48 protein-coding genes, 1 tRNA gene and 1 other RNA gene (2 of these 50 cut by a window edge) are annotated in these 57317 nt (G+C 67.1%); 10 read left to right on the top strand and 40 right to left on the bottom strand.

The window, feature by feature from the left end:
• On the bottom strand, window positions 1–375 hold the 5' portion of the coding sequence (gene rlmB / locus AC3FOF_RS05770) for a 23S rRNA (guanosine(2251)-2'-O)-methyltransferase RlmB (RefSeq protein ID WP_017228174.1). It extends 369 nt beyond the left edge of the window; the window shows 375 of its 744 coding nt (coding positions 1–375); the start codon lies at window positions 373–375; its stop codon lies beyond the left edge, outside the window.
• A gap of 89 nt (window positions 376–464) precedes the next feature.
• A complete protein-coding gene (gene rnr, locus AC3FOF_RS05765) occupies window positions 465–3053 on the bottom strand; it encodes a ribonuclease R (protein ID WP_276263378.1) in 2589 nt (862 codons plus the stop codon).
• A gap of 70 nt (window positions 3054–3123) precedes the next feature.
• Here rnr and AC3FOF_RS05760 point away from each other — a divergent pair.
• The 3 genes from AC3FOF_RS05760 (at window position 3124) to AC3FOF_RS05750 (ending at window position 4850) form a co-directional block, all read left to right on the top strand.
• Window positions 3124–3210, top strand: a tRNA-Leu gene (locus tag AC3FOF_RS05760).
• Between the two features lie 463 nt (window positions 3211–3673).
• The gene (locus AC3FOF_RS05755; RefSeq protein ID WP_017231375.1) at window positions 3674–4105 is read left to right on the top strand and encodes an Rrf2 family transcriptional regulator; all 432 of its coding nucleotides are present in this window, start codon (window positions 3674–3676) and stop codon (window positions 4103–4105) included.
• 133 nt (window positions 4106–4238) lie between these two features.
• Window positions 4239–4850 carry an NAD(P)-dependent oxidoreductase gene (locus tag AC3FOF_RS05750; RefSeq protein WP_488726030.1) on the top strand — a complete coding sequence of 204 codons (612 nt, stop codon included), beginning with the start codon at window positions 4239–4241 and terminating at the stop codon, window positions 4848–4850.
• An 85-nt stretch (window positions 4851–4935) separates the two neighbouring features.
• On the opposite strand, the gene AC3FOF_RS05745 is transcribed toward AC3FOF_RS05750, so the two are convergent.
• From AC3FOF_RS05745 to ndk, 16 genes are all read right to left on the bottom strand, one after another.
• Window positions 4936–5499: a phosphoribosyltransferase gene (locus AC3FOF_RS05745; RefSeq protein WP_017231377.1), complete on the bottom strand. Its 564-nt coding sequence runs from the start codon at window positions 5497–5499 to the stop codon at window positions 4936–4938.
• Window positions 5500–5648: 149 nt separating this feature from the next.
• A complete protein-coding gene (locus AC3FOF_RS05740; protein ID WP_488726029.1) occupies window positions 5649–6989 on the bottom strand; it encodes an adenylosuccinate synthase in 1341 nt (446 codons plus the stop codon).
• Between the two features lie 114 nt (window positions 6990–7103).
• Window positions 7104–8267 (bottom strand): ATP phosphoribosyltransferase regulatory subunit, encoded by a 1164-nt coding sequence (locus AC3FOF_RS05735; protein WP_488726028.1) that lies wholly within the window; start codon window positions 8265–8267, stop codon window positions 7104–7106.
• 193 nt (window positions 8268–8460) lie between these two features.
• Entirely contained in the window at window positions 8461–9363 is a 903-nt protein-coding gene (hflC, locus tag AC3FOF_RS05730; RefSeq protein ID WP_017229724.1) for a protease modulator HflC, read from the bottom strand.
• A gap of 11 nt (window positions 9364–9374) precedes the next feature.
• On the bottom strand, window positions 9375–10778 hold the full coding sequence (gene hflK / locus AC3FOF_RS05725) for an FtsH protease activity modulator HflK (RefSeq protein WP_017229725.1): 1404 nt from the start codon (window positions 10776–10778) through the stop codon (window positions 9375–9377).
• Between the two features lie 104 nt (window positions 10779–10882).
• Entirely contained in the window at window positions 10883–12130 is a 1248-nt protein-coding gene (hflX, locus tag AC3FOF_RS05720; RefSeq protein WP_017229726.1) for a GTPase HflX, read from the bottom strand.
• Window positions 12131–12424: 294 nt separating this feature from the next.
• Window positions 12425–12664 (bottom strand): RNA chaperone Hfq, encoded by a 240-nt coding sequence (gene hfq / locus AC3FOF_RS05715; protein WP_017229727.1) that lies wholly within the window; start codon window positions 12662–12664, stop codon window positions 12425–12427.
• 208 nt (window positions 12665–12872) lie between these two features.
• On the bottom strand, window positions 12873–14216 hold the full coding sequence (gene der / locus AC3FOF_RS05710) for a ribosome biogenesis GTPase Der (protein ID WP_035815878.1): 1344 nt from the start codon (window positions 14214–14216) through the stop codon (window positions 12873–12875).
• A 226-nt stretch (window positions 14217–14442) separates the two neighbouring features.
• The gene (bamB, locus tag AC3FOF_RS05705) at window positions 14443–15630 is read right to left on the bottom strand and encodes an outer membrane protein assembly factor BamB (RefSeq protein WP_017229729.1); all 1188 of its coding nucleotides are present in this window, start codon (window positions 15628–15630) and stop codon (window positions 14443–14445) included.
• Between the two features lie 84 nt (window positions 15631–15714).
• Complete coding sequence (locus AC3FOF_RS05700; RefSeq protein WP_017229730.1) at window positions 15715–16347, bottom strand: YfgM family protein; 633 nt, start codon at window positions 16345–16347, stop codon at window positions 15715–15717.
• Window positions 16348–16422: 75 nt separating this feature from the next.
• Window positions 16423–17775, bottom strand: a complete 1353-nt coding sequence (gene hisS, locus AC3FOF_RS05695) for a histidine--tRNA ligase (protein ID WP_035815883.1) — start codon at window positions 17773–17775, stop codon at window positions 16423–16425.
• Window positions 17776–17852: 77 nt separating this feature from the next.
• Window positions 17853–19145 carry a flavodoxin-dependent (E)-4-hydroxy-3-methylbut-2-enyl-diphosphate synthase gene (ispG, locus tag AC3FOF_RS05690; RefSeq protein WP_035815880.1) on the bottom strand — a complete coding sequence of 431 codons (1293 nt, stop codon included), beginning with the start codon at window positions 19143–19145 and terminating at the stop codon, window positions 17853–17855.
• Window positions 19146–19187: 42 nt separating this feature from the next.
• Complete coding sequence (locus AC3FOF_RS05685) at window positions 19188–20165, bottom strand: RodZ domain-containing protein (RefSeq protein ID WP_488726027.1); 978 nt, start codon at window positions 20163–20165, stop codon at window positions 19188–19190.
• Window positions 20158–20937, bottom strand: a complete 780-nt coding sequence (pilW, locus tag AC3FOF_RS05680; RefSeq protein ID WP_017226686.1) for a type IV pilus biogenesis/stability protein PilW — start codon at window positions 20935–20937, stop codon at window positions 20158–20160. Before pilW ends, AC3FOF_RS05685 begins: the two co-directional genes overlap by 8 nt.
• Window positions 20934–22088: a dual-specificity RNA methyltransferase RlmN gene (gene rlmN, locus AC3FOF_RS05675; protein WP_017226687.1), complete on the bottom strand. Its 1155-nt coding sequence runs from the start codon at window positions 22086–22088 to the stop codon at window positions 20934–20936. Before rlmN ends, pilW begins: the two co-directional genes overlap by 4 nt.
• Window positions 22089–22141: 53 nt before the next feature.
• Window positions 22142–22567: a nucleoside-diphosphate kinase gene (gene ndk / locus AC3FOF_RS05670; protein WP_017226688.1), complete on the bottom strand. Its 426-nt coding sequence runs from the start codon at window positions 22565–22567 to the stop codon at window positions 22142–22144.
• A gap of 337 nt (window positions 22568–22904) precedes the next feature.
• On the opposite strand from ndk, the gene AC3FOF_RS05665 reads away from it, so the two are divergent.
• Window positions 22905–23606, top strand: a complete 702-nt coding sequence (locus AC3FOF_RS05665) for a Bax inhibitor-1/YccA family protein (protein WP_017226689.1) — start codon at window positions 22905–22907, stop codon at window positions 23604–23606.
• A gap of 91 nt (window positions 23607–23697) precedes the next feature.
• On the opposite strand, the gene rlmD is transcribed toward AC3FOF_RS05665, so the two are convergent.
• Entirely contained in the window at window positions 23698–25002 is a 1305-nt protein-coding gene (gene rlmD / locus AC3FOF_RS05660) for a 23S rRNA (uracil(1939)-C(5))-methyltransferase RlmD (protein WP_430869611.1), read from the bottom strand.
• 292 nt (window positions 25003–25294) lie between these two features.
• Between rlmD and AC3FOF_RS05655 the strand changes: the two genes are divergently transcribed.
• Window positions 25295–26164, top strand: coding sequence for an endonuclease/exonuclease/phosphatase family protein (locus tag AC3FOF_RS05655; RefSeq protein WP_488726120.1), 870 nt, complete (start codon window positions 25295–25297; stop codon window positions 26162–26164).
• Window positions 26165–26217: 53 nt separating this feature from the next.
• On the opposite strand, the gene AC3FOF_RS05650 is transcribed toward AC3FOF_RS05655, so the two are convergent.
• From AC3FOF_RS05650 to surE, 5 genes are read right to left on the bottom strand one after another with little or no spacing between them, the layout of a single operon-like run.
• Window positions 26218–27066 carry a 3'-5' exonuclease gene (locus AC3FOF_RS05650; protein ID WP_017226692.1) on the bottom strand — a complete coding sequence of 283 codons (849 nt, stop codon included), beginning with the start codon at window positions 27064–27066 and terminating at the stop codon, window positions 26218–26220.
• Window positions 27063–28235 carry an RNA polymerase sigma factor RpoS gene (gene rpoS, locus AC3FOF_RS05645; protein ID WP_035811461.1) on the bottom strand — a complete coding sequence of 391 codons (1173 nt, stop codon included), beginning with the start codon at window positions 28233–28235 and terminating at the stop codon, window positions 27063–27065. Before rpoS ends, AC3FOF_RS05650 begins: the two co-directional genes overlap by 4 nt.
• A gap of 6 nt (window positions 28236–28241) precedes the next feature.
• Window positions 28242–29096, bottom strand: coding sequence for a peptidoglycan DD-metalloendopeptidase family protein (locus AC3FOF_RS05640; protein WP_276264403.1), 855 nt, complete (start codon window positions 29094–29096; stop codon window positions 28242–28244).
• An 8-nt stretch (window positions 29097–29104) separates the two neighbouring features.
• Window positions 29105–30004: a protein-L-isoaspartate(D-aspartate) O-methyltransferase gene (locus tag AC3FOF_RS05635; RefSeq protein WP_276264402.1), complete on the bottom strand. Its 900-nt coding sequence runs from the start codon at window positions 30002–30004 to the stop codon at window positions 29105–29107.
• 28 nt (window positions 30005–30032) lie between these two features.
• On the bottom strand, window positions 30033–30785 hold the full coding sequence (surE, locus tag AC3FOF_RS05630) for a 5'/3'-nucleotidase SurE (RefSeq protein ID WP_017229904.1): 753 nt from the start codon (window positions 30783–30785) through the stop codon (window positions 30033–30035).
• Window positions 30786–31008: 223 nt separating this feature from the next.
• Here surE and AC3FOF_RS05625 point away from each other — a divergent pair, with 223 nt between their 5' ends.
• Window positions 31009–31983, top strand: a complete 975-nt coding sequence (locus tag AC3FOF_RS05625) for an NADPH:quinone oxidoreductase family protein (RefSeq protein ID WP_276264400.1) — start codon at window positions 31009–31011, stop codon at window positions 31981–31983.
• 154 nt (window positions 31984–32137) lie between these two features.
• On the opposite strand, the gene AC3FOF_RS05620 is transcribed toward AC3FOF_RS05625, so the two are convergent.
• Window positions 32138–33199, bottom strand: coding sequence for a porin (locus tag AC3FOF_RS05620; protein WP_488726026.1), 1062 nt, complete (start codon window positions 33197–33199; stop codon window positions 32138–32140).
• A 275-nt stretch (window positions 33200–33474) separates the two neighbouring features.
• On the opposite strand from AC3FOF_RS05620, the gene AC3FOF_RS05615 reads away from it, so the two are divergent.
• Together AC3FOF_RS05615 and AC3FOF_RS05610 are read left to right on the top strand one after the other, a co-directional pair.
• Window positions 33475–34173 (top strand): response regulator, encoded by a 699-nt coding sequence (locus AC3FOF_RS05615; RefSeq protein ID WP_017229901.1) that lies wholly within the window; start codon window positions 33475–33477, stop codon window positions 34171–34173.
• The gene (locus AC3FOF_RS05610; RefSeq protein ID WP_276264948.1) at window positions 34170–35591 is read left to right on the top strand and encodes a sensor histidine kinase; all 1422 of its coding nucleotides are present in this window, start codon (window positions 34170–34172) and stop codon (window positions 35589–35591) included. The genes AC3FOF_RS05615 and AC3FOF_RS05610 overlap by 4 nt, the downstream gene beginning before the upstream one ends.
• A 15-nt stretch (window positions 35592–35606) precedes the next feature.
• Here the strand turns inward: AC3FOF_RS05610 and AC3FOF_RS05605 are convergent, their stop codons facing one another.
• Both AC3FOF_RS05605 and AC3FOF_RS05600 read right to left on the bottom strand, forming a co-directional pair.
• Window positions 35607–36347, bottom strand: coding sequence for a hypothetical protein (locus AC3FOF_RS05605; RefSeq protein WP_276264949.1), 741 nt, complete (start codon window positions 36345–36347; stop codon window positions 35607–35609).
• Window positions 36348–36392: 45 nt separating this feature from the next.
• Window positions 36393–36956 carry a DUF2975 domain-containing protein gene (locus AC3FOF_RS05600; protein ID WP_017224939.1) on the bottom strand — a complete coding sequence of 188 codons (564 nt, stop codon included), beginning with the start codon at window positions 36954–36956 and terminating at the stop codon, window positions 36393–36395.
• A gap of 277 nt (window positions 36957–37233) precedes the next feature.
• On the opposite strand from AC3FOF_RS05600, the gene AC3FOF_RS05595 reads away from it, so the two are divergent.
• On the top strand, window positions 37234–39249 hold the full coding sequence (locus tag AC3FOF_RS05595; RefSeq protein ID WP_488726025.1) for an alkaline phosphatase D family protein: 2016 nt from the start codon (window positions 37234–37236) through the stop codon (window positions 39247–39249).
• A gap of 85 nt (window positions 39250–39334) precedes the next feature.
• Here the strand turns inward: AC3FOF_RS05595 and AC3FOF_RS05590 are convergent, their stop codons facing one another.
• From AC3FOF_RS05590 to AC3FOF_RS05540, 11 genes are all read right to left on the bottom strand, one after another.
• A complete protein-coding gene (locus tag AC3FOF_RS05590; RefSeq protein WP_017224941.1) occupies window positions 39335–40126 on the bottom strand; it encodes an ABC transporter permease in 792 nt (263 codons plus the stop codon).
• Window positions 40127–40239: 113 nt separating this feature from the next.
• Entirely contained in the window at window positions 40240–41052 is an 813-nt protein-coding gene (locus tag AC3FOF_RS05585) for an ABC transporter ATP-binding protein (protein WP_017224943.1), read from the bottom strand.
• Window positions 41053–41288: 236 nt separating this feature from the next.
• The gene (locus AC3FOF_RS05580) at window positions 41289–42335 is read right to left on the bottom strand and encodes an ABC transporter substrate-binding protein (RefSeq protein WP_017224944.1); all 1047 of its coding nucleotides are present in this window, start codon (window positions 42333–42335) and stop codon (window positions 41289–41291) included.
• 262 nt (window positions 42336–42597) lie between these two features.
• The gene (locus tag AC3FOF_RS05575) at window positions 42598–43632 is read right to left on the bottom strand and encodes a Bug family tripartite tricarboxylate transporter substrate binding protein (RefSeq protein WP_488726024.1); all 1035 of its coding nucleotides are present in this window, start codon (window positions 43630–43632) and stop codon (window positions 42598–42600) included.
• 110 nt (window positions 43633–43742) lie between these two features.
• Window positions 43743–44702: a hydroxymethylglutaryl-CoA lyase gene (locus AC3FOF_RS05570; protein ID WP_488726023.1), complete on the bottom strand. Its 960-nt coding sequence runs from the start codon at window positions 44700–44702 to the stop codon at window positions 43743–43745.
• Window positions 44699–45895, bottom strand: a complete 1197-nt coding sequence (locus AC3FOF_RS05565; protein WP_488726119.1) for a CaiB/BaiF CoA transferase family protein — start codon at window positions 45893–45895, stop codon at window positions 44699–44701. Before AC3FOF_RS05565 ends, AC3FOF_RS05570 begins: the two co-directional genes overlap by 4 nt.
• Before the next feature lie 173 nt (window positions 45896–46068).
• Window positions 46069–46974, bottom strand: coding sequence for a LysR family transcriptional regulator (locus tag AC3FOF_RS05560; protein ID WP_017231266.1), 906 nt, complete (start codon window positions 46972–46974; stop codon window positions 46069–46071).
• Window positions 46975–47007: 33 nt separating this feature from the next.
• Window positions 47008–47622, bottom strand: coding sequence for a recombination mediator RecR (gene recR / locus AC3FOF_RS05555; RefSeq protein WP_276264953.1), 615 nt, complete (start codon window positions 47620–47622; stop codon window positions 47008–47010).
• Window positions 47623–47695: 73 nt separating this feature from the next.
• Window positions 47696–48028 (bottom strand): YbaB/EbfC family nucleoid-associated protein, encoded by a 333-nt coding sequence (locus AC3FOF_RS05550; protein ID WP_006157727.1) that lies wholly within the window; start codon window positions 48026–48028, stop codon window positions 47696–47698.
• Window positions 48029–48112: 84 nt separating this feature from the next.
• Complete coding sequence (locus AC3FOF_RS05545) at window positions 48113–50386, bottom strand: DNA polymerase III subunit gamma/tau (protein WP_488726022.1); 2274 nt, start codon at window positions 50384–50386, stop codon at window positions 48113–48115.
• A gap of 71 nt (window positions 50387–50457) precedes the next feature.
• On the bottom strand, window positions 50458–52959 hold the full coding sequence (locus AC3FOF_RS05540) for an adenosylcobalamin-dependent ribonucleoside-diphosphate reductase (RefSeq protein WP_488726021.1): 2502 nt from the start codon (window positions 52957–52959) through the stop codon (window positions 50458–50460).
• A gap of 191 nt (window positions 52960–53150) precedes the next feature.
• On the opposite strand from AC3FOF_RS05540, the gene ffs reads away from it, so the two are divergent.
• Window positions 53151–53249, top strand: an RNA gene (ffs, locus tag AC3FOF_RS05535) — signal recognition particle sRNA small type.
• Window positions 53250–53515: 266 nt separating this feature from the next.
• Here ffs and AC3FOF_RS05530 read toward each other — a convergent pair.
• Complete coding sequence (locus tag AC3FOF_RS05530; protein WP_488726020.1) at window positions 53516–57127, bottom strand: UvrD-helicase domain-containing protein; 3612 nt, start codon at window positions 57125–57127, stop codon at window positions 53516–53518.
• Window positions 57124–57317: the end of a PD-(D/E)XK nuclease family protein gene (locus AC3FOF_RS05525; RefSeq protein WP_488726019.1), read on the bottom strand. It continues 2734 nt past the right edge of the window; 194 of the gene's 2928 nt are visible here — the last part of the coding sequence; its start codon lies off the right edge, out of view; its stop codon occupies window positions 57124–57126. Before AC3FOF_RS05525 ends, AC3FOF_RS05530 begins: the two co-directional genes overlap by 4 nt.

Raw genomic sequence — 57317 nt, 5'->3', positions numbered from 1 at the left:
CACGGCATGCGCGCCGGCGCCGTCGGCCACGCGCAGGCAGGCGCCCAGGTTATGCGGGTCGGTGACGCCGTCCAGCACCAGCAGCAAGGGCGTGCCCTCGATGCCATCCAGCAGTTCGTCGAGATTGAGGGCCAGCGCCACGTCTTCGGCGCGGGCGACCACGCCCTGGTGGCGGTCGGTGCCGGCCATGCCGCGCAGGCGCTCGGCGTCCACCGGGTGCAAGCGCACCTTGAGGCTTTCGGCAAGGCGGATGAAGTCCTGCATGCGGCGGTCACGCCGCGCGGATTCTACATAGACATCGGTGACGCCGGCGGCGTCCTGGCGCAGGCGCGCGGTGACGGCGTGAAAGCCGATCAGGAGTTTTTGTTTAGCCATGGCGGGATTGTACCTTCCCGCCAGCGCTTGCCCGGAAGTCGGAGCCGGTGCCGGAGCGCGTTATTGCCGCCCCGGCACCGGCCGCGCCATCAGCGCTTGCGCGAGGCGCGGCTGCTCTTGCCGGCCGGCTTGCCGCCGCCCTTGTGCGCCGGGGCGAGATGCTGCGGCTTGGGCTTGGCGGCGCGCTTGGCCGGCTTGCCGCTGGCCTTGGCACCCTGCCCCACGCGTGACTTCACCGGCGTGATGACGGCTTCGAACACCGGCTGCTCTTCGATCACGCGGTCCAGCGTTTCGTCGAACGATTCTTCCGGCTTGGAGCTGCCGCCGAGCAGCGCGGCCAGCTGGCGGCCCTTCTTGCGCGCGGGCACGGCATGCGCTGCAGGCACGCGCGGCGCCACCTCCGAGGTGGGCGCGCGGCCGCGCAGGTTCTTGGCCGACGGCTCCTGCACCAGGCGGAAGTCGATCTTGCGGGCGTCCAGGTCCACGCGCGAGACCTGCACGCGGACGCGGTCGGTCAGGCGGTAGCGGATGCCGGTGCGTTCGCCGCGCAGTTCGTTGCGCGCCTCGTCGTACTGGAAGTAGTCGCTGCCCAGTTCGGTGACGTGGACCAGGCCTTCGACATACAGCTCGTCGAGCTGCACGAAGATGCCAAACGAGGTAACCGAGCTGATGGTGCCCGAATACTCGCTGCCGAGCTTGTCGCGCATGAAATAGCACTTGAGCCAGGCTTCGACATCGCGCGAGGCTTCGTCGGCGCGGCGCTCGTTGGCCGAGCAGTGCAGGCCGAGTTCGTCCCAGATGGCCTCGTTGCGCTTGGCGCGCGCGGCGGTCTGTTCCGCCTTGGCCGCGGCGTCCTTGGCCTGCAGGCGGCGCGCCTTGGGCGCGATCGCCGTGTTCAGCGCGGTACCCGGGGCAAACGCCGGCACGTACTTGGTATGCGCCAGCACAGCCTTGATCGCCCGGTGCACCAGCAAGTCCGGATAGCGGCGGATCGGGCTGGTGAAGTGGGCGTAGGCCTCGTAGGACAGGCCGAAGTGGCCGATATTGTCCGGGCTGTAGACCGCCTGCTGCATCGAGCGCAGCAGCATGGTCTGCAGCATCGGCGCATCCGGACGGCTCTTGATCTTGTCCATCACGTCGGCATAGTCGGCTGCCTGCGGCTTGTCGCCGCCGCCCAGCGAAAGACCGACGGTGCGCAGGAACTCGCGCAGGTTCTTCAGCTTCTCTTCGCTCGGGCCGGCATGGATCCGGTACAGCGTGGGATGCTTGAAGCGCTCGAGGAAGTCGGCCGCGCAGACGTTGGCGGCCAGCATGCACTCCTCGATCAGGCGGTGCGCGTCGTTGCGGGTGCGCGGCAGGATCTGCTCGATCTTGCCCTGCGCATTGCAGACGATATAGGTCTCGGTGGTGTCGAAATCGATGGCGCCACGCTCGCGGCGCGACTTCAGCAAGACCTGGAACAGTTCGTACAGATTCTGCAGGTGCGGCACCAGGTCGGCGCGCTTGTGCGCCTCCGGGCCCTTGGTGTTCGAGAGCACCGACCAGACCTCGTTATAGGTCAGGCGCGCCGCCGAATGCATCACGGCGGGATAGAACTGATAAGCCTTGAGCTCGCCCTTGGCGGTGATCACTGCGTCGCACACCATGCACAGGCGGTCGACCTGCGGGTTCAGCGAGCACAGCCCGTTGGAGAGCTTCTCCGGCAGCATCGGGATGACACGCCGCGGGAAGTACACCGAAGTGGCGCGATCCAGCGCATCGGCGTCGAGCGGGGTGCCCGGGCGCACGTAGTGCGACACATCGGCAATCGCCACCACCAGGCGCCAGCCCTTGGCACGGCCAATCTTGACGGGCTCGCAATAGACCGCGTCGTCGAAGTCGCGCGCGTCTTCGCCGTCGATGGTCACCAGCGGCACGTCGCGCAGGTCGATGCGGTGTTCCAGGTCGGCTTCGCGCACCGTGTCCGGCAGCGCGACGGCCTCCTTGGCGCAGGCATCCGAGAAGGCATGCGGCACGCCGTACTTGCGCACCGCGATCTCGATCTCCATGCCGGGATCGTCGATATCGCCCAGCACTTCGACCACGCGGCCCACCGGCTGCACGTAGCGATCGGGGTAGTCGATGATCTCGACGCTGACCACCTGCCCCACCACCGCCTTGCCTTGCGCCTTGGGCGGGATCAGGATGTCCTGGCTGATGCGCTTGTCTTCCGGCGCCACCACCAGCACGCCGCCTTCGCTGAGCAGGCGGCCGATCACGTAGCGGTTGGCGCGCTCGATGATCTCGACGATCTGCCCTTCCGGCCGGCCGCGCCGGTCGTAGCCGATCACGCGCACCTGGGCACGGTCGTTATGCATGGCCTTCTGCAGCTCACGCTCCGGCAGGAAGATGTCGTCGTCGCCATCGTCGCGGATCAGGAAGCCGAAACCGTCGCGGTGGCCCTGCACCCGGCCGACCACGAAGTTGGGCTGGTGGGCCAGCTCGTAGCGGCCCTTGCGATTGAGTTCGATCTGCCCGTCGCGCTCCATGGCGGCGAGGCGTTTCTGGAAACCGTCGTGTTCCTTGCGCGTGACGGCGAGCGACTTGGCGATATCGCCCGCCGACAGCGGCGACCCGGACGTCCTCAGGACGCCGAGGATTTCTTCCCGACTAGGGATCGGATAGTTATTCTGATTCAATTTTTTCTAGAAATAATTTGACAAACGTTTTGCGGTCGCTATAATGAGCGCTTCGGTTGTTTCGACGCCCGCCCAGGTGGCGAAATTGGTAGACGCACTAGGTTCAGGTCCTAGCGGTGGCAACACTGTGGAGGTTCGAGTCCTCTCCTGGGCACCAGATCAAACGGGAAACCCGCAGCGCTTTCGAGCCCTGCGGGTTTTTTGTTTTCCGGCGTCTGAACTGACAACTTGCACTCCCGATTCGATATTGGCGCGACTGCGCGACTAAATGAAAACTGGCGGCGGCAACCGCCGCTCCGGCACATGGGAACCACTCCCATCCGCCGCCCCACCCGCTCGGGTGGCCCCCGACCACGCGGCCCTGGCGCTCACACGAGCTACCGGGACCCGGGCCAGACTGCGCCGACTGCTGCGCTGCGGGTGAGTGTATCAGCTTCAGTGGCGATCCCGGCATTCTTCCGCCTGTTAAACGCTTGAATGTCGCGTTTTCCAACGTTTTCCGGCACGAACCGCACTATTCCTGCGGCCCATTGCGATACCGGCACCGCACCTTGCCCGCACAGCGGCTTGACAGGCACACCGATCTGTAACTAAGATAGTTTCATATTTTCTTCCCAACCATGAGCAACAGCCGATTCGCCGTCGCCGTCCATATCCTGACCCTGCTGGCCAGTGCCGATACGCCTTTGCCGTCGTCGCTGATTGCTGGCAGCGTGGGCACCAATCCGGCCCTGATCCGCCGGATGGTCGGGCAACTGGCCGAGGCCGGCCTGGTGAGCACCATGATGGGCAGCAACGGCGGCGCCTCGCTGGCGCGTGCTGCGGCATCGATCACCCTGCTGGACGTGTTCCGCGCGGTGGAATCGACCGCCCTGATCGCCCTGCACCACAGCGCCCCCAACCCGGCATGCATGGTGGGAAGGGAAATCACCGGCGCGCTGAAGCAGGCCGCCGACCGCGCCCAGGCCGCGATGGACGGGGCGCTGGCCGGAATTACGATAGCCGGCATGCTTGCAGACGTGGAGCAGGCCGCGCAGCGCCACAAGCGCTGAATTTTTTTAACCCGATATGTAACCATGGCGGTTTCATATCGATATGATGCCCGTGCCATGCGCGGGCTTGACTATGCTGTCATCACCTTTCGGTGAAGCAAGCTGATCCAGGCAACCAAGCAAGGAGTTGAGCATGAAGATCGCAATCATTGGCGCCACCGGGCGCGTTGGCACCCGCCTCATCGATGAAGCGCTGCGCCGTGGCCACACCGTCACCGCCATCGCGCGCCAGGCCGGCAAGCTGCCCGCGCAGCCGGGCCTGAGCACGCGTAACGCCGATGTGGCCGACACCAAGGCGCTGGCCACCGCCCTCGCCGGCCACGACGTGGCGATCAGCACGGTGCGCTTCCTGCAGGCCAGCGCAGAGCAGATCGTTGGCGCGGTCAAGGCGGCGGCGGTGCCTCGCCTGCTGGTGGTCGGCGGCGCCGGCAGCCTTTACGTGGCCCCTGGCGTGCAGCTCGTCGACACGCCGCAGTTCCCGGAAGCCTACAAGGCCGAGGCGCTGGCCGGCCGCGACTTCCTCAACGCGCTGCGCACCGAGGCAGGCCTCGACTGGACCTTCCTCTCTCCCGCCGCGCTGTTCGAGCCGGGCACCCGCACCGGTGCCTACCGCGCGGGCGAGGAAACGCTGCTGTCGGACGCCAGCGGCAAGAGCTGGATCTCGATGGAAGACTACGCCATCGCCCTGATCGACGAAGTGGAAAAGCCGGCGCACTCGCGTCAGCGCTACACGGTAGCGTACTGAGCCTCGACGAAAAAAGGGCGGCAAGCCGCCGCCCCGCTTCGTCACTGGAACCGTCCCGCGCAGCGCGGGGCGGTCGCTTGCGGAATCAGCCTTGAACGCTGCCGCCAGCGGCGTGCTTGCCGCGCTTGAGCCAGGCCGACAGGTTGTGCGGACGCAGGGTATCGAATTCCTCGAAGGGCTGGTGAATCCAGGGGTTGGTCGGCAGGAAGGTGACGTGGTAGTCGGGCTTGACCTTGGAGCAGGCCTTGTACCACAGCACCGAGGAGCGGACTTCCGTCACGGCGGGATAGCGCTCCTGCAGATGGCGGCCCACGCGCTCCAGCGTAACGCCCGAATCCACCAGGTCGTCGACCAGCAGGATCTTGCCGGAGAGGTCGCCCTTGGTCATGGTGATGTACTGCGCGATGTCGAGGTCGCCTTGCTGGGTGCCGGCTGCCTCGCGATAGCTGCTGGTGGCGAGAATGGCGAGCGGCACGTCGAAGATGCGGGACATCTGGTCGCCCACGCGCAGGCCACCGCGCGCCAGGCACAGGATCTTGTCGAACTTCCAGCCGGACTCATGGACGGTCAGCGCAAGGCGCGCGATCAGGCTGTGATATTCGTCCCATGAAACCCACAGGTTCTCGTCGTCGTTCGATGGCAGGGTCATATTTTTCAGCGCTTCGGCTTGAGGCTTGAGGTCTGTCGACCGATAAAGTTTCGGCCCGCTTGCGCGGGCCGATTTGCTCTTGTGCTTTCGCAGCCTGTCTGCGGGCACCGCCTTGCAGCGGCGCAGCGCCCTCGCGGGCTCAGGCGTCGTCAGGCCACGTACGGGTGACGCAGCAGGATGGTTTCGTCGCGGTCGGGGCCGGTCGAGATCATGTCGATCGGGATTCCGACCACTTCCTCGACGCGCTTGAGGTAGGTGCGCGCCTGTTCCGGCAGCGCATCCCAGGCCTTCACGCCGAAGGTGGATTCGTTCCAGCCGGGGAATTCCTCGTACACCGGCACGCAGCGCGCCACGGCATCCGAGCCGCGCGGCAGGATGTCGACGGTCTTGCCGTCCAGTTCGTAACCCACGCACAGCTTGAGGGTTTCGAGGCCGTCGAGCACGTCGAGCTTGGTCATGCAAAGGCCCGACACGCCATTGATCTGCACCGAGCGCTTGAGCGCGGCGGCATCGAGCCAGCCGGTGCGGCGCGGACGGCCGGTCACAGAACCGAATTCCTTGCCGACATTGGCCAGGCGCACGCCGATGGGATCCTGGCGCTTGGGATTGTCGTTATCGTACAGCTCGCTGGGGAACGGGCCCGAACCCACACGGGTGCAGTAGGCCTTGGTGATGCCCAGGATGTAGTTCAGGCGGCCCGGGCCAACACCGGCACCCGCGGCGGCCGCGCCGGCCACGCAGTTGCTCGAGGTGACGAAGGGATAAGTGCCGTGGTCGACGTCGAGCAGCGTGCCTTGCGCGCCTTCGAACATCAGGTTGTCGCCCGCGGCGTTGACGGCATACAGCTCGGCGGACACGTCCGCCACCATCGGCGCCAGGCGCGGCGCGAACGCCAGCATCTCGTCCAGGGTCGTCTGGAAATCGACCGCTTCCGCACCCAGGTACTGGGTCAGCATGAAGTTATGCAGGTCGAGGTTCTCACGCAGCTTTTCGGCGAAGGCCTTGGGATCGAACAGGTCCTGCACGCGCAGCGCGCGGCGGGCCACCTTGTCTTCGTAGGCGGGACCGATGCCGCGGCCGGTGGTGCCGATCTTGTCGGCGCCACGGCGCGCTTCGCGGGCCTTGTCGATGGCGACGTGGTACGGCAGGATCAGCGTGGCTGCTTCGGAAATGCGCAGGCGGTTCTGCACCTGCAGGCCGGCGGTTTCCAGTTCCTCGATCTCGCGGAAGAGCGCCTCGGGCGACAGCACCACGCCGTTGCCGATGTAGCAGACCGTGCCGGCACGCATGATGCCCGACGGGATCAGGCGCAGGATGGTCTTCTTGCCGCCGATGATGAGCGTGTGGCCAGCGTTGTGGCCGCCCTGGAACCGCACCACGCCCTTTGCATGATCGGTAAGCCAATCGACGATTTTACCTTTGCCTTCGTCACCCCATTGGGTGCCGATCACGACGACATTGCGTCCCTGGCTTACTGCAGAAGCGGACATGTTGATTTTGGTCAGTGGGTTAAAAACGTATTTTACTCTCGTTGCCGGTCAACTCCCCGATTTTGGGGAGATCGGCCTGCAATGCGGGGGAATTCCGCGGCCCGGCGTTGATGCTCAGGCCCCGGCGCTGCGCGGGATTACCGTCCAGCCACCAGCCTCGCGCACCAGTTGGCGGTCGCAGTTGAACTCGTCGAGCTGGTGCGTATGGCCCGGCAGGGACTGGATCACGATCTCGCCGGCCGCGCGCAGCGCGGTGATCGCCGCGCGCAGCGCAGGATCCGCATCCCACGGGGCAAAGATGGCGAATGCGCGCACCTCGAGCGGGGACAGCGCCGCAACTTCGCGCAGATCCAGCGAGAACCCGGTGGCCGGCCGCGCGCGGCCAAAGGCCTCGCCGACCTTGTCGTAGCGGCCGCCGCGCGCCACGTAATTGGGCAGGCCTGCCACATAAGCAGTAAACATCACACCGCTGTGGTAGTGGTAGCCGCGCAGGTCCGACAGGTCGATATTGACGCTCGCCCCGCTCACTTCCGCCGCCAGCGCCGCCAGTTCGTCCAGCGCGCGGCCGATGGCCGGGCTCGCAGGCAGCGTGGCGCGGGCGCGCTCGATCACCTCCACGCCGCCATAGAGCGTGGGCAGGGCACGCAGCGCATCGCGCTCGGCCTCGGGCATGCCCTCGGTCAGCTCGCGCAGCGCGGAAACATCCTTGGTTTCCAGCGCGGCGAACAAGACGTCCTCGATCTTGCGGCTGGACGGCAGGCCATCCAGCAGCGCCTCCAGGATGCCCGCGTGGCACAGATCGAGGCGGATCTCAGCCAGTCCCGCAGCCTGCAGCGCGGCCAGCATCAGGGCCTGGATCTCCACGTCGGCCTCGAGGCCCGCGTGGCCATAGATTTCGGCGCCGACCTGGAGCGGCTCGCGGGTCGCGCGAAAGCCGGCCGGCCGGGCGTGCAGCACATTGCCTGCATAGCACAGCCGGGTCACGCCCGAACGGTTCAGCAAGTGGGCGTCGATACGGGCGACCTGGGGCGTGATATCGGCGCGCAGCCCCATGGTGCGGCCGGAGAGCTGATCCACCAGCTTGAGGGTGCGCAGGTCGAGGTCGTGCCCGGTACCGGTCAGCAGCGATTCCAGGTATTCCAGCATCGGCGGCATGACCAGCTCGTAGCCGTAGGTGCGGAACAGGTCCAGCATGCGGCGGCGCAGCTCTTCGATCTTGCGGGCCTCCGACGGCAGCACGTCGGCAATGTTTTCGGGCAGAAGCCAGTGGTTGGACATGGTAAATCTCTTCACGTCATACGGTTGCCGGGTGCCCTGCGGCCCCCGTTGATTTCGATCCCGCCCCCTGCCCCGCCGGGCTCAGGAGACGGCTGCGGCGCCTGCGGGACGGCTATTTGCCCGCCCTCCAGCCGGACAAAACCCCGGCAAGCCGGGGTTTTGTCCTAGCGCCTGGCGGCCGCGGCCGCCCAGCTCAGCGACGATTCGCCGGAGGCGCCGCCGCAGGCGCGCCGCCCGCGGAGCGCATAAAGCGGAAGAAGTCGGAATTCGGCTCCAGCACCAGCACGTCGCGCTTGTCGCGGAAGGTATTGCGATAGGCTTCCATGCTGCGCCAGAACTGGGCGAACTGCGGATCGCGGCCGAACGATTCGGCATAGATCTGCGAGGCGCGGGCATCGCCCTCGCCCTTGATCTTCTGCGCGTCGCGGTAGGCCTCGGCCAGCACCACCTCACGCTGGCGGTCGGCGTCGGCACGGATTTTTTCGCCTTCGGCGGCGCCGGTGGAGCGCAGCTCATTGGCAACGCGCTTGCGCTCGGCCTCCATGCGGCGGTACACCGATTCGCTGATCGCGGGCAGCAGGTCGACACGCTTCAGGCGCACGTCGATGATCTCGACGCCAACGGACTGGGCATAGTCGGCCATGGCGGCACGGATATTCTGCATCACCTTCTCGCGCTCGCCGGCGACCAGTTCCGCCACCGTGCGCTTGCCGAATTCCTCACGGGCAACAGAGTCGATACGCTGGGTCATGCGGTCCTGCGCCCCGCGGACATTGCCGTTGAAGGCAACGAAGAACTTGCGCGGATCGGTGATGCGCCATTTGACGAACCAGTCCACCACCATGCTCTTCTTCTCGGCGGTCAGGAAACGCTCGGAGGCGGCTACGTCGATGGTCAGCAGGCGGCGGTCCATGAAGACCACGTTCTGCAGCGGCGGTGGCAGCTTGAAGTGCAGACCGGGCTCGTTCACCACCTGCTTGATCTGGCCAAAGGCGAACACCACGGCGTACTGCCGCTGGTCCACCACGAACACCATCGAGGAGCCGATCGCCAGCACGATGAAGAGGCCGATTACTGCGGAAATCAGTCGGTTCATGTCGGGGCTCCTCAGCGCGAATCGCGGTCACGGTTGCGCAACAGCTCGCGCGACCGGGTATCGCCGCCGGCATCCGGCGCGGGAGATGTGCCACTACCAGCAGCCGGCGTCTGCGGCGCGGCGCTGCCGGAAGCCGGCGCGGCACCCTGCGTTTGCGCCATCAGCTTGTCCAGCGGCAGATAGAGGAGATTGTTGCCCTGGCGCGAATCCACCAGCACCTTGGTCGAATTGGTATAGATCTGCTGCATGGTCTCAATGTAGATGCGGTCGCGCGTCACCTGCGGGGCCTTGGCGTATTCGGCCTGGACCTGGCGGAAGCGCGAGGCATCGCCTTCGGCCTGGGCGGTCACCCGCGCCTTGTAGGCTTCGGCTTCTTCGTTCAGGCGCGCGGCGGTACCCTTGGCGCGCGGGATCACGTCGTTGGCGTAGGCCTGGCCTTCGCTGATGGCGCGTTCCCTGTCCTGGCTGGCCTTGTTGACGTCGTCGAAGGCAGCCTGCACCTGCTCGGGCGGCTGCACGCTCTGCACGTTGACGGAGATCACGCGGATGCCGGTCTTGTACGCGGTCAGGATCGACTGGATCGACTTGGCCAGGTTCTGCGCGATCTGCTCGCGGTTCTCGTAGAGCACCGCGTCCATCTTGTTGCGGCCGACGATCTCCCGCACCGAGGTCTCGGCGGCCTGGGTCACCAGTTCCTCGTCGCCGCCACGGTCGGTCTTGTTGTAGAACAGGAATTCGCTTGCGTCCTGGATGTCGTACTGCACCGTGAAGCGGACGTCGATGATGTTCTCGTCCTGCGTCAGCATGGACGCGTCCTTCAGGTTGCTGTCCTTGATCGAGGTGGAACGGCCCACTTCCACCGAACGCACGCCCGACAGGTTGACGATCTCCGCCGACTGGATCGGGTACGGCAGGCGCCAGTTGATACCCGGGCCGGTGGTGTACTTGAACTTGCCGAACTGAAGGATGACGGCGGTCTGGCCTTCCTGCACCATGAAGAAGCCACTGGCCAGCCAGATACCGACCGCGGCGACCACCACCACACCCGCGCCGATGCCCGAGCCCTTGCCCGGCGTGCGCGCACCGCCGCCAAAGCCCTGGTTGTTACCGCCACCGCCGTTTTCCTTGCGGCCGAGCAGGCCGTTCAGGCGGCGATTGAAATCGCGCCAGAGCTCGTCGAGATCGGGGGGGCCGTCCTGGGGAGGACGCTGGTTCTGCTGGCGATTGTTATCGCGGCTGTCCTTGTCCTTATCCTTGTCTTCATCATCGCCCCGACCCCAACGTGGATCGTTCAACGACAGGATCGCGCGCAAGCGCTGCCAGGCCGTCCGCGACGGGGCATAGCCGCCATTGCGGCCACCAGCGCGGCTGCCAAAGGCATGGCTCGATTCGGGATTCCGGGGAAACTGGGGCATGAAGTGCACGGGTCCGGGATAGTTGGAACAAGGGGATTCTAACAGTCATCGACGCCACTTTTGCCTATTTGGGGCAATCTGGCCGCGATTTCCGCCGAACTGGGTCACTGCGTGCCGGGTTCTTCCGGATCCACACCGGCGTCGCCGCCGTGGGGATCGTCAGCGTGATCGTCGTCGTAGCGCGCATGCGCATCGGCAAAACGCTGGTCTAGCGGCGGACGTTCCGGCGGCTGCTCGGCGAGCCAGCGCGCCACTTCCACCACGGCCTCGCGCAATGCATCCAGGCCGATGCCGTCGCGCGCGCTGGCGAATACGCGGGTGGGCACGCCGTCCTCGTTGCGCTCCACCCGCGGGCCCTGCTCGAGCAGTTCCGGGGCGGCATCGATCTTGTTCATCACGATGATCTGCGGAATGTCGTCGGCGTTGATCTCGGCCAGCACGCGATTGACCTGCTCGACCTGTTCGTGCCGCACCGGGCTGGAGGCGTCGACCACGTGCAGCAGCAGGTCCGCGTGCACGGTCTCTTCCAGCGTGGCGCGGAAAGCGGCCACCAGTTGGGTGGGCAGATCGCGGATGAAGCCGACGGTATCCGACAGCACCACATTGCCCAGGCCGTCCAGGTACAGCCGGCGCGAGGTGGTATCGAGCGTGGCGAAGAGCTGGTCGGCAGCGTAGGCGCGCGCCTTGGTCAGGGCATTGAACAGCGTCGACTTGCCGGCATTGGTGTAGCCGACCAGCGAGATGCTCAGGGTATCGTTGCGCGCCCGCGCCCGGCGCTGGGTGCTGTGCTGGCGCTGCAGCCGCGCCAGGTCCGCCTTCAGCCGCTTGGCGCGCTCGTCGAGGAGACGGCGGTCCAGTTCGAGCTGACGCTCGCCCGGGCCGCCACGCATGCCGATACCGCCCTTCTGCCGCTCCAGGTGACTCCAGGCACGGACCAGCCGCGAGGCCTGGTACTGGACCTGGGCCAGCTCGACCTGCACCTTGCCGACGTGGCTCTGCGCCCGCTGGCCGAAGATATCCAGGATCAGGCCGGTACGGTCGATCACGTGGCGCTGCAGGAAGCGCTCGAGGTTGCGCTGCTGGGCCGGGCTGAGCGTGTGATTGAACACCACCACGTCGGCATCGAGCGCATCGGCGGCCTCCTTGAGCTCCTCCGCCTTGCCGGATCCGATGAACAGCGCCGGGTCTGGACGCGAGCGCCGGCCGGTGAGCATATGCACCGGCGTGGAGCCCGCGGTCGACGTCAGCAACGCCAGTTCGCTCAGGCTTTCCTGGAAATCATGCTTGCCGAAATCGACACCGACCAGGATGGCGCGGGATGGCTCGGAATTGGAGGTGGCTCTAGATTGCAAACGGGAGGAGCGCGAAACGCGAGAAAGGAAAACGGTTTGAAACCGACTGGAGGGCTGCGACGGATGCCGCGATGCATGAGCCCTGGCCGGGGAGACGCTCGAGGCGGGCTGCTATCCGTGGCGGAATGCACCAGGGTGAAGCATGTCCGTTGTCACAGCCACGCTGCGACCAGGCTGGCCGGGCGTCGTTTGGTGTCGAACCGGAGCATCAGGCCCCGGCGCGACACCGGCAATTGGCGGCCGTGTCTCGATGCGACGGGCCTGCCGGAACCATGCGGAGCGAACCGCGAAAGATCAGCCCTCGGCCGTGTCGTCCACGCGGAAATTCACGGCGCGGGCCGGCACGACGGTGGAAATCGCATGCTTGTAGACCATCTGCGTCACGGTGTTGCGCAACAGGACGACGTACTGGTCGAACGACTCGATATTGCCTTGCAGCTTGATGCCATTGACGAGGTAGATTGAAACCGGCACGTGCTCTTTGCGCAGCGCGTTCAGGAACGGGTCTTGTAGCAATTGCCCTTTGTTGCTCATGGCACACTCCAAAATTATAGATTTAGTGATAGATGATGGGGACGGTAGCCCCCGATTCAAGTCAGGCGGCGCAAAACCGCGCCAAAAAAAGATCAAAACGGTACCAAGCCAGCATCGTCTCGCAGGGAACCCCCTGCTACCGTGAATTTAGCCTCAGTTCCAAACGAACGCAAACGAAAGTTGCCCGCCCGGGCTCCCGCTGCCCGACTCAATCCTTCGAGTCCGCATATGGGTTTTTGTTCGTACGAAATTCGATGCGCAGCGGCGTGCCCTTCAGCTTGAAAGCCGAGCGGAAGCGGTTTTCAAGATAGCGCCGATACGTGTCGGCGATGCCCGAAAGCGAATTGCCGTGCACGATGATGATGGGCGGATTGGACCCGCCCTGGTGCGCATAGCGCAGCTTGGGCCGGGTCGCGCCGACACGCCGCGGCTGCTGGAACTCGACCGCTTCCTGCAGGATCCGCGTGAGCTGCGGAGTGGGCAGCTTGACCATCGCCGCCGCGTACGCGTCGTCCACCGAACGCAGCAGCGCGCCGATGCCGGTGCGCTCGCGCGCCGACACGAAGTGGAAGTTGGCGAAATCGAGGAATTGCAGCTTGCGCTCCAGATCGTGCTTGATGCGGTCGCGGGCGTGGCCGTCAAGGCCGTCCCACTTGTTGACGCCCACCACCAGCGCGCGCCCCGACTCCACGATGAAGCCCGCGATGTGCGCGTCCTGCTCCGACACGTCCTGCTGCGCATCGAGCAGCAGCACCACCACGTTGGCATCGGCGATCGACTGCAGCGTCTTGACCACCGAGAACTTCTCGATCGCCTCGAACACCTTGCCGCGCTTGCGCAGGCCCGCGGTATCGATCAGCGTGTAAGGCTTGCCTCCGCGCTCGAACTCCACATAGATGGCATCGCGCGTGGTGCCGGGCATGTCGAACGCAATCACGCGCTCTTCGCCGATCAGCGTATTGACCAGCGTGGACTTGCCGACGTTGGGGCGGCCGACGATGGCGATCTTGACGCCACGCTGGGCGCCGTCGTCTTCCTCGGCAAGCTCCGGCCGCTCCTTCACCGCCAGTTCCAGCGCCTCGTCGACGAGCTCGCGCACGCCGTCGCCGTGGGTGGCCGAGATGGCATAGGGATCCCCCATGCCAAGCTCGTAGAAGTCGGCCGACACGGTGGTGTACTTCATGCCTTCGGCCTTGTTCACGGCCAGCATGACGCGGCGCCCGGTCTTGCGCAGGTAATCGGCGATCACGCGGTCCTGCGGCGCCAGCCCGAGGCGGCCGTCGACGATGAAGATCACCACGTCGGCCTCGACCACGGCCTGGCGGGTCTGCTTGGCCATCTCGGCGACGATCCCATCCTTGGCCACCGGCTCGAAGCCGCCGGTATCGATGGCGATGAACGGACGTTCACCGATGCGGCCCTCGCCATAGTGGCGGTCGCGCGTGAGCCCGGGCAAGTCGGCGACAAGGGCGTCGCGCGAACGGGTCATCCGGTTGAATAGCGTCGACTTGCCCACATTGGGGCGGCCGACCAGAGCGATAACTGGTTTCATGCAATAAACGGAAATGGGGGCCGGCAGATGCCGCCCCCCAGGAACTCCGGAGTGATTTGGGTCCGACGGCCGGGCGCTCGCGCGCCAGGCCACTTTTCCTGTCGGGCGGCCGGGTTGCCTATGCAGCCCTGGCCTCGTTCACCTGCACGACCAGGAGGATCGTGCTGCCGGATTGGCGCCACCCATGCCGACAGGTGCACGGGCGGTCGCCATGATGTTGACGGCCTCAGTCCGGCACGAAGCCGTAGAGGTTGCCGTCGCGTGTCTGGACCACCATGGAAGCGCCCGCCACCACCGGCGCAGCGGTAATCTCGCTGCCGTCGGTCTTCAGGCGCGCCACGAACTGGCCGTCGTCGCGCGAGAGGAAATGCACATTGCCCTCGAAGTCGCCCATCACCACCGAGCGGCCCAGCGCCAGCGGCGTGCCCAGGCGGCGATACAGCAACTGATCGTTCTTCCAGCGCTCGGTGCCGTTCTGGCGGTCGAAGGCATGGACCACCGAGCGCTCGTCGCTGGCATACAGCGATTCGTCATCCTGCGAGGGGCCGGTCGGCGACGAGAAATCCTTGCCCCATTGCGGCTGGCCATTGGCCAGTTCCAGGCAGGCGATACGGCCCTGGAAGGTGGTGGCGCATACCTGGCGGCCGTTGACCATCGGCTGGCCGGTAACGTCATTGAGCCGTTCGATCTCGGATACGCCCTTCGGGTAGGAAACCGTGCTCTCCCAGCGCAGCACACCGTTGCCGGGAGCCAGCACGCCGAGCTTGCCGCCGGGGAAGCCCATCACGATGCCGTCGCCGGCGAAGACCATGCCCATCGCCGCGCGCAGGTTGAGCGCGGTCTGCGAGCGCTGGTAGATCCAGCGGCGCTCGCCGGTCTGGGCATCCAGGCCGAGTACACGGGTATCGGTGGTGCGCACCACCACCAGCCCATTGCCGACCAGCGGCGCGGACAGGACCTCGCCATTGACCTGCTTCTTCCAGAGCTGCTTGCCGGTGGCGTCGAAGGCAAATACCGCGCCCTTCTCGCCGGCGACCGCGGTCACGGTGCCGTCGCTGCCCGGACCGGAAGTCAGGTCGGTGTCGGTCTTCGCCTCCCACAGTGTGCGTCCGGTGCCGCCGTCGAGCGCGATCACCTTGCCGCCATTGGAGGACGCATAGACGGTGCTGCCGGAAACGGCTGGCTGCAGCGAATACGGGCCGCTCTTGCCGACGCTGGCCTTCCAGGCCTGGCGCACCGACAGGGTCTGGGTGATCGGCTTGAGTTCGACCGGCGTGCGCTTGTCGCTTTTGCTGAACAGCGAGCAGCCGCCAAGGCTGGCGACGCCGGCCGCGCAAGCGGCGGCCACCACCAGGGCGCGGACGAAATTGCCGTGTTGCTGGTTCTTGGCCGTGCCGGAAAACAATGACGTCATGAGGTTCCGATCCTGAATTGGGTTGAAGCCCGGGTCTGCGGGCATGCGAGTCTGCGGGCCTGTCGGCTAGCCGGTTCAGCCGCCTCAGGCGGTGCCCAGCGCGTCGAGCTTGAACTGGATGATCTGGCGCATGGCAGCATCGTTGGCGCTCAGCTTGTCGAGCGCGCGCTGGTACGCCGTACGGGCTTCCGCACGCTTGTCCTGGGCTGCCAGCAGGTCGCCGCGGCGGTCCGCATACAGCGCCACGAACGGTGCGGGCGGCTCATCCTTGAGCAGCGCCAGGCCCTGGTCGTAGGCCTTTTCATCCAGCAGCACGCCAGCCAGGCGCACGCGCGCGAGATGGGCATATTCGCCGTCGCCGTGGTCGATCGCCCACTGCAACTGGGTCTTGGCGGCGGCCAGGTCACCCGCATCGTACAGCACCTTGGCCGACACCAGCGCCGTCATCGGGCCATAGGCCGTCTTGCCGAACTTCTGCTCCAGGTCGCCGGCGGCGCGCTTGATCCGCTCGACGTCGCGGCTGTCAGCCGCCTTGACGACCTGCTCGTACAGCAGCGCCGCGTCCCCGGCCTGCTTGCGTTGCCAGTAATTCCAGCCGCTCCAGGCGGCGAAGGCCAGCAAGCCGGCGATCAGCGCCCAGGTCACGGTATTGCCGTACTGGCGCCACCAGGCCTTGAGGCTGTCAAGCTGTTCCTGTTCTTCTAGATCGTAAGCCATGTCGAGGGATCCACCCGCGTGTGTATGATTGAAGGACCGCTTCCGCGGCCCCTGTTTCCGGCACTCGTTGCCGGCTTATTCGCTGGCGCCTACCATCGCGTCGATGATGTGCTCGACCAGCGCTTCGGCCGGCACCGTCACCTGCGCACCGCCGCCGTCGGCCTGGGCGGCCTGGCGCAGGTCCTTGACCTGGGCCGTACCCGCGGCCACTTCATCGTCGCCAATGATAACGGCATAGGATGCGCCGCTACCGTCGGCGCGCTTCATCTGCGACTTGAAGCTGCCACTCTTGCCGTCCGGCGTGGCGTGCAGCAGCACGTCGAGCCCGGCATCGCGCAGGCGCTCGGCGGCAATCATGGCCTGCTGGGCCGCCGCTTCGCCCTGGTGGACCAGATAAACGTCGCACCCATCCGCCTGCGGCACCAGGCCTTCCTCGCGGATCAGCTCGATGATGCGCTCGATGCCCATCGCCCAGCCGCAGGCCGGTGCCGGCTTGCCGCCCATCTGCGCGATCAGCGGGTCATAGCGGCCACCGCCGGCGATGGTGCCCTGCGCGCCGAGCTTGTCGGTAATCCATTCGAAAACCGTCAGATTGTAGTAGTCAAGCCCGCGCACCAGACGCGGATTGATCTTGAACGGGATGTTGTTGGCCTTGAGCAGGCGTTGCACGCCTTCGAAGTGGGCCAGCGATTCCTCGCCCAGGAAATCGATCAGCTTGGGCGCATTGGCCGCCATCTCCTGCAGCGCGGGATTCTTGGTATCCAGCACGCGCAGCGGATTGGTGTAGAGGCGGCGCTTGCTGTCCTCGTCGAGGATGTCCTGGAAGCCCTCCAGGTACTTGATCAGTTCTTCCCGGTGAGCGGCGCGCTCGGACGCCTGACCCAGCGAATTCAGCTCCAGCCGCACCCCGACCAGACCGAGGTCGTCCCACAGGCGCTGGCACATCAGGATGATCTCGGCATCCACGTCGGGACCGGCAAAGCCCAGCGCCTCGGCGCCAAGCTGGTGGAACTGGCGGTAGCGTCCCCGTTGCGGCCGTTCGTGGCGGAACATCGGGCCGGTGTACCACAGGCGCTTGGGGCCGTCGTACAGCAGGTTGTGTTCGATGGTGGCGCGTACCGCGGCCGCCGTGCCCTCGGGGCGCAGCGTGAGCTGCTCGCCGTTGAGCGCGTCGGTGAAGGAATACATCTCTTTCTCGACGATGTCGGTGACTTCGCCGATGCCCCGCACGAACAGCTGGGTGTGCTCCACGATGGGGGTGCGGACCTGCTGGTAACCGTAGGCGCGCAGCATGGCGCGCGCGGCGTTCTCGAAATGCTCCCACAGCGGCGCGTCGGCGGGCAGCATGTCGTTCATGCCTTTGACGCCCTGCAGTGCCTTGGCCGCCTTGGCCTTGTCCGCCTTGCCTTCGGCCCTGTTATCGGCCATGCCATCGCCGGCTGCCGCCGGATTCACGGGTTGATTCATCTTCTCTTGTCTTTCCCTGCAGCGCCCTGCCTGATGGCTCAGGCTGCCGCCTCATTGCCGGCGCGCCCGGCGTTGTTGCCATAGTGGGTGCGCACATAGTCATCGACGATCGCCTGGAATTCCTCGGCGATACGTTCCCCGCGCAGCGTCTTCACCTTGACGCCGTCGACGAACACCGGCGCCGCCGGCGATTCGCCCGAGCCCGGCAGCGAGATGCCGATATTCGCATGCTTGCTTTCACCCGGCCCGTTCACGATGCAGCCCATCACGGCCACGTCCATTTCTTCCACGCCCGGGTAGGCGGTCTTCCAGGTCGGCATCTGCTCGCGCAGGTAGCTCTGGATGCTCGACGCCAGCTCCTGGAAGGTGGTGCTGGTGGTACGGCCGCAGCCCGGGCAGGCAATCACCATCGGGGTGAAATTGCGCAGGCCCATGGTCTGCAGGATCTCCTGCCCCACGTAGACTTCCTTCTCGCGCGCAGCGCCGGGTTCCGGCGTCAGCGAGATGCGGATGGTGTCGCCGATGCCTTCCTGCAGCAGCACCGACAGCGCCGCCGTGGAAGCCACGATGCCCTTGCTGCCCATGCCGGCTTCGGTCAGCCCCAGATGCAGGGCGTAGTCGCAACGCTTGGTCAGTTCGCGGTACACCGCGATCAGTTCCTGCACCTGCGAGACCTTGCACGACAGGATGATCTGGTTGCCCGGCAGGCCGATTTCCTCGGCCTTGCTCGCCGACTCGATGGCCGAGGTGATCAGCGCCTCCACCATCACGTTTTGCGCGGGCCACGGCTCGGCGCGCTGGGCGTTCTCGTCCATGATGCGCGCCAGCAGCGACTGGTCGAGGCTGCCCCAGTTCACGCCGATGCGCACCGGCTTGTCGTAGCGGCAGGCCATCTCGATCATCTGGGCGAACTGCGTGTCGCGCTTGGCGCCCTGACCCACGTTGCCGGGGTTGATGCGGTACTTCGACAGCGCCTGGGCACAGTCGGGGAAATCCTGCAGCAGCTTGTGGCCGTTGTAATGGAAGTCGCCTACCAGCGGCACGTTCACGCCCATGCGGTCCAGCTGCTCGCGAAGGGCGGGCACTGCTGCCGCGGCTTCCGGCGTATTGACCGTGATGCGCACGATCTCGGAACCGGCACGCGCCAGCTCCTTGACCTGGATCGCGGTGCCGATGGCGTCCACCGTATCGGTGTTGGTCATCGACTGCACGCGCACGGGCGCGTCGCCACCGATGGTGACTACATTGTCGCCCCACACGACGCGCGCCTGGCGCGTCTTGCGGCGGGGCAACGGGCCGGGCAATACCGGCATACAGGCCTGTTGATTCATAGCATTACCACCTTGCAATGCGCATGGCTGGAGAAACGGCGATCAGGGCAACGTCAAACGCGCCACATTGTTGCGGTTGGCGGCCTGCAGATCGACCGGCGAACCATTGCGGGTCAGCGATTCGACGCCCTTGACGTTGCCGATCACGACCTTGTAGGGCGGCGTGCCGCCACCGCTGAAATCCTGTCCTGCGCGAGCCGTGCCGCCCAGCACGATCTTGCCGCTGCGATCGCGGATTTCGTACCAGGTATCGGCGGCGAAACGGATATGCAGCTCGCCCGTGCCCGCGGCGGGTGCCGCTGCCGGCACCGCCACGGGGGCCGGCGTGGCAGCCGAGGCCGGTGCCGCCACGGCCGGCGCCGGAACCGGCGCTACCGCCACCGGGCCGCTGGCTGGCAGGGCCTCCGACGGCGCGGGCGCGTCGGACGCAGCCATCACCGGCGGCAGCGGGGCCGTCACCGTGCCGGCCGCGCTGCCCTGCGCCGTGGCTTCGGCAGCCGGGGGCGCCGTGAGATTTTCCTTGCGCGCCTCGATCCATTGCTTGAAATGATCCAGGCCGAACAACACGCCGCCGCCGATCACGGCAACCACCAGGGCCAGCCAGATCCACCGGCCGCCCGAACCACCGGAGCCGAAGCGGTTACGGTCGTCGAAGCTTTCGTTCAGGCCGCCTTCGCGCCGCATGCCGATCTCGACCACGGGCACGGCCTGCGCGTGAAAGCGCGCCAGCAGGGCATCGATGTCGATGTGGAGCATGCGCGCATAGGCCCGCATCACCCCCTTGGCAAACGTCACGTCGGGCAGCGCCGAAACATCGCCCTGCTCGATGGCTGCCAGCTTGTGGGCGGCGACCTTCAGCCGCGCGCTCACGTCCTCCAGCGAGAAACGCTGATCCTGGCGCGCCTGCGAAAGGCGTTCGCCGATCTCGCGCGCCACCGCTTCGCGTCCGGCGTCGGCGGCAGTGCCGCCCACATGGCCGGTCGCTTCAGTCTGGCCTTCGGCGCGCTCGTGCTCACTCATCCCATGCTCCTTGTTCGTATGCGGTCAACTCACGCGAATCGGGGAAACGGCTGCGCAGTTGTCCCACCAGGGCATTCTGCGCAGCGGTGTCGCCCTGACGGCGGGCAATGCGCGCACCCAGCCAGAGGGATTGCGCGCTGACGAAACTGCTGCTGTTGACGCGCCCGACGTACTGCTGGGCCCGCTGGTAGTCCCCACGCTGGTAATACAGCAGCGCGAGGTTGTTGTTTGCCACCGCGTTGTTGCGATCGAATCGCAGCGCGCCAAACAGGCTTTTCTCGGCCGCCTCGCCGTGACCGTTGCGCAACTGGCAGGCGCCAAGGCTGGTCAGGGCCTTGCCCGGCCCGTTCGCCGACGGTGCGGACACTGCGCGTTCCAGGTAGGGCACGGCCTCGGCATAGCGCCCGTTCATGCACAGGAACCAGCCATAGTTGTTGAGCACGTCGCCGTCGTCGGGACGCATCGACAGCGCGCTGCGGAAGCTGTCCTCGGCCAGCGCGCGTTCGTTCATGTTCATATAGACCAGCGCGCGGATATGGTAGGCATCGACCAGCGTCGGATCGATCGCGATGGCCTGCCTGGCCTCGTCCAGCGCAACGCTATTCTGCCCGGCTTCCAGGTAGCTGGTGGCCAGCTGGAGGCGGATAGTGGCACGCCGCCTGACGTCGGTCTGGTCGGATGCACCCTGCGGTTCCGGCCTGGAAGGCGGCGGCAACTGGCAGGCAGACAGCATCGTCAGCCCCAGCAGGACTGCGACGATCAGACGCGTCATGCAGGGCGAGCCTCCTGCGGCTGGCTGGCCGCGGGCGCCGCCACGATCGGCGTGATCTTGCCGAACTTGCCGCGCTCCGCCAGGCGGGTGCGGTCCTTGACCTCGCCGGCCAGCTGGCCGCAGGCAGCGTCGATATCGTCGCCCCGCGTCTTGCGGATGGTGGTGACGATGCCGGCATCCATCAGGACCTGGGCGAAACGGCGGATCTGGTCGTTGTGCGAGCGCTTCAGGCCCGACTCCGGGAAAGGATTGAACGGGATCAGGTTGAACTTGCATGGCACGTCGGCCACCAGCTTCAGCAGTTCCCGGGCATGCTCGACGCCGTCGTTGACGCCGTCCAGCATGCAGTATTCGAAAGTGATGAAATCGCGCGGGGCGAATTCAAGATAGCGGCGGCAGGCCGCCATCAGCTCGGCGAGCGGATACTTCTTGTTGAGCGGCACCAGCATGTCGCGCAACGGGTCGTTGGACGCGTGCAGCGAAACCGCCAGTGCCACGGGCAAATCCTTGGCCAGGCGGTCCATCATCGGCACCACGCCGGAAGTGGACAGGGTCACGCGCCGGCGCGACAGCCCGTAGGCGTTATCGTCCAGCATCAGGCGCATGGCCGGCACCACCTGGTCGTAATTGAGCAGCGGCTCGCCCATGCCCATCATCACCACGTTGGAGATGACGCGGTCGTCCTTGGGGCCACGGCCCAGCTGGGCACGCATGGCAAACTCGGCCATCCAGAGCTGGCCGATGATCTCGCCAGTGGACAGGTTGCGCGAGAAGCCCTGCTTGCCGGTGGAGCAGAACCGGCAGTTGACGGCGCAGCCCGCCTGGGAAGACACGCACAGCGTACCGCGCGTCTCCTCGGGGATGTACACCGTCTCCACCGCATTGCCGGCGCCAACGTCCAGCAGCCACTTGCGCGTGCCGTCGGCCGACAGGTTGTCGGTGATGACGGCAGGCGAGCGGATCTCCGCGCGCGTCGCGAGCTTTTCGCGCAGCGACTTGGCGAGATCCGACATGGCGTCGAAACGGCTGGCGCCGAACTGGTGGATCCAGCGCTGCAACTGCCGCGCACGAAACGGCTTCTCGCCGAGCTCTCCGCAATAGGCGGTGAGCGCGTCCGCATCCAGGTCGAGCAGGTTGACGAGATCGTTCATGACGGCAGTATCGACTTCAATGTGAGTCTAGTCTTGTGGAATAGACCAGACAATCAGCGGCTGTAAACGTTCATCCCGGGGAAGAAGAACGCGATTTCGACAGCGGCGGTTTCCGCTGCGTCCGAGCCGTGCACGGCGTTGGCGTCGATGCTGTCGGCGAAATCGGCGCGGATGGTGCCGGCTTCAGCCTTCTTCGGGTCGGTGGCGCCCATCAGGTCGCGGTTCTTCAGGATGGCGTTCTCGCCTTCCAGGGCCTGGATCATCACCGGGCCGGAAACCATGAAGTCCACCAGGTCCTTGAAGAACGGGCGGGCTGCGTGCACTGCGTAGAACTGCTCGGCTTCGCCGCGCGACAGGTGAACCATCTTGGCAGCCACGACCTTCAGGCCGGCGGTCTCGAAACGAGCGTAAATCTGGCCGATGACATTCTTTGCCACGGCATCCGGCTTGATAATCGACAGGGTGCGTTCGATCGCCATAAAAACTCCGAAAAATGAAGGGGTTACAATTGGAATAAACGTGCAATTCTAGCACGAGACGGTTATGGTTTCGAGAATGCCCATGGCCGCGCGCCGCTGAGTCGCGACCACGGCGATCCCGCTGCAATTAAGAGAATTATAATTCACAAATACGGTTACTCACGTGCAGGGAACGACAGCCGCGCTCATCGATCAAACCACCACTGGCAGCGCGGATTTTGCATGAAAGTGACGGATACAATCCTCAGCCCTTGCAATTCCGGCCATGCGATGCCACATTGGCGTTGTGCCCGCCTGGGTTACCCCGGCGCCTCACCGTTTTGAGACAGGAGTCACCATGGACAACAAGCTGAACACTTACAGTTTCGGCAGCGGCACCGCAACCAGCGACGTTGCGGTACGCAATCGGGTAATGCGCAACACCTACTGGCTGCTCGCCATTTCGATGATCCCCACCGTGCTCGGTGCCTGGATCGGCGTAGCCACCGGCTTCAGCCTGATGCGGGGCAGTCCCGGCATGTCGATGATCCTGTTCCTGGGCATCGCGTTCGGCTTCTTCTATGGCATCGAGAAGACCAAGAACAGCAGCATGGGCGTGGTCCTGCTGCTGGCCTTCACCTTCTTCATGGGCCTGATGCTGTCGCGCCTGATCGGGTCGGTGCTGCAGTTCTCCAACGGCCCGGCACTGATCATGTACGCCTTCGGCGGCACCGCGGCGGTATTCGGCGCGATGGCCACCGTGGCCACGGTCAGCAAGCGCGACTTCTCCGGGCTGAGCAAATTCCTGTTCGTCGGCGTGATCCTGCTGATCCTGGCCAGCGTCGCCAATATCTGGCTGCAGCTGCCGTCGCTGATGATCACGGTATCGGTGATCGCCATCGGCATCTTCTCGGCCTACATCCTGTTCGACGTGCAGCGCGTGCTGAACGGCGGCGAGACCAATTACATCACGGCAACGCTGGCGATCTACCTGGACGTCTACAACGTCTTCGCCAACCTGCTGGCACTGCTGGGCATCTTCGGCGGCAACCGCGACTGAGGCGGGCGGCCTCGCCGCCCTGCCCCGAACCGGAAAGGCCAGCGCATCCGCGCTGGCCTTTTTCTTTGCTTCCCCGCCGCCTCGACCGGCCTCAGTCCCGGTCGAACACCGCAATCGACTCCACATGGGAGGTGTGCGGGAACATATTGACCACGCCCGCCCCGGACAGGCGGTAGCCCGCTTCATGCACCAGCAATCCGGCATCGCGTGCCAGCGTGGCCGGGCTGCACGACACGTAGACGATGCGCTTGGGCAGCACATCGCTGCCCGCCTGCGCCAGCTCGCCCAGCGCCTTGCACACCGCCAGCGCGCCCTCGCGCGGCGGATCGATCAGCCAGCGATCGAAACGGCCGAGCGCGGAGATATCCTCCGCGCTGACCTCGAACAGGTTGCGGCAGGCGAATTCGGTCTTGTGATCCAGCCCGTTGACGGCGGCATTGGCCAGAGCGCGCGTGGTCAGCGTCTCGCTGCCCTCGATCCCCATCACCGAACGGCCCTGCGTGGCCAGCGGCAGCGTGAAATTGCCGATGCCGCAGAACAGGTCGAGCAGCCGGTCGTCCGGCCGCGCGGCCAGCAGGCGCAGCGCGCGGCCGATCAGCACCCGGTTGATCTGATGGTTGACCTGGGTGAAGTCAGTGGGCTTGAACGGCATGCGGATATTGAATTCCGGCAGCGTATAGGCCAGCTCGCGATCCAGCGGGTAGAACGGCGCGACCGTGTCCGGGCCCTTGGGCTGCAGCCAGAACTGCACGCCATGCCGGTCGGCGAAAGCGCGCAGCAGATCCTCGTCCGCGTGGTTGAGCGGCTCCAGGATGCGCAACACCAGCACGGTCACGTCCTGGCCCACCGCCAACTCGATCTGCGGCATGCGGTCGCGGATCGACAAACCCGTGACCAGCTCGCGCAACGGCACCAGCAAGGCGGACACATGCGGCGGCAGCACTTCGCAACGTGTCATATCCGCCACAAAGCTGCTCTTGCGCTCATGGAAACCAACCAGTGCGGTGCCCTTCTTGGCCACGAAGCGCACCGTCAGGCGCGCCCGGTAGCGGTATCCCCAGTCAGGACCGGCGATCGGACGGAACACCACGTCCGGACGCAGCCTGGACAGATGCCAGAGATCGTCCTCCAGCACGCGCTGCTTGATCGCCAGCTGCGCGCGCGCATCCAGGTGCTGCATCGAGCAGCCGCCGCACACGCCGAAATTCTCGCAACCCGGCTTCACGCGCATCGCCGACGGCTGCTTGATCTCGACCAGCTGGGCCTGCTCGTAGCTCGCCTTGCGCTTGAAACTGCGGTAACTGACGGTCTCGCCCGGCAGCGCGCCCTCGACGAAAATCACCTTGCCGGGGCTGCCATCCTCATTCACCAGCCGGCCAACCCCGCGCGCCTCCATATCGAGGCTGTGGATTTGCACGACGGGCTGCGTGGCCGGCACGGGGGCAGCGGAAACCGGCGCGGCAGGAGAGGCGGAAGCGCCACCTGCGGGCGCGGGCTGGGCTTGCGAAAGAGTCTCGGCTTGGGACACCTGGGGAACCTGACGTATTGTTTTGCGAAAGGGCGATTGTAGTCCAGTCGCGGCGGTGAAAGACCGCAGGAGAACGGGACAAGCGCGCGAGATAGGCGCAACATGGATGCTGCACGCGCGCGGTACCACCGCGCAGGCAATGGAACAGGCAGGGGGCGACATGGAACTGATTTCCTGGAATATCCAGTGGGGCCGTGGTACCGACGGGCGCGTCGACCTGACACGCACGGTCAGCACGCTGCACACGATCGCCGATGCCGACGTGCTATGCCTGCAGGAGGTCACGCGAGGCTATGCCGACCTGCGCGGCGAGCCCGGCCAGGACCAGGTGGCCGAACTGGCGGCGCTGCTGCCCGGATACCGGATCCTCTACGCGCCCGGGGTCGACCGTTATGCCGCCGACGGCTCGCCGCGCCAGTTTGGCAACCTGATCGCCACACGGCTGCCGGTATGCGAGGTGTTTCGCCGTACCCTGCCCTGGCCCGCCGATCCCTCGGTGCCCTCGATGCCGCGCGTCGCCCTGGAAGCCACCGTGCAGGCCGGCGACCGGCGCCTACGCGTGATCTGCACGCATCTGGAGTATTACTCGCCACATCAGCGCGCAGCCCAGGCCGACGCGCTGCGCGCATGGCACCGCGAAGCCTGCGCACATGCCAGCCAGCCCGGTCTGCGCGAGCCGCACCCCGGCCCGTTCACGCCCGAGGCCAGGCCCGCGTCGGCGGTACTGTGCGGCGACTTCAACAGCGCGCCGGACGATATCGCCTATCTGCGCATGCTGGCCCCGTACGACGACAACCACGAAACCGGCATCATCGGATGGCAGGACGCGTGGATGCATGCCCATCCCGGCAAGCCGCATGCGCCAACCTGCGCGCTGTATGACAAGGAGCAGTGGCCGCAAGCGCCGTTCGCGTGCGATTTTGTCTTCCTCACGGAGGACCTGCTGCCCTGCGTGCAGTACTGCGAGGTGGATGGCGAAACCCGGGCGTCGGACCACCAGCCGGTCTATCTGTCGCTGGCGGACGAGTAAATGGGTTTCATTACCAGGCGCCGGCCTGCCGGCCGGCGCCTGGAGATCGGTTCTCAGATCTCGGGTTCTTCGTCGTCATCGCCGCCGGTATGGACCGGCTTGATGCGGAACGCGCGGAGATACTCCATCCACTGCTCGCCCGGCAGTTCGGCCAGCGATTCCTGCACGAATTCGACTTCCGTATCGAACTGTTTCGGCGTGAGCCCGCCGCGCATCAGCTGGAAACGGCAGTACACCAGGTAGGTGTTGACGACATCGGTCTCGCAGTAATCGCGGATCGCGCCCAGCTGGCCGTCCTGGTAGGCCTGCCAGACCTTGCTGCCATCCATCCCCATCTTGCCGGGAAAGCCGCACAGCTTGGCGAGATCGTCCAGCGGCGCGCTGGCGCGCGGCTGGTACATCGCCAGCAGGTCCATCAGGTCCAGGTGCCGCATGTGGTAGCGGCTGATGTAGTTGTTCCACTTGAAATCGCGGCTGTCGGATTCGCTGCCTTCGCCCATTTCCCAGTAGCGCGGCGCCACGATGCCATGCACCAGCCCGCGGTAGTGCAGCACGGGGAGATCGAAGCCGCCGCCGTTCCACGACACGATCTGCGGCGAATAGCGCGCCACCAGGTCGTAGAATTTCTGGATCAGCACCGCTTCGCCGTCTTCCGGCGTGCCCAGCGAGCCCACATGGAAAACCGGGCTGCCGTCGCGATGGTTACGGCGCAGCACGCAGGAAATGGCGGCCACGCGCTGCAGGTAATGCGGCAGGAAATCGCTGCCGTTTTTCTCGCGGCGGGCCGCGAAGGCATGCTCGGCGACCTCGGCGTCGCTCATCGAATCGGGATGGTCATGCAGACGACGCAAACCATCGACATCGGGAATCGTCTCGATGTCGAATACCAGCACAGGTGTCATAGAACAGCGTCCTTGCGCACGCCTTGCGAAGCAAAATGGCGTTTGAGCTTGACCAGCGCCTCTTGCTGGATCTGGCGCACGCGCTCGCGCGTCAGCCCCATTTCCTCGGCAAGTTCTTCCAGCGTGGCCGGCTCGATATGATTGAGACCGAAGCGGCGTTCCACCACGTAACGGTGTTTTTCCGAGAGGCGCGCCAGCCACTGTTTCATCAGGTTTTCCAGCTCGCGGTGCGCGACCTCCTGGTCGGGCGCGGCATTATGCTCGTCCGAGAGGAAATCGAGCAGACTGGAACCCGGATCGAGATCGAAAGGCGTGTCGAGCGAGGTGGTGTGCTCGTTGAGCGCGAGCACGTCTTGCACTTCGTCGGGAGTCTTGCCCAGCAGGTGGGCGATGTCCTCGAGGCTGGCGTCGCGGCCGTCGGTGCCGCCCTTCTCCAGATGCCGCTTGGCGCGCAGTACCTGGTTGAGTTCGCGGATCACATGGACCGGCAGGCGCACGGTGCGCGCCTGGTTCATGATGGCGCGCTCGATGCTCTGGCGGATCCACCAGGTGGCGTAGGTCGAAAAGCGGAAGCCGCGTGAAGGATCGAACTTCTCGATGGCGTGCATCAGGCCGAGATTGCCTTCCTCGATCAGGTCCAGCAGCGGCACGCCACGGTTGAGGTAACCCTTGGCGATGCTGACCACCAGCCGCAGGTTGCGCTCGATCATGACCTGGCGCGCGGAGAAATCGCCGCCCTTGGCCAGTGTGGAGAAATGCAGCTCCTCGGGCGCCGACAGCAACGGCTTGATGCTGATGCGATTCAGGTAGTGCTGGACGGTATCGGCTGCCAGCTCGGTGTGCAGCACGGTACGGAAGTCGTCGTGATCGGGCGCGGCGGCCTCGGTACCGTTCTCGCCTTCCTCTTCGTCCTCGGACTCTTCTTCTTCCTCGTCGCGGGCCTGGCGTTCGGCTTCCTCGACCATCAGGTCGGCCTCGCGCAATCCTACCGTCGTGCCGGTGGTGATCGGCTCATCGGTCAGGGGAACCATTTCGGCGGCCGGGTCCTGGCCGTAGGCTTCGGACTCGGCATCGGCTTGCGCCACGCCAGCGGACTGCTGCAACTCCGGCTGCTTGGAACGCCGGGCCCGGCTGGTGCTTCCGGTGGAGACAGTTTTCTGGCGTGGCATGAACCCTCACTGTGGCGGCAGATACCGCATCGGATCGACTGGTTTCCCGTTCTTGCGTACCTCGAAATGCAGTTTCACACGATCGGTGTCACTGTTGCCCATCTCTGCAATCTTCTGCCCCTTGCGGACCGTTGCCTGTTCCTGCACCAGCACCTTGTCGTTGTGGCCATATGCAGTGAGATATGTATCGTTGTGTTTGATGATGACAAGATTCCCGTAGCCGCGCAAGGGGCCAACGTGAATCACCTTGCCATCGTCGGCCGCCAGCACCGTATCGCCCTTCTTGCCTGCGATATCGATGCCTTTGTTGCCCTTTTCGTCGAAACGCCCGATCAGCTGACCGCTGACAGGCCATGCCAGCTTGATGGAACCGTCGCCGGCGGGAGCCGAAGCGGAGGCGGCCGGCGCGGAAGCGCCACCGGTCGTGGCCGTAGACGGAATCGGCGTGGGTACCGGACGCGCCTGCTCGATCGGCTGCGACTGCACGCTGCCGGGCGCCACCGGCATGGTGGCCACGCCGGTGCCGGCGTTGACGTCGGCGCCAGGCGGCACTACGCGCAACAATTGGCCCACTTCGATCTGATTGGCATTGGCGAGCGAGTTCCAGGCCGCCACATCGCGGTAGGACTGGCCATTCTCGAGCGCGATTCGATAAAGGGTATCGCCTCGCTTGACGCGATAGTACCCGGGCGGCGGCGGCTCGAGCGGCGCGACGCTGGCAACGCCGGCGCCGGTGGTACGGTCCACGACCGGGGCCGGCATGGGGGAGGAAGCGCAGGCTGCCAGCAGGGAGACCAGCAACGAGGCGGCGGCTAGCTGCCCGGCGCGGGCGAAACGTTCCGTATTCACGATATTGTGCATAGTTCGACTCAGATAGTGCCCGATTTTAATGGCACAAAGAAAACGGCTTCAAGCGCGGTCCGGTGAAATCGATGCCGGTTACGCCGCTCGATCAACAATAATTGCTGCGTGACGGTCTGCCCCGGCCCGCCCGGCGAGGGCGCCACGGCCACCGGGGCGATCAGCCGCCCGCCAACGGCCAGTTGTTCCAGCAGCGCCTGCGGCACCTCCATGCCGGCAGCCGCCAGGATAATCGACGAGAACGGCGCCGCCTGCGGCAGGCCCAGCATGCCGTCGCCATAGTGCAGGCGCAGGTTTGGCACGCGCAGCGGCCGCAAGTTCGCCTTGGCCTGTTCGTGCAGCGGACGGATCCGCTCGATGGAGAACACTTCGCGTGCCACCAGGCTCAGCACCGCGGCCTGGTAGCCACAGCCGGTGCCGATCTCCAGCACGCGCTCCAGCGGCTCGTCGGCGGCCAGGCCGTCGCGCAGCAGCTCGATCATGCGCGCCACCACCGACGGCTTCGAAATGGTCTGGTGGTGGCCGATCGGCAGCGCCGCGTCTTCATAGCCTTGCGAGGCCAGGCCGGGTTCGACGAACAGATGGCGGGGCACCGTGGCGATCGCGTCCAGCACCCGTTCGTCGCGGATCCCGGCCGCGCGCAGCCGTGCCGCCAGCGCGCCGCGCGCACGCTCCGACGCCATGCCGCCGCCGCCCGCGGTAGCCGCGCTCGCCCGTGCCTGCACCGCGCTGGCGGCCGCCACGGGAACGGGTACCGGCGCTTTGGCCGCGCGCGCTTTGGCCGCGGCCGCCACGCTGCGCGCGCCGCCCACGGCAGGCATGCCGGCGGTGCGCGCCGGCGCGGGCTTGCGCTCGACCACGGCGTCCAGCGGCAACGGGAATTTTGGGCGACGCGGGTCGGAAGTCATGACGGCCGGTAACTGCGCGCGACAGGGCTTATGCCAGCCACTGGTTGATCTGTTCGAGCTGCCCGCGGTGAGTCAGGTCGAGCTGCAAGGGCGTCAGCGAAACAAAGCCTTCGCCGGTGGCGTGGAAATCCGTACCCTCGCTGGCATCGCGCGCGTCGCCGGTGGCGCCGATCCAGTAGTTGGTTTCGCCGCGCGGGTTGACCTGTTTGATGACCGGCTGGGAAGGATGGCGCTTGCCCAGCCGGGTGGCGCGATAGCCCCGGAGATGCTCGAACGGCAGGCTGGGAATATTGACGTTGAGCAGGAAGGGCTCGGCCGCGGGCCTGGCGATATAGCGCTCGACAATGTCGCGCGCCACGCGGGCGGCGGCGTCGAGATGCGTCCAGCCCTTGTCCACCTGTGAGAAGGCGATCGCGGGAATGCCGAGCAGGAAACCCTCGATGGCGGCGGCGACGGTGCCGGAGTACAGCACATCCTCGCCCATGTTCTGGCCCTGGTTGATGCCGGACACCACCAGGTCGGGCTTTTCGTCGAGCAGGCCGGTCAGCGCGATATGCACGCAATCGGTCGGCGTACCATTGACGAAACGAAAACCCTTCTGCACGCCCTCCCGCGCCTCGAAGACCGACAGCGGACGCTGCAGGGTCAGCGAATTCGAGGCGCCGCTGTGATTCTGCTCAGGCGCAATGACCGTGATACGGGCCAGCGGCGCCAGCGCGGCATGCAGCGCGGCAAGCCCTGGCGCCAGGTAACCGTCATCGTTTGCGAGGAGGATATGCATGGGCGCGATTGTACCTGACAAGGCTGTCGCAAGCGCCCCCGTCCACGCCGCGAAGCGGCACTGCGCCAGCCCTTTTGCCGGCACGTAACAGAACGATCGTGCTATTTTTGCGCTACACTTGCCCGGGCCTGCCTGGCGCAACTGGCATCCAGCGCGCATGCACCATTCATGCACCCTTTTGCGTCATCTTGTGCGGGGCATCGAACATATCACCGGAGACATGATGAAAGCCGTACTGTGCAAAGCCTGGGGCCCGCCTGACTCGCTGGTTCTCGAAACCCTGCCCGACCTGGTGCCAGGCCCGGGCGAAGTCGTGATCGACGTAAAAGCGGCCGGCGTGAATTTCCCGGACGTCCTCATCATCCAGAACAAATACCAGGCCAAGCCGCAGCTGCCGTTTGCGCCCGGATCGGAACTGGCCGGCGTGGTCAACGCCATCGGCGAAGGCGTGACCCACGTCAAGCCGGGCGACAAGGTCATTGCCTACCTCGGCAACGGTGCCTTTGCCTCGCAGGCCAAGGCACCCGCCAGTGCGGTCGTGCCAATGCCGCCGGGCATCGATTTCGAGACTGCCGCGGCGTTCACCCTCACGTACGGCACGTCGCACCACGCGGTCATCGACCGCGGCGAACTCAAGGCCGGCCAGACCATGCTGGTGCTTGGCGCCGCCGGCGGCGTGGGCCTGGCGGCGATCGAGATCGGCAAGGCCATCGGCGCCCGCGTGATTGCCGCGGCTTCCACCGACGAGAAGCTGGCGGTGTGCAAGGACCATGGCGCCGACGCGCTGATCAACTACAGCACCGAGGACCTGCGCGAACGCGTCAAGGCGCTGACCGACGGCCGCGGCCCCGACGTGATCTACGACCCGGTTGGCGGCATCTATGCCGAGCCGGCATTCCGCTCGATCGGCTGGCGCGGCCGCTACCTGGTGGTGGGCTTCGCCAATGGCGAGATCCCCAAGCTTCCGCTGAACCTGGCGCTGCTCAAGGGCGCCTCGCTGGTGGGCGTGTTCTGGGGCGACTTCGCACGGCGCGAGCCCAAAGCCAACCAGGCCAATATGGCGCAGATGCTGGGCTGGATGAAGGAAGGCAAGATCCGCCCGCACATTTCTGCGCGCTATCCGCTGGAACAGGCGCCACAGGCCCTGAAGGACATGGAGGCACGCAAGGTCACGGGCAAGATCGTCATCGTGCCCTGAGCCGAACGCGCTTTCGGCGCCGTGCAAATGAATGAGCGGCTGGTGCCACGGCACCAGCCGCTCTTTTTTCTTGGCTTCCCGCTTCGATCGACCCCTTGCCGGCGGCGCGCAAGCAAGCCGCGCCGCCGCCCCCTCCCCTCCCGTCCCGATCAGGTCAGAAGCGATGCTGCAGGCCGGCGGTCACGCCCACCTGGTTGTTCGCATAGCCGATGAAGTCCCGCGACAGGCTTACGTTCTGGCCATTGCGGGCCTTGGCGTAGCCGCCTGCCAGATATGCCGTGGTGCGCTTGGACAGCGCGTACTCGGAACGCACCGAGAACAGGATCGGATCGGCATCGTTGCCGCCCTTGATGTTCTGCTTGTACACCGCGCCATAGAGCGTGAAGGCCGGCGTGACGGCGTAGGAAGCGCCGCCCCAGTACATGTCGCTGCGGTGGGTTGCCGCGGCCGTGGTGAAGGTGCGCTTGTAGTTGCGATAGCCGGCGAACAGCTTGAGATCGCCCAGGCCGTAGCTGACACCGGCATGGATGCCCTGGATGTAGTCCGTGGTGTCGGCGGGCGTGGTGCTGGTGCCCGCCCCGTTCTGGCGATCCCAGGTGGCGGCCGCGGCGAAGGGCCCGGCGCTGTAGCCCACGCCGAGATCGTACTTGGATGAACGCTTGAAGCTGCCGGCCACTTCGCCCAGTGCCACGGTGGCGCCCAGCTTCACGCCGCCGAAATTGCCGTCGTAGCGGATCGCGTTGGACGCGCGCGAGAACAGGCCGTCCTTGCGGTCGCCGGTGGCGGTCGATGAGGTCGCCCACGAGTAGTTCGGCGCGTAGCCCATCGGGTCGAACGGCAGCATGAAATCGTAGGTGGTAGTGAAGGTGCGGCCCAGCACCACCTGGCCGTACTTGTTGCTGGAAAGGCCGACGATGGCACGGCGGTCGAACAGCGTGCCGTCGGAGTCAAGCCGGCCGGTATCGATAGCGATGCCGCTTTCCAGCTGGAACAGGGCCTTGAGGCCGCCGCCCAGGTCCTCGCTGCCGCGCATGCCCCAGCGCGACGTGTTCCTGCCGCCCGAGGTCAGCTTCGTCACGGAGCCGTTCGGGCCGGCGTGGCTGGCATATTCGACGCCGGCATCCATGATGCCATACAGGGTCACGCTGGATTGCGCGGCGGCGCCACCGGCCAGGCCCAGGCCCATCGCCGCCAGTGCGATCGATTTCAACTTCATGAGATCTCCTCCTGTCATTGTTGTGGTGAAGTCCGGGCATCCCCCCGGAATGGCACGCATGGTATGGCAGGGGCACTTTCAGTTCGCTTTCGAAATCCCGGCGATTTCGCCGCCCCCGGCTTCCGGGAGCCTAGGAGTTTCCCTAGCTTCAAAGTCTGGCCGGATACCTGTATTCCTCTGCGCGGCGGCCGCTTTCGGCCTGTGTTCTCCGTCTCCGATGTACGCCACTTTCTCCATCGCCTTTTTGCCTTGCCCGCCGCACCGCCGCCCAGACCATGCGAATCCTGCTCGTTGAAGACAATGTGATGCTGGCGCGTGCGCTCACCGAAGCGCTCGGCCAGGCCGGCTTCGCCGTCGACTGCATGCACGACGGCCGGGCTGCCGACCATCTGCTTTCCACCCAGGACTACGCGCTCGCCATCCTGGACATCGGCCTGCCCAAGCTTGACGGCCTGGAAGTGCTGCGGCGCCTGCGGCAACGCCGCAACGCCCTGCCGGTATTGATCCTGACCGCGCACGGGTCAGTGGAGGACCGGGTGCGAGGGCTCAATCTCGGCGCCGACGACTACCTGCCCAAGCCGTTCGACCTGTCGGAACTGGAGGCCCGCGCCCGCGCGCTGATACGCCGCAGCCACGGCCACGACAGCACGCACCTGCAATGCGGCACGCTGAGCTACGACGGAATCAGCCGCGCTTTTACGCTGAACGGCGAACAACTCGCGCTGACCCGGCGGGAGCGCGCCGTGCTGGAGGTCCTGATGCTGCGCGACGGCCGCGCCGTCAACAAGGAGGCCATGTCGGAGAAGATCTTCGGCATCGACGAATCGGTCAATCCCGATGCCATCGAGATCTACGTGCACCGCCTGCGCAAGAAGCTCGAGGGCAGCGGCGTGGCCATCGTCACGCTGCGCGGGCTGGGTTACCTGCTCGAAGCCTCGCCGCCGCCGGGTCAGGCCGCGCCCGCCTCCCGATGAAGGTGCCAAGCCTGCGCCTGCAGCTATCGCTCTGGCTGCTGCTGCCACTGCTTGCGCTGCTCGCGCTGGATGCCTGGATGACCTATCACCGCGCGATGGACGCCGCCCACGAGGCGTTCGACCGCACGCTGGAGGCATCGCTCAAGTCGATGCGCGAAGGCATCCGCCTGCACGAGGGCCGCTTCGCCATCGACGTGCCCTACCTGGCGCTGGAAATCTTCGAGTCCGAGGACGGCAGCAGCATCTACTACGCGATCCGCGACGAGCATGGCGCCACGCTGACGGGCTACGACGATTTACCGATGCCGGCCGTGCAAAAACAAGCGCTCTACAAGACCGTTTTCCACGACGCGCACTTCCGCGGGCAACCGATACGCATGGCCGCCCAGCCCCTGCCGGTGCGCGACACGCCCTCCGGGCAGACGCGGCTGGTCTGGGTGCTGGTCGGGGAAACCATCGAGCCGCGCCAGATGCTGGCCCGCGAGATCCTGATGGGTTCGCTGCAGCAGGAAATGGTGCTGGTGACGCTGGCGCTGGGCATCGTCTGGCTGGGCGTGCGGCGTGGCTTGCGCCCGCTGCACCGGCTCAGCGCCACGGTGGCCGCTCGCGACGCCGATGACCTGGCGCCACTGGAACAAAAGGACCTGCCCGCCGAGATCGAGCCGCTGGTCGAGGCCATCAACCAGTACGTGGCGCGCATGCACCGCATGCTGCTGGCGCGCAAGCGCTTCTTCGCCGACGCTGCGCACCAGCTGAAAACGCCGCTGGCCATCATGCAGGCGCAGTCCGAGCTGGCCCTGCGCGAGCGCGATGGCGACCGCATCCGCCCTCACCTGCGCCCATTGCACGACACCGTACGCCAGGCCGCCAGGGGCGTGCAGCAGTTGCTGTCGCTGTCGCGGCTGGAGCCCGACAGCGGCTACGCGCCAGCGCTGCAGCCGCTACGCCTCGACGCCCTGGCCAAGAGCGTGGCGCTCGACCTGGCGCCGGTGGCGCGCGCCGGCGGAGTCGACCTGGGCTTCGAGGCGCCGGCGCCGGTGTACGCCATGGGGCAGGCCGAACTGCTGCAGGAACTCACCGGCAACCTGGTGGAAAATGCCATCCGCCATACCGGCCGGGACGCGTCGGTGACGGTCCGCGTCTGCGCCAATGCGGGCGAACCGCTCTTGCAGGTAGTGGACAACGGCCCCGGGATTGCCGCCAGCGAACGTGAGAAGGTATTCGAGCGCTTCTACCGCTGCGACGGCAACCAGGTGCAGGAAGGCAGCGGCCTCGGCCTGCCCATCGTGCAGGAAATCGCGCGCACGCACGGCGCCACCGTGATGCTGGAGGAAACGCCGGGCGGCGGCCTGACCGTCAGCGTACGCTTCAGAGCACCCGCGGCCGAAGGGCACGGGGACAAAACGGCATCCCGCTAGCCCCGGGCCGGGCCGCTAGGGCGGGCAGTTGGTGGGCAGCGCCAGTTCCTGCCGGAACGGATCGAGCTTCAGGCTCGGATCCTTCAGGCGCAGGCAGTAGCTTCCCGCGCTGCCGCGCACGCGCGCAGTGCGGCTGGTGCCCGCCTGCGCCTCGCCGAGCGCATCGCCCGGTGCCGCCGCGGCTATACCCGCGGCCAGCCGTTGCGCCGGCGTGGCCACCGCATCCGAGGCGGCACGCTCGAAGGCGGCTCCGCCGCGCTGGCGGCTGCGGGCGATATTGTCCCGCGCCACGCCGGCATCAGGCGCCGGAAGCACAGAGCGGACCGGGCCCATCGGCAAGGTGGGCACCATGGCGGCACTGGGGCCGGAAGGGGCGGCATGCTCGCTTGCCAGGGAATCCGCCGCCGCCGCGGGCTCCCGCGCGGGTGGCTGCGCAGCCGCCGGCATGCGGCGCGCACCGTCAGCAGCGCGCTCGGGGCGGAGCGCGGCCCTGGCCTGCGATCCGGCCGGGGGCGCCACGGACAAGGCCGGCGCGGGTGGCGTAGCGGGCGGCAATACCGCAACCCATTGCAGGGCCGCCTGGCCGCGCCCGTCCTTGCTCGGCATCCGGGGCGATGGCTGGGGCCCGTGCCAAGGCGCCGGCCCCAGCACCAGCGCGTGTGCCAGCAGCACTACCGCTGCCACAATCACGCGATGCCGCCAGCGTGCCGCGTTGACGCCGGGACCGTCGTACGGCACAGGCATCACTGACGTCATGGGATACATGACAGGCATGGCGAAAATGGAGGATGCGGTGCCGGCTCAGACAAACTGCCGGTGCTCCTGGTCCAGTTCGCTGGCGCGCCGCAGGATATGCGCAATCACGGTGATGCAGGCCGCCATGAACAAGGCCACCACGCTGCCTGCTCCCACGCTCAACGTCACCAGCCTGTGCCCGGGCGGCTGCCCGATGGTCAACCACACGCTAAGCAGCGGCTCGCAGAGAAAATCCAGCATCGCCCAGGCCAGCACCGCACGCCCGGCCCTGCCCATGTGGTCGGCCGCCGCCACCGAAAAATACTCGCTGCGCGCGTAGCAGCGAAACAGCGCGCGCAGCTGCAGCAGGCCGATCGCCAGCGCCACCAACGGAATGCTCGACAGCAGCACGGCGCCCAGCCGCGTCCAGACGGGGAGCGCCGCGAGGTCCAGTGGAAGGCCGGACATCATCCGGCCGCTAAGGCCAAAGCGAAGGCCGTCCAGGCTATGGGTCCCCGGCGCCAGCCAGCCAGCGCCGTTAAGCAGCAGCATGCCCACCATCAGCAGCAGGCTCAACGCGGCGAGGCGCTGGCTGATGCGGACGATGCGCGAGGAAACACGGTCAGGCATGACGACTCCGGAAAAATCGCGAACAGTGCCAGATTCTAAGCAAAAATGATTGTCTTGCGAACAAATATTTCTGTAAAACAATAATTTTATAGAGATAATACAGAGCCGACCAAGCAGTGGCTGCGCATTGAATACCGTCTTTCTTACAGTAAACCTCTAATTTTTAAGTGCCCCAAGACACACAATGGTCATGCCGCGCGGCAAGAATGACCAGCCTTGCCGCGGCACCCGCGACCGTCCCGGCGAACACCGCATGCACTCACTGGAGGAAATAAAGATGGATCGTCGCCGGTTCTTGAAATGGGGTAGTTTCGTCACCGTCTCGGTGGCCACCACCGGCCTGGCCGGCTGCGGCGGAGATGACACCCCCACCGTCACGCCCGACGCCGTTCCCACCCCGGCGGACAGTTTCAGCTTCCAGCACGGCGTGGCTTCCGGCGATCCGAAGCCCGGCAGCATCGTGCTGTGGACGCGCGTGGAAGGCGACAACGGCAAGCAGCCGGTGGCCGTCAAGCTGCAGGTATCGGCCCAGCCCGATTTCTCGACGCTGCTGGTCAACGACACCCTGACGGCGCTGCCCGACTGGGACTACACGCTGCGCAACAAGGTGACGGGGCTGAGCGCGGCCACCACCTACTACTACCGCTTCATCGTCGGCTCCAGGACCAGCCCGACCGGGCGCACGCGCACGGCGCCGGCGGCCGGCACGCCGCTGGCGCAGCTCAGGTTCGCCTTTGTCACCTGCCAGGACTGGAGCGTGAACCACTGGGCGGCGATGGAGGAACTGGCGGCGCAGGACCTCGATTTCATCGTCCATCTGGGCGACTACATCTATGAGACCGTGGGCGCCGCGTTCCAGACCGGCAAGGTGGAGAGCCGCCACGCCCAGCTCAAGCTGCCGGATGGCACCCTGCGCGCCGACGGCGCGAGCTACGCCACCACCGTCAACGACTATCGTTACCTGTACAAGTCGTACCGCAGCGACGCGCGCCTGCAGGCGCTGCACGCACGCTTCCCCATCATCGCCATCTGGGACGACCACGAGTTCTCCGACGACTGCTGGCAGGACCGCCAGAACTACAGCGCCACCGACGACCTCACGCCGCGCACCGCGCGCCGGCGCAGCGCCAGCCAGGCCTGGTTCGAGTTCATGCCGGCCGACGTGAGCATCGACCTGGCCAATCCCTCGTTCCAGAACATCCAGATCTATCGTTCCTTCACCTTCGGCAACCTGGCCACGCTGGTGATGACCGACGAGCGCCTTTACCGTGCCGACCACGTGCTGCCGGAACAGGCTGCCGGCAGCGAGATCGGCAGCCGCTACTTCGTGCCCAAGGCTACGCTGGCCGCAGAGGAAACCCGGAAGATGGCGTCCGCAGGCAATGCGCTGACACCGGTCTCCATCCTCGGCGACACCCAGCGGGCCTGGTGGCAGAACCAGATGCGCAGCGCCGCCACCACCTGGAAGCTGTGGGGCAACGAGGTCTCGCTGCTGCGCATGCAGATCGACGGCACCCAGGCCATCGCCAGCCTGATCGCGGCGGGACTGGTCCAGGCCAATGCCGCGCTGGCGCCGCTGCAAACCGCCATGACGACGACGCTGGCTGCCGACCTGCAGACCGCCAGGACCGGCGGCACCTACCCCACGCTGGCCTACACCAGCCTCAAGGGCGTGCTGGCGCTTGCCGGCATCACCGGCCCGGTCTTCGACGCAGCCATCAAACCCGCGCTGGACAGCCAGCTGCCGCCGGCCACCCTGCTCGGCCAGTTCATCCTCAACGCCGACCAGTGGGACGGCTATAACGCCGAGCGCAAGAGCCTGATGGCCTTCCTGAAGAACCAGGGCATCGGCAATGTGGTGGCGCTGACCGGCGACATCCACGCCTTCTTCGCCGGCCCGGTGATGGACGACTACGACGCCGCCACGCCGGTGCCCGTGATGGTGGACCTCGTCACCGCCGGCCTGTCGAGCAACTCCTTCCAGAGCTATTTCAAGAGCGTGGTCGACACCGATGCGGCCTTCGCGGCAGCCAAGCCGCTGGTGTACGCCACCCAGGGCGGCGCCACGGTGAACACCTTCAATGCCACGCTGAAGGCGTTCAACCCCTGGCTGCGCTACGTCGATACCGATGCCCAGGGCTATGCGGTGGTGACGCTGACGGCGGACAAGCTCAGCTGCACCTTCAGCAAGCTCAAGACGCTGGCCAACGCCGCCGCGCCCGCCCTGCCCGCCACCGCGAGCAGCCAGACCGTGGAAATCCCGGCCGGCAGCGCCAGCATCAAGCTGCTGTAATACGCGCCGGCGGCGGCCATGAAAAATGGCCGGAGGAACGCTCTCCCCCGGCCGTTTTTCTTCCTGCCCGCACGCTGGCGCGCGGTTACAGCCGCTCGGTTTCGCCCGTGCGGGGCTGCCATTTCATCAGCCGCTTCTCGACGCTGCCCACCAGGGTGTCCAGCACCAGCGCCGCCGCGGTCAGCACCACGATGCCGGCAAACACGGTGTTGATGTCGAAGGTCCCTTCGGCCTGCAGGATCAGGTAGCCCACGCCGCGCGCCGAGCCCAGGTACTCGCCCACCACCGCGCCGACGAAGGCCAGGCCAACCGAGGTATGCAGCGAGGAAAAGACCCAGCTGGTCGCGCTCGGCAGGTAGACATGGCGCAGCAACTGCTTGCGGTTGGCGCCCAGCATGCGCACATTGGCCAGCACCACCGGGCTGACTTCCTTGACGCCCTGGTAGACATTGAAGAAGACGATAAAGAACACCAGCGTCACGGCCAGCGCCACCTTGGACCAGATGCCCAGCCCGAACCACACGGCGAAGATCGGCGCCAGGATCACGCGCGGCATCGAGTTCATGGCCTTGATATAGGGATCGAGGATGGCCGAGGTCAGCGGGCTGAGCGCCAGCCACAGGCCGACGCCGAGGCCGGCCGCCGTGCCAATGCCGAAGGCCAGCAGCGTCTCGATCAGGGTCACGCCGAGATGGATATAGATATCGCGCTCGACCACGAACCAGCTCCAGATGCGCTGGGCCACCATCAGCGGTTCGCCGAAGAAGAAGGCAACCTGTTGCGAGCGCGTGGCGATATGCCAGGCGCCGAGGATCACCACGAGGACGAGCAGCTGCCAGAAGCGGAGCATGCCCTTGGAGTCGGGACGGAAAGCCATGGGAAGCGGAATTCGAGTTAAGTCAGACCGGATTGAATGGGGTGCAGGCGGGCCGGAACATCGGGGTCTGCGGTGCGCGGCTTGCCGCGATGGCCTGGGCGATGGCGATCATCTCAGGCAACCTTGCGCTGTTGCGCGTAGCCCTTCAGGACTTCCTCGCGCAGCACGTCCCAGATGGCCGCATGCAGCTCGACAAAGCGCGGATGATTGCGGATCTCGGCCACATCGCGCGGGCGCGGCAGGTCGATGGCGAACTCGCCGATCGGGTGCGTGCCGGGACCGGCCGACAGCACCACCACCCGGTCGCTCATGGAGATGGCTTCATCGAGGTCGTGCGTGATGAACAGCACCGCCTTGCGCTTGGCCGCCCACAGGTCCAGCACTTCGTTTTCCATCAGCTGGCGGGTCTGGATGTCGAGCGCGGAAAACGGTTCGTCCATCAGGATGATGTCAGGATCCAGCACCAGGGTCTGCGCCAGGCTCACGCGCTTGCGCATGCCGCCCGAGAGCTGGTGCGGATAGCGGTCGCCGAAGCCGCCCAGCCCGACGCGGCGCAGCCAGGCCTCGCCCTCTTCCACTGCCTGGGCGCGCGGCATGCCGCGGAATTCGAGCCCGGCGATCACATTGTCGAGCGCGCTGCGCCAGGGCATCAGCGCCTCGGCCTGGAACATATAGCCGGCACGCGCATTGATGCCGCGCAGCGGCTCGCCGAACACGCGCACCTCGCCGGTCGACGGCTGCAGCAAGCCGGCTCCCACATTGAGCAGCGTGGATTTGCCGCAGCCGGTCGGCCCCACCACGGAGACGAACTCGCCAGGCTGGATGTCCAGCGTGACGTCCTTGACGGCGGTATAGCGCTGGCTGCGGTCCTCGCGGGAAACGAAGGTGCAGGTGACGTTGTCGAGAGATAGTGCGGCAGTGCTCATGGCAGGCTCTTGGCGGATACGGCGCGGGACAAGGCGGGGGTTGCAAGGGGGGCAGCCCCCGCCATCGGTAGGATCCGCGCCGTATCGCGCGATAGGAATAGCGTGGAAAGCGAACTCGGGACAGCGCGCCGGAAGCCATGCCCGGCCTCCGTGCGCGCCAATGCAAAGGCCCGCTGCACGCAGCGGGCCGCCGGCACCGTGGTGTCCCGATCCAGGCGCGGGCGATGCCTTATGCCTTACTTGTACTTGGCGTTGGCCTTTTGCACGAAGGTGTTGGTGAAGGTGTTTTCCAGCTTGATGGCCTTGCCCTTCAGGTCCGGATCGAACTGCTGCAGCGTGTTGAGCGCGGTCCTGGGACCATCGGCCGGCATCATGCCGTCCGGCGAGATCGCTTCCCTGACCTTCTCCCAGGCCGCCAGGTACAGCGCGCGGTCGCCCAGCAGGTAGCTTTCCGGCACGGTCTTGACGATGTCCGACGGGCCGGCTTTCTGCAGCCATTTGAGCGCGCGCACCATGGCGTTGGTCAGTGCCTGCGTGGTGTTCGGGTTCTGCTGGATGAAAGCGGTCGAGGCATAGAGGCAACCCGAGGGCATATTGCCGCCGAACACGGCATGGGTGTCCTTCAGCGTGCGGGTGTCCGAGGCGATGCGCACCTCGTTCTTCTGCGTCAGCATCGACACCACCGGATCCAGGTTGGCCATCGCGTCGATCTGGCCCGAGCGCATCGCCGCCACCGCGCCGGCGCTGGCGCCGACACCGATGAAGGAGACGTCCGACGCCTTCAGGCCCGCCTTGGCCAGCACGAAGTTGGCCATCATATTGGTGGACGAGCCTGGCGCCGTGACGCCGATCTTCTTGCCCTTCAGGTCGGCGATCGATTTGAAGTTGGGCATGGTCTTGTTGGAGACCATCAGCACGATCTGCGGGGCGCGCCCCTGCAGTACGAACTCCTGGTACTGCTGGCCCTTGGCCTGCAGGTTGAGGGTGTGTTCGTAGGCGCCGGAGACCACGTCGGCGCTGCCGCCCACCACCGCCTGCAGCGCCTTGGCGCCGCCGGCGAAGTCGACGATCTCGACGTCGAGTCCTTCGTCCTTGAAGTAGCCGAGGCGTTCGGCAATGGTCAGCGGCAGGTAGTAGAACAGGTTCTTGCCGCCGACGGCGATAGTGAGCCTGGTCTTCTCGGGCTTGCCCTGCGCCTGGGCGTAGCCGCCGAAGGTGAACCAGCCCGCCAGGAACAGCGCCAGCGCGAGCAGCGCCTGCTTCCAGAATTTCTTGTTATACATTGTTCTCTCTCCTACCTGTTGTACCCGGGCCGCCAGCAGGCGCCTGCGCCGCTGATGGCCAACCCCCATGCACCGCCGGTCTCGCGCGTACCTTGCCGCCTTGCGGTGCCGCTGCGCGGCAAATTGCGATGCTAGCCGATGCCATGCCATGCCGCATCGGGATCAACACCTACGCCATGCAGCGTATTCATCTGGCATGGGCATCGACGATACAGGGCTCGCCTTTCGGCTGGCTTTCTGATCCGCCGCCCGGCGGCATGCTTCATTCCGCGTGGATATCGGCCGACTTGATGACCTTGCCCCAGCGCGCCAGTTCATTGCGCTGATACGTGGCCAGTTGCTGCGGCCCCATGAACTTCGCCTCGGCCCCGAGCTCTTCCGCTTTCTTGCGGAAGGCATCGGTCTGCATGATGCGTTCGATCTCGCCGGCGAGCTTGTCCACGATCGGCTTGGGCGTGCCGGCGGGCGCGTACATGGCAAACCACGACGACACGTCGAGATCGGGATAGCCCGCCTCCGGCGCGGAAGGCACGTCCTTCAGGCTGGGCAGGCGCTGCTTGCTGGTCACCACCAGCGCGCGCAGCTTGCCGCCCTGGATATGCCCCATCAGCGGCGGCGGCGTGGTGATGGTGAGGTCCACCGAGCCGCCCAGCAGGTCAGTCATGGCCGGGCCGGTGCCTTTGTATGGAACATGGGTGATCTGGATGCCGGCCATCTGGTTCAGCAATTCGGTGGAGACGTGCTGCAGCGAGCCATTGCCAGACGACGCGTAGTTGAGTTTATTGGGATTGGCCTTGGCATAGGCCACCAGCTCCTTGAGCGTCTTGACCGGCAGGCTCGGACGCACCACCAGCACCTGCGGCGCCGACAGGAGATTGGCAACCGGCGCGAAGTCCTTCACCGGATCCCAGGAGGTCTTCGTCAGCAGCGGCGTGATGACCTGGAAGCCCGAGTACTGCACCAGCAGGGTGTAGCCATCCGGCTTGGCGCGCGCCACGGTCTGCGCGGCGATGCCGCCCGAGCCGCCAGGGCGGTTGTCCACGACCACGGGCTGGCCGAGGGCCTTGGACAGCGGCTCGGAGATCATGCGCGCGGCCAGGTCGGTAGTACCGCCGGCGGCGGCGGAAACGACCAGCGTGACCGGCCGGGCAGGATAGCTGCCGTCCTGCGCCCAGGCGGCGCCGGTCAGGCCGGTGGCGGCCAGCGCGACGGCAGCGGCGAGCGCCCTGCGGCGCGCAACCGATGCGGGCAGGGAAGAATGCGGACGTGCGTTGGCACAGGCCGGGATGCGAGGCATGGGATGTCTCCTGCTTGATGCTTGTTGATCTTGGTCTTGTACGGCGTCCGCGCCGGCCCTCGCCGCGCGGTACGCCCCCGTTCTTCGGGATTGGTGTAGCGAGCCGGGATTCAGCCCTGCCCGGCAAAATGCGCCGCCAGCCAGGCCGGTGGCTGATGGGTGCGCAGGCGCGGGCCGGCGCGCAGCAACTGGCTGGCGATGTCGCGACCGACCAGCGCCGGCAGGCCGGCAACCACGCCGAGCAGCCGCCCCAGGTCCACGCCGGTATCCACGCCCATGGCCTCGAACATGTGCACCAGCTCCTCGGTGCCGACATTGCCGCTCGCGCCCGGCGCGAAGGGACAGCCGCCCAGGCCGCCGGCAGCGGCGTCGAAGCGCGTCACGCCTGCCTGCCATGCGGCCAGCGCGTTCGCCAGGCCCATGCCGCGGGTGTTATGCAGGTGAATGGTCAGGCCGGCCTGCGGCAGGCTTTGCCGGAAGCGCTGGCATAAGGCAGCGACCTGGCTGGGATAAGCCATGCCGGTGGTGTCGCACAGCGTGATGCCGGCCGCCCCGGCCTTGGCAAAGGCCCCGGCCAGCGCCATCACGGCATCGGCCTCGACCTCGCCCTCGAACGGACAGCCGAACACCGTCGACAGCGAGACATTGACCGGCACGCCAGCCGCGCCGGCGACCTCGATCATCGCCAGCAGCTGGGCTTGCGACTGCGCGCGCGTCATGCGCAGGTTGGCGCGGTTATGGGTCTCGCTGGCGGACATCACCAGGTTGAGCTCGTCGGGCCGGCACGACAGCGCGCGCTCCATGCCGCGCAGGTTCGGCACCAGCGCGGTGTAGCGCACGCCCGCCAGGCACCGCATGCGATGCATCACCGCCTCGGCATCGGCCAGCGCGGGAATGGCCTTCGCCGAGGTAAAGGAAGTGGCTTCGATGCGGGCAAAGCCACAGGCGGACAAGGCGTCCAGGAAGGCCACCTTGGCGTCGGTCGGCACCACTACCGGCTCGATCTGCAGACCGTCGCGCGGCGCGACTTCGTTGATCTCGATGCGGGCAGGCCCGCGCGGCACGCTCATGCCACCACCCCGCGCGCGCGCAGGTCGGCGATGGCGGCGGCATCGAACCCCGCCGCCGCCAGCACGGTATCGGTGTGCTCTCCCAGCGTGGGCGCGCGGTCGTGAATGGCGCCCGGGCTGGCCGACAACTTGGGCATGATGCCCGGCACTTCGACCGTCAGCCCGCTGGCCGCGGTCACGCTCTCGATCACGCCGCGCGCGCGGTAGTGCGGGTCTTCGGCAATATCCTTGACCGTATAGATGCGGCCGGACGGCACTTCGGCCTGCTTGAGCACCGCCAGTGCGCTCTCCACGCTCTGGGTGCGGGTCCAGGCGGTGATGGCGGCATCGATCTCGTCGACGCGTTTCACGCGGCCGTCGTTGCGCGCCAGCGCCGCATCCTCGGCCAGGTCGGCGCGGCCGATGGCGTGCATCAGGCGCTTGAAGATGGCATCGCCATTGGCCGCCACCAGCACGTATTCGCCGCTGGCGCAGGCGTAGGCATTGGACGGCGCGATGCCGGGCAAGGCGCCGCCGGCCGGCTGGCGCACCGCGCCAAAGGCCGAATATTCCGGCAGCAGGCTTTCGCTCAGGTTGAACAGCGACTCGTACAAGGCGACGTCGATCACCTGTCCCTCGCCGCCGCGCGCGTCCCGCTCGTACAGCGCCAGCAGCACGCCCAGCGCGCCGTGCAGGCCGGCAATGGTGTCGCCCAGCGACAAACCGGCGCGCACCGGCGCGCGTCCCGGCTCGCCGGTGAGATAGCGCAACCCGGCCATGGCCTCGGCCACCGCGGCAAAGCCGGGCTCGTCCTTCTTCGGGCCGGTCTGGCCGTAGCCGGACACGCGCACCATGATCAGCCCGGGGTTCTCCGCGCGCAGCGCTTCGTAACCCAGGCCCCATTTCTCCATGGTGCCGGGGCGGAAATTCTCGATCAGCACATCGGCCCCGGCGGCCAGCTGGCGCACCACGGCCTGGCCCTCCGGATTGCGCAGGTCGATGCAGACCGATTGCTTGTTGCGCGACTGCGCTTCCCACCAGACCGAGGTGTCCTCGTACAGCATGCGCCATTTGCGCAGCGGGTCGCCCTGCCCGGGCGGCTCCACCTTGACGACCTGGGCGCCGAAATCGGCGAGGGTCTTGGCGGCGAAGGGGCCGGCAATCAGTTGCCCGAGTTCCAGGACCCGAATGCCTTCGAGGATCTGTCGCGCCATATTGGGGGTCTCCATGCGGTGTCGTATGCGGCGGGCGTGTCGCGGTATCGGTGCGCTGCGGCCCGCAGGCCCGCGCCACGCCTTGTTTCGACGCAGTGTGCCCCAGCCGCGCGGCTGGCGGAATCGGCATTCGGAGAAGCGGGCTTTCTTGGAACGCGAAAGCCCGGCGGCCGTCAGAACGGCGCGCGCTCGCCGCAGAGATGGGTGATCAGCAAGCGCGCCGACACCGTCAGCCCGGCCGGGTCGCGCATGCCGATGAGCAGGGAACGGCGCGCCCAGGCGTCCTGCAGGCCGACCAGCGAGAGCCCCATCGACTGCACATGCGGCTCCGCCGCGATGCGCGGCAGCACGCCCACGCCCAGCCCCGCCATCACCATGCGGCACATGGCGTCGAAGCTGCGCACCTGGATACGCAGCCGGAACGGCCGGTCCAGCCGGCTGCTTTCCTCCAGCAGGCGGGCTGCCAGCGAGGTCACCTGCGGCAGGCTGACGAAATCGTATTCGAGGGTGTCCGCATAGCGTACCGGCCCGCGCTCGGAAAGCGGATGGCCGGGCGGCGTGACCAGCACCAGCTCGTCCTGCCGGTACTCGACCGTGACCAGGCCTGCGCAGGGCGTGCGATCGGCAAAAATGCCCACATCGGCACGGTTCTCCACCAGCGCGGCGACGATCTCGCTGCTGTTCTGCTCTTCCAGTTCGATACGGATGGTGGGATGCAGCGCCATGAAGGTCGCCAGGTCGTCGGGCAGGAATTGCGTGATCGCCGAGGTATTGGCGCACACGCGCACCTGGCCGCGCACGCCGCTGGCGTAGTCCGACATCACGCCGGCCATGCGTTCGACGTCCTGCAGGATGGTCAGCGCGTGGTGAAAGCAGGCCTGTCCGGCCTCGGTCAGCTGCACCCCCGCGGCATGGCGGAAGAACAGTGGCGCGCCGACTGCGGTCTCGAGGTCGGAGATACGCTTGCTGGCCGCCGCCACCGCCAGGTGCGACTGGCGTGCGCCGGCGGAAATGCTGCCCTGGCGCGCCACGGCGACAAACAGGCCAAGCGTGACAAGGTCGAAACGGGCGAGGTTCATGCGATTGCGCACAAGCGCACGGTCGGATTTACTTTATACGGAGCGCCGGTCCATCACCGCGCGGGCAATGGTGCCGGCATCGACATACTCCAGCTCTCCGCCCACCGGTACGCCGCGCGCCAGGCGCGTCACCTTGAGCCCGCGCGCCTTCAGCATCTCGCCGATATAGTGCGCGGTGGCCTCGCCTTCGCTGGTGAAATTGGTGGCAACAATGACCTCGGACACCGGTCCGCCCAACTCGGGATCGGTGGCGCGCGCCAGCAGCCGGTCCAGGTGGATCTCGCGCGGCCCGATGCCGTCGAGCGGCGAGAGCCGCCCCATCAGCACGAAATACTGGCCGCGATAGGTCAGCGTCTGCTCGATCATGATCTGGTCGGACGGGGTCTCCACCACGCACAGCAGCGAGGCATCGCGCCGGTCGTCCAGGCAGGTCGAACAGATTTCCTGCTCGGTGAAGGTGTTGCAGCGCGAGCAATGCTTGATGCCATCGGCCGCGCCGCGCAGCGCATCGCCCAGCTTGCGCGCACCCTCGCGGTCGTGCTGCAGCAGGTGGTAGGCCATGCGCTGTGCCGATTTCGGGCCCACGCCTGGCAACACGCGCAGCGCCTCGATCAGCGCCTGCAGCGAAGTGGGAGGCGCGCCTTTCACGCCGCGGCTCCGCTGGCCGGGCGTACCGGCAGCACTGCGGATTCGAGAATCATGCGCGAGCTCCCTGGCTGGCTCAGAACGGCAGCTTGAAGCCCGGCGGCAACGGCAGGCCGGAAGTCATCGAGCCCATCTTTTCCTGCGAGGTGGCCTCGGCCTTGCGCACGGCGTCGTTGAAGGCAGCCGCCACCAGGTCTTCCAGCAGTTCCTTGTCTTCGCCTTCGGCGAGCAGGCTGGGGTCGATGGAAACGCGCTTGACGTCGTTCTTGCAGGTCATCACCACCTTGACCAGTCCGGCGCCGGACTGGCCCTCGACCTCGATCAGGGCGAGCTGCTCCTGCATCTTCTTCATGTTTTCCTGCATTTGCTGGGCCTGCTTCATCAGCCCGGCCAGTTGGCCCTTCATCATGGAGTGCTCCTGATTTTCAATTGGATGGAAGTTACGGGCCGCCGCGTCATGGGCGCCGGCGGCCCGTCAAAAAATACGAAACGCTCAGGCGGCGCGCGGCTGGATCGAACCGTCCAGGATATGGCCGCCAAACTCGCGCAACAACCCCTGCACGAAAGGATCGCTCCCGATCGTGGCCTCGGCCTCGCGCTGGCGCTCGGCGCGCGCCTGGGCATCGGCGGCCGCGGCGGTGTCGGCAACCGCGCCGACCTCGCACTGCACCCGCACCTCGACGCCGAGATGCTCGGCCAGCGTCTGCTGCAGGCGTTCGACTACGCCCGCCTCGGTAATCGGCGCCACCGGCGCGCGCAGGTGGAAGGTGCGGCCGACCACCTGCACCAGCTCGCTCTGGTACGCCAGCTGTTGCGCCAGCCCCTTGAGCGGCAGGCTGGCGGCCAGGGCCGGCCAGGCACCGGTGAATACCGGCGGCGTGCCATCCTCGCCCGGTGCGGGCGGCTTCGGCGGGGTGAGCCGCACGGGTGCAGCCGGCTCCACGGGCGCGGCCTGGGCTACGGCCGGCGCGGCCGGTGCGTTCATTTCCCGGCGCGGCGCGGGCTGGCGCGCGGGCACCGGCTCGGGGTCGCTGCCATATGGCCCGATCATGGGCAGATCGGGCGGAAGCTCTTCCCACGGCGGAACGTCGCTGCTGCCTGCGTGCTCCCAGGGCGGGACCTCGCTGCCCGGGCCGGGATCGCCGGAATCGGTGCTGGCGCCACGCTGCGGCGGCGCCTCCCTGCGGGCGGGGGCCGCGGCCGGCATGGGTGCGGCCGGCGCCTGGACCGGCCTCGCCACGGTCGCGGGCGGACCCGGCGGACGCAAAGGCTGGGCCGAAGGCGGTCGCACCGCGGGCGCCGCCGCGGGGGCGGCAGCGGGTGCCGCCGCCATGCGCGGGCTGCCGCCGCGCGCGGCGGAGGCCTGGCGGGCCGCGGCCAGCGCGGCACGGGCCGGCGACATCGGCGCGCCGCCGGCAGAGGCAGGCGCAGCAGGGCTGGCCGCAGCCGGCGCGCTTTGCACCCGCTCGGGCGGGGCGGGCTGCGCGGTGGCCGCCGGGCTGGCGGCAGGCGCGGTTTGCGCCCGCACCGGTGCAGGATCAGCGGGCGCGGCCGGTACGGCCGCGGACAGCGCGTCCGCGGCAACCCGGCCCGACGGCGCGGCAGCGCCGCGCGCACGCGGCGCCAGCTGGCCGCCACCGCCTTGTGCCGGGGCAGGTGCCGGGCTGGCCGCCGGGCGGAAGGCCAGCATGCGCAGCAGCGTCATGGTGAAGCCGGCGTATTCGTCCGGCGCCAGCGCGAGCTCGCTGCGGCCGAGATTGGCGATCTGGTAGAACAGTTGTACTTCCTGCGCATCGAAGGCAGTGGCGAAGCGGCGGACTTCCGCGGCTTCCGGCCACTCTTCCTGCACCGAAGCGGGCACGGCCTGGGCCAGCGCGATCTTGTGCAGCAGCGAGGCGAGATCCTGCAGGGCGCCGGCAAAGGACAGGCTGCGATCGGCCATGCCGTCGGCCACGCCCAGCATGGCGGCGCCGTCTTCGGCGGCCAGCGCATCCAGCAATTGCACCAGGTAGCTTTGATCGATCGCGCCCAGCATGCCGCGCACGGCGGCCTCGGACACCTGCCCCGCGCTATAGGCGATGGCCTGGTCGGTCAGGGACAGCGCGTCGCGCATCGAGCCATGGGCAGCCTGGGCCAGCAGGCGCAGCGCGTTGGCCTCGCGGTCGATGCCCTCCTCGCCCAGGATATGGTCAAGGTGGCTGACGATATGGCCGGGCGGCATCTGCTTGAGGTTGAACTGCAGGCAGCGCGACAGCACCGTGACCGGAATCTTCTGCGGATCGGTGGTGGCCAGGATGAACTTGACGTGCGCGGGCGGCTCCTCCAGCGTCTTCAGCATGGCGTTGAAGGCGTGGTTGGTCAGCATGTGCACTTCGTCGATCATGTAGACCTTGAAGCGCCCCGCCGTTGGCGCGTACACCGCCTTGTCGAGCAGGGAGGCCATCTCGTCGACGCCGCGGTTGGAGGCGGCGTCCATCTCGATGTAGTCGACGAAGCGCCCGCTGTCGATCTCGGTGCAGGCCTTGCACACCCCGCAAGGCTGCGCGGTGATGTCGCCGCTGCCATCCGGCCCGACGCAGTTCAGCGCCTTGGCCAGGATCCGCGACAGCGTGGTCTTGCCAACGCCCCGCGTGCCGGTGAACAGATAGGCATGGTGCAGCCGCTGTTGTTCCAGCGCGTGCGTGAGCGCGCGGACCACGTGTTCCTGGCCGACCAGCGTGGTGAAATCCCGGGGGCGCCATTTGCGCGCTAGCACTTGATAACTCATGGCGGCGATTGTAGCAAAAGGCGGCCTGCCCTCAGGCGGGATTCACGCGATCCGCGGCGCCCGGCCTCCCCCTAGCCACACTCGCCGACGTAGCCGCAGTTGGCGCACTTGGCGCAGCCGTCGATCTTGTGCAGGGCGTGGGCACCGCATTCCGGGCAGGGCTTGCCGGAACCCAGCCCAAGCCCCGGCGTCGGCAGGCCGCCGGCCGACGCCGGCTGTGCCACGGCGCCCCCGGCCTGGCCGCCCGTCCCTTCCAGCCCGGCCAGCCGGGCCGCAAGCGCCGCCACCGGCACCTGGCCGCCCTCGGCATCGAGAAAGCCGCGCTTGATCAGGATGCGCTGCAAGGCGTAGCCGATCGCCGCCACCTCGGAATCATGAAAGCGCGGCGCCTCGGTACCGTCCTGGCGCACCAGCGTGCCGTAGCGCACCGTCCCCTTGTCCCATACGACGTTGCGCATATCGGCCAGCGCCTTGGCGATCGAGCCGCCCGAGCGGGCCACCATCGACAGCAGCCGCATGGTGGAGGTGATCCACTGCTGGCCGTCGTTGCGCTGCCCGGCCGGCATGAAGAACTCCACCGGACGCTCCACCGCCGCCGGACTGCCATCGATCAGGCCCGCCACGCGCATGAAATTCACCGTCAGGTAAACCGTCTTGTGGCCCTCGTAGGTCATGTATTCCACCTTGGAGGTGACCCCCTCGAGGTCGCCCACCGGACGGCTGGCGAACGGCTTGCGCAAGGGATCGTCCGTCAGTGCCGCCACCGGGGTGGCCGGCGCCCCTGCCGGCGGCGCCGACTCCGACAGCACCGCCCCCAGGACGCTGTTGGGGCGGTAGGTGGCCAGCCCTTTCAGGCCGGCCCGCCAGGCCTCGAGGTAGAGGTTGCGGAACGCTTCGTAGGGATAGTCCTCCGGCACGTTGACGGTCTTGCTGATACTGGTATCGATGAAAGGCTGCACCGCCTCCAGCATCTTCATATGATCGAGCGCCGACATCTGCAGCGCCGTGACGAAGCTGTCCGGCAAGCGCGCCATATCGCCGCCCAGGTGGCGATAGAGGCGCCAGGCATGGTCCGCCACCTCGAACACCTTGTAACTGTCGTCCGCCATGCGTTTCTTGCGGTGATAGGTCCACGAGAAGGCCGGCTCGATGCCGTTGGATGCGTTGTCGGCAAACGCCAGGGTGATGGTACCGGTCGGCGCGATCGACAGCAGGTGGGAGTTGCGGATGCCATCACGGCCGATCGCCTCGCGCACGGCCTGCGGCAGGCGTTGGGCGAAGTTGCTGGCGAGGTACTCGTCGGCCTTGAACAGCGGGAAGGCGCCCTTCTCCCGCGCCAGCCCGGCCGAAGCCAGGTAGGCGGTATCGCGCATGGTCTGTGCGATGCGCGCGGCCAGCGCGCGGCCCGGCTCGCCGTCGTAGCGGATGCCCAGCATCACCAGCGCGCTGCCCAGCCCCAGGAAACCCAGGCCGATGCGCCGCTTGGCATGGGCCTCGGCCTGCTGCTCCGGCAGCGGCCAGTAGGTAACGTCGAGCACGTTGTCGAGCATGCGCACCGCCAGCCGCACCACTTCGGCAAACCCGTCGAAATCGAAGCCGGCTTGCGCGCTGAAGGGCTGGCGCACGAAACGGGTCAGGTCGATCGAGCCCAGATCGCAGCAGCCATAGGACGGCAGCGGCTGCTCGGCGCAGGGATTGGTGGCCTCGATGCGTTCGCAGTAGTAGAGATTGTTATCGTCGTTGATATGGGACAGGAACAGGATGCCGGGCTCGGCGTGATCGTAGGTGGCCTGCATCACCTGGTCCCACAGATGCCGCGCCGGAACGCGGCGGTAGACCCACTGGCCGTCGCCGCGCCGGTAGGCCCCAGCGGCGATGGCTTCCGCCGCCGGCTCGGCCTCGTGCACCAGCTCCACCTCGCCATCGGCCTCGACCGCGCGCATGAAGTCGTCGCTGACGCCGATCGAGATATTGAAGTTGGTCAGGTCGCCGCGGTCCTTGGCGTGGATAAAGGTTTCGATGTCCGGATGGTCGCAGCGCAGCACCCCCATCTGCGCGCCCCGGCGCGAACCTGCCGACTCCACGGTGGCGCAGGAGGCGTCGAATACCTTCATGAAGGACACCGGCCCCGAGGCGCGCGAGTGCGTACCCCGCACCAGCGCGCCGGCCGGCCGTATCGCGGAGAAATCGTAGCCCACCCCGCCGCCGCGCCGCATGGTCTCGGCAGCCTGCGCCACCGCGGTATAGATGCTGGGCTTGCCGTCGCGCGCATCGGAAACCGAATCGCCCACCGGCTGCACGAAGCAGTTGATCAGCGTGGCCTCGATGCGCGTGCCCGCCGCCGAGTTGATGCGGCCGGCCGGCACAAAGCCCTGCTCCTGCGCCCACAGGAAACGCCCGGCCCATTGCTCGCGCTGTGCCGCGGGTTCGGCCTCGGCCAGCGCACGCGCCACGCGCAGGCGCACGTCGGCGGCGGTGGCCTCCTCGCCCTTGGCGTACTTCTCCATCAGGACTTCGGTGGAGATCTCCTGGGGCGGCAGCGTGGCGCGGAGCATCTGTTCATTGGCATTCATCGGTGGTCTCGCTGGTGTCGTGGTGGCGTAATGAGGTGATTGCGTGATTGCGCGCTATCCGCTGGCGATGCCCTGCTCCAATATAGTCCGGGCAGCTTTGCCTGGGCCAGGCGCCCCACTCGATCGCCTTACTCGATCAATTTCACTGGAAATCTGCCCGGCCCGCCCGCTCTGGGTTACAATGCCGACCGGACGGGCCTCCTCGCATGGTGGCGCGGTCAACCTGGTCAGGTCGGGAACGAAGCAGCCATAGCCGTTTTCCGCCAGTGCCGAGGGTCAGGCTCGTCCCCCTAACATCTTCCTGCAGTACCTCCGTCAGGCTCCCCCCCCCCCCCGCATCATCGCGCGCTCCTTGGGCATCGACCATCGGGTTGCATCCGCCCGGCATCCGCGCAACGGTTCCGACCGGCGGCAGAAACCCTCGGCGCAACGGCACGCATCGCGTGCCGCAGGCGCCAGGCCAGCGCGGCGCAAGCCACACCGGCATGCCTATTTTGCCGCGTTTTGCCCGCACCCGTCCTGATCCAGGTCAGACCCGGGACAAACGCTGGACCGCTCAGAACAGCGAGCCCTGCCGCCCGGTTTGCAGTGCATCCGCCGCGATCCACTCGCCGTCCGCCGTGGCTACGCCGGCCTCGACGCGCCGCCCCGGGAACATCGGCCTGACCGCCGCCACGTAACGCGCAAGCTGCTGCGCGTAAGCCGCGTGCTCCTGCGGCAGCAGGCGCAGCTTGTAATCGATGATCACCACCCGCCCGGCAAACTCCACCAGGCGGTCGATCCGCAACAGGCGGCCGCGCGCGTCGTAGAGTTCGACCTCGTTGCGGGCGCTGCGCGCGTCCTGCGGAAACAGCAGCGGCCGCAGCGCCGGCGAATCCAGCATCAGTCGGGCCGCCTCCACGGCGGCATGCGCCTGCTCCCGCCACAGCGCGCGCGACTGCGCGGTGCCCGCGCCGGCCAGCGGGAACCAGCGCATCACCACCTCCGGCGCGGGCAGTGCCTCGAACGCTTCGGGATAGCGCGTCACGCGCTCCAGCAACGCGTGCAGCAGTTCGCCATGGCGCGCCGCATCGGCATCGAACACGATCGCATGGCCGGCGTCGCCGCCCTGCTCCGCCTCTTCGTCCTCCCATTCCAGCACGGGCGCCAGGGTCCCGGCCGCATCGCGGTAACGCTGGCGAAAATCGGCATAGCGCACGCGCGCGTCGTTGACGGCGGCCGCGCCCTGCGCGTCCTGCGCGATTGCCGGCGGGAAGGCATCGACCTCGGCGCCGATCCTGGCCGCCTGCAGCCGCGCATACCAGCTGCCGGCGATCTCGCGGCTGCTCTCGCCCTCGGCGCTGCGCGCTACCCGCCCCTTCACGCCACTCACCAGCAAGCCCTGGCGTGCACGCGTCATCGCCACATAGAGCAGGTTCCAGTTCTCGCGCTCGGCCAGCGCGGCCTCGGCCTCGAACAGCGGCATGCGTGCCAGCCCACGTGTGCTGCGCTTGCCGTACGCGGAGAAATGCACCGGCACCGGCGACGACGGCGGCCAGTCGATCAGGATACCGCCCCGGTCGGCGGCGGCATCGCTGTGATTGGCGTCGAGCAGCACCACGAAGGGGGCCTCCAGGCCTTTCGCCGCGTGCACGGTGAGAATGTGGACCGCATCCTGCGCGCTGTCGGCCGCGTCCGTATCGGCTTCGCCTTCGGCGTCCTCGGCGCGGTCGGCCATGCCGCCTTCGTCGGGGCTTTCGCCTTCCTCGCCACGGCGGATTTCCTGCAATTCGTCGATGAATTTGGGCAGGCTCGGATAACGCCCGCCATCGAGATCGAGCGAGAGCTTGAGAAACGCGTCGAGGTTGGCCAGCACCTGGTCGCGGATCTCGGCGGGCGCGGCTTCGGCATAGCGCCGGCGCACTTCGCCGCCGTGGTAGATATGGTCGATCAGGTCATGCACCGGGCGATGCGGCGCCACCTCGAGCCAGTGGCGCAGGCGCGCGACGCCGTCGCGCAGCGCCGGACTGCTGAACCCGGGCAGCCCTTCGTCGCGCAGGCAGGCCCACCAGCCGGGCCGCGGCTCGCGCCCCTGCGCCATCCGCGCGATGGCGACCAGGTCCTCGTCGGTGGCGCCCACCAGCGGGCTCTTGAGCACATGGGCGAGGTCCAGGTCGGATTCCGGCGTCATCAGGAAGGCCAGCAGCGCCGACAGGTCGAGCGCCTCCAGCGTGGCCAGCAAGCCGCCACGGCGCGGGCTCAGACAGGGAATGCCGGCCTCGCGGAAGGCACGCTCGTACTCGGCCAGATAGGTCTTGCGGCGCACCAGCAGATGCACGTCGCTCCAGCGCGCGGGCCGCGGGCCCTGGCTGTCGACGACCGGCACCGTGGCGCGGATATGGCGCAGCCAGGACGCCACGCGCCGGCCCTCTTCGAGCCGCAGTGAATCGCCTTCGTGCTGGCGCGGCTGGGTCAGCGTATCGCGATGCTTTGCCACGTCCGGGCCGGCTTCGCCCCCATCGGCAATGCCATCGGCCTGCGGCGCGTCGCCGTCGCCCTGCTCCGCCTCGGGCTCCACCAGCGGCAGCAGCCATACCGGCCCGCCCGGCTGGTCCAGCGCGGTGGTCTGCGTCTCGAACAGCGGGTAGCGGCCGTCGGCACGCGCGGCATCGAATACCGCGTTGACCCAGTCCAGCACTTCGGGACGGTTGCGGCGGGTACGGTTGGTCCGCAGCACGGTGGCGCCAAAGCCCGACTGCAGCATCTCGCTGGCGGTCTGGAACAGCCGCGCATCGGCGCGGCGGAAGCGGTAGATCGATTGCTTGGGGTCGCCCACCAGGAATACCGTGGGCCGTTCGCCCAGGCCCGCGTAGCCGGCCAGCCACCCTTGCAGGATGCGCCATTGCAGCGGGTTGGTGTCCTGGAACTCGTCGAGCAGCAAATGACGGTAGCGCGCGTCGAGCCGGACCTGCAGGTAGGTGGCGGTCTCTTCGTCGCGCATCAGCCGCGCGGCCAGCCACTCCAGGTCGGCGAAGTCCATCGCGCGCTGCTCGGACTTGTGATGCTGGTAGCGCGTCAGCAGCGCATCGCCGAGCTGGTAGAGCGCCAGGTTGACCGCCAGCACCGCGGCCTCGCAGCGGCGCTGCGCCACCTGCTCCAGCGCGGCGCAGAGTTCGCCGTGTTCCGCGAGAAACGCGTCGACCATGGCTTCGCCGCCCAGCGCCTTGGTCAGGGCCGCGGTGGCACGCAGCGAGCGCGGCTTGCCGGCGGCGGTGAAAAACGCGTCGCGCAATACCGCAAAGGCGCGCTCGGCGGGCTCGCCCCCTTCGGCACCCGCCTCGCGCCAGGCGCGGATCGCCATGATCGCATCGGCCAGGCGCGTGGCGTGCGCCTGCTCGGTCTTGCCGCCCCGTCCCAGCTGCGACGCCAGGCCCTGGCAGGCATCGAGCCAGCTGTCGTCGGCCAGCACTTCCAGCAGCACGTCCACCCGGGCATCCTCGCCGAGGTCCGCCGCAAGCGCCTCGGCGGGATCGGCGCTTTCGCGGAAGGCAAACCACTCGCTGCGCGCATGGAACATGGCGTCCAGCAAGGCGCGCGCCTGGAACTCGCCGATGGCGTCGACCAGCCGCTCGAACGCCACGCGCAGGTCGGCATACGGCGGCGTCGCCAGCGCCTGCCAGAACGGCGCCCAGGCCTCGCGCTTCATGCGCAGCGCGTCTTCGCGCAGCGTGGCGCCCGGCACGATGCCGGAGGCCAGCGGCGCGCCGCGCAGCAGGGTGCCGAACCAGCCGTGGAAGGTATCGATGGCCATGCGCCCCGGTGCGGCCAGCACCTGCGCATGCAGGCCGCGCGCGCGCGGCAGCGCGGCGCGTGCGGCCTCGGCCGTCAAGCCGCGCTGCATCAGCGCGGCGATCACCGCCTCGTCGTCGTCGCGCGCGAGCTGCGCCAGCACCTCCAGCAAACGCTCGCGCATTTCCTCGGCGGCCTTGCGGGTGAAGGTGATGGCCAGGATCTCGTGCGGCGCCGCGCCTGCCAGCAGCAGGCGCAGCAGGCGTGCCACCAGCAGCCAGGTCTTGCCGCTGCCCGCGCAGGCCTCGACCACCACCGAGCTGGACGGCTCGCAGGCGGCACGCGTGAACTCGGCTTCGGCGATCGGCTGGCCGTCGCGCAGGTAGGCGTGGATGCTCATGCTCGCCCTCCTACCTGCGGCGGCAGCGCCGTGCTTTCCCAGAAGCCCTTGCGGCACAGGCCGCGGGCGGTGCAGTAGGTACAGGCGCCGGCATCGCCGAACGCCGGCAGCGGCGCATCCTGGCGCAGACGCATCACGTCGCTGCGCAATTGGCGTTCAAGCCAGGCCACCGCGGCATCGAAGTCAGGCA

It is taken from the genome of Cupriavidus sp. 96C5-1, assembly GCF_057798855.1.
Note: the sequence above shows the minus strand (reverse complement) of the source record. Positions and strands in the feature narration are given on the sequence as shown.

Coding starts and splice junctions, on each gene's coding strand:
- AC3FOF_RS05755 (WP_017231375.1), top strand. CDS start 3,674: ATGAGCAACAGCCGATTCGCCGTCGCCGTCCATATCCTGACCCTGCTG.
- AC3FOF_RS05750 (WP_488726030.1), top strand. CDS start 4,239: ATGAAGATCGCAATCATTGGCGCCACCGGGCGCGTTGGCACCCGCCTC.
- AC3FOF_RS05745 (WP_017231377.1), bottom strand. CDS start 5,499: ATGACCCTGCCATCGAACGACGACGAGAACCTGTGGGTTTCATGGGAC.
- AC3FOF_RS05740 (WP_488726029.1), bottom strand. CDS start 6,989: ATGTCCGCTTCTGCAGTAAGCCAGGGACGCAATGTCGTCGTGATCGGC.
- AC3FOF_RS05735 (WP_488726028.1), bottom strand. CDS start 8,267: ATGTCCAACCACTGGCTTCTGCCCGAAAACATTGCCGACGTGCTGCCG.
- hflC (WP_017229724.1), bottom strand. CDS start 9,363: ATGAACCGACTGATTTCCGCAGTAATCGGCCTCTTCATCGTGCTGGCG.
- hflK (WP_017229725.1), bottom strand. CDS start 10,778: ATGCCCCAGTTTCCCCGGAATCCCGAATCGAGCCATGCCTTTGGCAGC.
- hfq (WP_017229727.1), bottom strand. CDS start 12,664: ATGAGCAACAAAGGGCAATTGCTACAAGACCCGTTCCTGAACGCGCTG.
- der (WP_035815878.1), bottom strand. CDS start 14,216: ATGAAACCAGTTATCGCTCTGGTCGGCCGCCCCAATGTGGGCAAGTCG.
- bamB (WP_017229729.1), bottom strand. CDS start 15,630: ATGACGTCATTGTTTTCCGGCACGGCCAAGAACCAGCAACACGGCAAT.
- AC3FOF_RS05700 (WP_017229730.1), bottom strand. CDS start 16,347: ATGGCTTACGATCTAGAAGAACAGGAACAGCTTGACAGCCTCAAGGCC.
- hisS (WP_035815883.1), bottom strand. CDS start 17,775: ATGGCCGATAACAGGGCCGAAGGCAAGGCGGACAAGGCCAAGGCGGCC.
- ispG (WP_035815880.1), bottom strand. CDS start 19,145: ATGAATCAACAGGCCTGTATGCCGGTATTGCCCGGCCCGTTGCCCCGC.
- AC3FOF_RS05685 (WP_488726027.1), bottom strand. CDS start 20,165: ATGAGTGAGCACGAGCGCGCCGAAGGCCAGACTGAAGCGACCGGCCAT.
- pilW (WP_017226686.1), bottom strand. CDS start 20,937: ATGACGCGTCTGATCGTCGCAGTCCTGCTGGGGCTGACGATGCTGTCT.
- rlmN (WP_017226687.1), bottom strand. CDS start 22,088: ATGAACGATCTCGTCAACCTGCTCGACCTGGATGCGGACGCGCTCACC.
- ndk (WP_017226688.1), bottom strand. CDS start 22,567: ATGGCGATCGAACGCACCCTGTCGATTATCAAGCCGGATGCCGTGGCA.
- AC3FOF_RS05665 (WP_017226689.1), top strand. CDS start 22,905: ATGGACAACAAGCTGAACACTTACAGTTTCGGCAGCGGCACCGCAACC.
- rlmD (WP_430869611.1), bottom strand. CDS start 25,002: ATGGAGGCGCGCGGGGTTGGCCGGCTGGTGAATGAGGATGGCAGCCCC.
- AC3FOF_RS05655 (WP_488726120.1), top strand. CDS start 25,295: ATGGAACTGATTTCCTGGAATATCCAGTGGGGCCGTGGTACCGACGGG.
- AC3FOF_RS05650 (WP_017226692.1), bottom strand. CDS start 27,066: ATGACACCTGTGCTGGTATTCGACATCGAGACGATTCCCGATGTCGAT.
- rpoS (WP_035811461.1), bottom strand. CDS start 28,235: ATGCCACGCCAGAAAACTGTCTCCACCGGAAGCACCAGCCGGGCCCGG.
- AC3FOF_RS05640 (WP_276264403.1), bottom strand. CDS start 29,096: ATGCACAATATCGTGAATACGGAACGTTTCGCCCGCGCCGGGCAGCTA.
- AC3FOF_RS05635 (WP_276264402.1), bottom strand. CDS start 30,004: ATGACTTCCGACCCGCGTCGCCCAAAATTCCCGTTGCCGCTGGACGCC.
- surE (WP_017229904.1), bottom strand. CDS start 30,785: ATGCATATCCTCCTCGCAAACGATGACGGTTACCTGGCGCCAGGGCTT.
- AC3FOF_RS05625 (WP_276264400.1), top strand. CDS start 31,009: ATGAAAGCCGTACTGTGCAAAGCCTGGGGCCCGCCTGACTCGCTGGTT.
- AC3FOF_RS05620 (WP_488726026.1), bottom strand. CDS start 33,199: ATGAAGTTGAAATCGATCGCACTGGCGGCGATGGGCCTGGGCCTGGCC.
- AC3FOF_RS05615 (WP_017229901.1), top strand. CDS start 33,475: ATGCGAATCCTGCTCGTTGAAGACAATGTGATGCTGGCGCGTGCGCTC.
- AC3FOF_RS05610 (WP_276264948.1), top strand. CDS start 34,170: ATGAAGGTGCCAAGCCTGCGCCTGCAGCTATCGCTCTGGCTGCTGCTG.
- AC3FOF_RS05605 (WP_276264949.1), bottom strand. CDS start 36,347: ATGACGTCAGTGATGCCTGTGCCGTACGACGGTCCCGGCGTCAACGCG.
- AC3FOF_RS05600 (WP_017224939.1), bottom strand. CDS start 36,956: ATGCCTGACCGTGTTTCCTCGCGCATCGTCCGCATCAGCCAGCGCCTC.
- AC3FOF_RS05595 (WP_488726025.1), top strand. CDS start 37,234: ATGGATCGTCGCCGGTTCTTGAAATGGGGTAGTTTCGTCACCGTCTCG.
- AC3FOF_RS05590 (WP_017224941.1), bottom strand. CDS start 40,126: ATGGCTTTCCGTCCCGACTCCAAGGGCATGCTCCGCTTCTGGCAGCTG.
- AC3FOF_RS05585 (WP_017224943.1), bottom strand. CDS start 41,052: ATGAGCACTGCCGCACTATCTCTCGACAACGTCACCTGCACCTTCGTT.
- AC3FOF_RS05580 (WP_017224944.1), bottom strand. CDS start 42,335: ATGTATAACAAGAAATTCTGGAAGCAGGCGCTGCTCGCGCTGGCGCTG.
- AC3FOF_RS05575 (WP_488726024.1), bottom strand. CDS start 43,632: ATGCCTCGCATCCCGGCCTGTGCCAACGCACGTCCGCATTCTTCCCTG.
- AC3FOF_RS05570 (WP_488726023.1), bottom strand. CDS start 44,702: ATGAGCGTGCCGCGCGGGCCTGCCCGCATCGAGATCAACGAAGTCGCG.
- AC3FOF_RS05565 (WP_488726119.1), bottom strand. CDS start 45,895: ATGGCGCGACAGATCCTCGAAGGCATTCGGGTCCTGGAACTCGGGCAA.
- AC3FOF_RS05560 (WP_017231266.1), bottom strand. CDS start 46,974: ATGAACCTCGCCCGTTTCGACCTTGTCACGCTTGGCCTGTTTGTCGCC.
- AC3FOF_RS05550 (WP_006157727.1), bottom strand. CDS start 48,028: ATGATGAAGGGCCAACTGGCCGGGCTGATGAAGCAGGCCCAGCAAATG.
- AC3FOF_RS05545 (WP_488726022.1), bottom strand. CDS start 50,386: ATGAGTTATCAAGTGCTAGCGCGCAAATGGCGCCCCCGGGATTTCACC.
- AC3FOF_RS05540 (WP_488726021.1), bottom strand. CDS start 52,959: ATGAATGCCAATGAACAGATGCTCCGCGCCACGCTGCCGCCCCAGGAG.
- AC3FOF_RS05530 (WP_488726020.1), bottom strand. CDS start 57,127: ATGAGCATCCACGCCTACCTGCGCGACGGCCAGCCGATCGCCGAAGCC.